The organism is Geodermatophilus saharensis (assembly GCF_900188205.1).
GTDB lineage: Bacteria > Actinomycetota > Actinomycetes > Mycobacteriales > Geodermatophilaceae > Geodermatophilus > Geodermatophilus saharensis.
The window spans coordinates 477,058-533,642 of sequence record NZ_FZOH01000003.1 but is presented as its reverse complement, the minus strand read 5'-3'; the positions used below and the strand labels follow the sequence as shown (position 1 = coordinate 533,642).

General features: G+C 76.0%; 54 protein-coding genes (2 of these 54 only partly in view). 20 read left to right on the top strand and 34 right to left on the bottom strand.

Features of this window, described 5'->3' with window-relative positions:
* From CHC04_RS10455 to CHC04_RS10440, 4 genes are all read left to right on the top strand, one after another.
* Positions 1-873 carry the 3' portion of a lysophospholipid acyltransferase family protein gene (locus tag CHC04_RS10455; protein WP_089404045.1) on the top strand. The gene continues 15 nt to the left of window position 1, outside the view, so the window shows 873 of its 888 coding nt (coding positions 16-888); its start codon lies off the left edge, out of view; it ends in the stop codon at positions 871-873.
* Positions 874-949: 76 nt separating this feature from the next.
* Entirely contained in the window at positions 950-2,290 is a 1,341-nt protein-coding gene (locus CHC04_RS10450; RefSeq protein WP_089403822.1) for an MFS transporter, read from the top strand.
* Positions 2,287-3,006, top strand: a complete 720-nt coding sequence (locus CHC04_RS10445) for a thymidine kinase (protein WP_089403821.1) — start codon at positions 2,287-2,289, stop codon at positions 3,004-3,006. Before CHC04_RS10450 ends, CHC04_RS10445 begins: the two co-directional genes overlap by 4 nt.
* Before the next feature lie 200 nt (positions 3,007-3,206).
* Positions 3,207-3,551, top strand: coding sequence for an RNA polymerase-binding protein RbpA (locus CHC04_RS10440; protein WP_073419820.1), 345 nt, complete (start codon positions 3,207-3,209; stop codon positions 3,549-3,551).
* A 105-nt stretch (positions 3,552-3,656) separates the two neighbouring features.
* Here the strand turns inward: CHC04_RS10440 and CHC04_RS10435 are convergent, their stop codons facing one another.
* From CHC04_RS10435 to CHC04_RS10420, 4 genes are all read right to left on the bottom strand, one after another.
* Positions 3,657-4,169 (bottom strand): FxsA family protein, encoded by a 513-nt coding sequence (locus tag CHC04_RS10435; RefSeq protein ID WP_089403820.1) that lies wholly within the window; start codon positions 4,167-4,169, stop codon positions 3,657-3,659.
* Positions 4,170-4,213: 44 nt separating this feature from the next.
* Positions 4,214-5,008 (bottom strand): polyprenol monophosphomannose synthase, encoded by a 795-nt coding sequence (locus tag CHC04_RS10430; RefSeq protein ID WP_089403819.1) that lies wholly within the window; start codon positions 5,006-5,008, stop codon positions 4,214-4,216.
* On the bottom strand, positions 5,005-6,654 hold the full coding sequence (gene lnt / locus CHC04_RS10425) for an apolipoprotein N-acyltransferase (RefSeq protein WP_217897288.1): 1,650 nt from the start codon (positions 6,652-6,654) through the stop codon (positions 5,005-5,007). The genes CHC04_RS10430 and lnt overlap by 4 nt, the downstream gene beginning before the upstream one ends.
* Positions 6,655-6,835: 181 nt before the next feature.
* Positions 6,836-8,356 carry an amidohydrolase gene (locus tag CHC04_RS10420; protein ID WP_245817102.1) on the bottom strand — a complete coding sequence of 507 codons (1,521 nt, stop codon included), beginning with the start codon at positions 8,354-8,356 and terminating at the stop codon, positions 6,836-6,838.
* Positions 8,357-8,450: 94 nt separating this feature from the next.
* On the opposite strand from CHC04_RS10420, the gene CHC04_RS10415 reads away from it, so the two are divergent.
* Positions 8,451-8,978, top strand: coding sequence for a GNAT family N-acetyltransferase (locus CHC04_RS10415; RefSeq protein ID WP_089403817.1), 528 nt, complete (start codon positions 8,451-8,453; stop codon positions 8,976-8,978).
* A 24-nt stretch (positions 8,979-9,002) separates the two neighbouring features.
* Here CHC04_RS10415 and CHC04_RS10410 read toward each other — a convergent pair whose 3' ends face one another.
* Positions 9,003-9,875 carry a lysophospholipid acyltransferase family protein gene (locus tag CHC04_RS10410; RefSeq protein WP_089403816.1) on the bottom strand — a complete coding sequence of 291 codons (873 nt, stop codon included), beginning with the start codon at positions 9,873-9,875 and terminating at the stop codon, positions 9,003-9,005.
* A gap of 44 nt (positions 9,876-9,919) precedes the next feature.
* A complete protein-coding gene (locus tag CHC04_RS10405; protein WP_089403815.1) occupies positions 9,920-11,050 on the bottom strand; it encodes a carboxylate-amine ligase in 1,131 nt (376 codons plus the stop codon).
* Positions 11,051-11,263: 213 nt separating this feature from the next.
* Between CHC04_RS10405 and CHC04_RS10400 the strand changes: the two genes are divergently transcribed.
* Positions 11,264-12,127, top strand: a complete 864-nt coding sequence (locus CHC04_RS10400; protein ID WP_089403814.1) for a hypothetical protein — start codon at positions 11,264-11,266, stop codon at positions 12,125-12,127.
* Between the two features lie 22 nt (positions 12,128-12,149).
* On the opposite strand, the gene CHC04_RS10395 is transcribed toward CHC04_RS10400, so the two are convergent.
* The 4 genes from CHC04_RS10395 to CHC04_RS10380 all read right to left on the bottom strand — a co-directional run bounded on the left by CHC04_RS10395 (position 12,150) and on the right by CHC04_RS10380 (position 15,918).
* Positions 12,150-13,274 (bottom strand): Rv2578c family radical SAM protein, encoded by a 1,125-nt coding sequence (locus CHC04_RS10395; protein WP_089403813.1) that lies wholly within the window; start codon positions 13,272-13,274, stop codon positions 12,150-12,152.
* Positions 13,275-13,414: 140 nt separating this feature from the next.
* Positions 13,415-14,305, bottom strand: a complete 891-nt coding sequence (locus CHC04_RS10390; RefSeq protein ID WP_141233755.1) for a DMT family transporter — start codon at positions 14,303-14,305, stop codon at positions 13,415-13,417.
* A 13-nt stretch (positions 14,306-14,318) separates the two neighbouring features.
* Positions 14,319-14,804 (bottom strand): Lrp/AsnC family transcriptional regulator, encoded by a 486-nt coding sequence (locus CHC04_RS10385; protein WP_089403811.1) that lies wholly within the window; start codon positions 14,802-14,804, stop codon positions 14,319-14,321.
* Positions 14,779-15,918 carry a M24 family metallopeptidase gene (locus CHC04_RS10380; RefSeq protein WP_089403810.1) on the bottom strand — a complete coding sequence of 380 codons (1,140 nt, stop codon included), beginning with the start codon at positions 15,916-15,918 and terminating at the stop codon, positions 14,779-14,781. The genes CHC04_RS10385 and CHC04_RS10380 overlap by 26 nt, the downstream gene beginning before the upstream one ends.
* Positions 15,919-16,021: 103 nt before the next feature.
* Here CHC04_RS10380 and CHC04_RS10375 point away from each other — a divergent pair, with 103 nt between their 5' ends.
* Positions 16,022-16,939 (top strand): 5'-3' exonuclease, encoded by a 918-nt coding sequence (locus CHC04_RS10375; protein ID WP_089404043.1) that lies wholly within the window; start codon positions 16,022-16,024, stop codon positions 16,937-16,939.
* A 26-nt stretch (positions 16,940-16,965) separates the two neighbouring features.
* Here the strand turns inward: CHC04_RS10375 and CHC04_RS10370 are convergent, their stop codons facing one another.
* The 3 genes from CHC04_RS10370 to CHC04_RS10360 form a co-directional block, all read right to left on the bottom strand.
* Positions 16,966-17,595: a DUF4333 domain-containing protein gene (locus CHC04_RS10370; protein WP_089403809.1), complete on the bottom strand. Its 630-nt coding sequence runs from the start codon at positions 17,593-17,595 to the stop codon at positions 16,966-16,968.
* Positions 17,596-17,722: 127 nt separating this feature from the next.
* The gene (locus CHC04_RS10365; protein WP_089404042.1) at positions 17,723-20,575 is read right to left on the bottom strand and encodes a DEAD/DEAH box helicase; all 2,853 of its coding nucleotides are present in this window, start codon (positions 20,573-20,575) and stop codon (positions 17,723-17,725) included.
* A 100-nt stretch (positions 20,576-20,675) separates the two neighbouring features.
* Positions 20,676-21,644 carry a diacylglycerol kinase family protein gene (locus CHC04_RS10360; RefSeq protein WP_089403808.1) on the bottom strand — a complete coding sequence of 323 codons (969 nt, stop codon included), beginning with the start codon at positions 21,642-21,644 and terminating at the stop codon, positions 20,676-20,678.
* Positions 21,645-21,847: 203 nt separating this feature from the next.
* On the opposite strand from CHC04_RS10360, the gene CHC04_RS25265 reads away from it, so the two are divergent.
* Entirely contained in the window at positions 21,848-23,347 is a 1,500-nt protein-coding gene (locus tag CHC04_RS25265; RefSeq protein WP_089403807.1) for an FAD-dependent oxidoreductase, read from the top strand.
* Between the two features lie 85 nt (positions 23,348-23,432).
* On the opposite strand, the gene tatC is transcribed toward CHC04_RS25265, so the two are convergent.
* The 5 genes from tatC to CHC04_RS10330 form a co-directional block, all read right to left on the bottom strand.
* Positions 23,433-24,377, bottom strand: coding sequence for a twin-arginine translocase subunit TatC (tatC, locus tag CHC04_RS10350; protein WP_245817101.1), 945 nt, complete (start codon positions 24,375-24,377; stop codon positions 23,433-23,435).
* Between the two features lie 19 nt (positions 24,378-24,396).
* Entirely contained in the window at positions 24,397-24,774 is a 378-nt protein-coding gene (gene tatA, locus CHC04_RS10345) for a Sec-independent protein translocase subunit TatA (RefSeq protein WP_089403805.1), read from the bottom strand.
* A gap of 84 nt (positions 24,775-24,858) precedes the next feature.
* Positions 24,859-25,065, bottom strand: a complete 207-nt coding sequence (locus CHC04_RS10340) for a hypothetical protein (protein ID WP_245817124.1) — start codon at positions 25,063-25,065, stop codon at positions 24,859-24,861.
* Between the two features lie 16 nt (positions 25,066-25,081).
* Positions 25,082-26,062, bottom strand: coding sequence for a helix-turn-helix transcriptional regulator (locus CHC04_RS10335; RefSeq protein WP_176449932.1), 981 nt, complete (start codon positions 26,060-26,062; stop codon positions 25,082-25,084).
* Positions 26,059-27,048, bottom strand: coding sequence for a helix-turn-helix transcriptional regulator (locus CHC04_RS10330; protein WP_089403803.1), 990 nt, complete (start codon positions 27,046-27,048; stop codon positions 26,059-26,061). Before CHC04_RS10330 ends, CHC04_RS10335 begins: the two co-directional genes overlap by 4 nt.
* Before the next feature lie 115 nt (positions 27,049-27,163).
* Here CHC04_RS10330 and CHC04_RS10325 point away from each other — a divergent pair, with 115 nt between their 5' ends.
* On the top strand, positions 27,164-28,279 hold the full coding sequence (locus tag CHC04_RS10325; RefSeq protein ID WP_245817100.1) for a DUF3866 family protein: 1,116 nt from the start codon (positions 27,164-27,166) through the stop codon (positions 28,277-28,279).
* A 38-nt stretch (positions 28,280-28,317) separates the two neighbouring features.
* On the opposite strand, the gene pafA is transcribed toward CHC04_RS10325, so the two are convergent.
* The 9 genes from pafA to CHC04_RS10280 all read right to left on the bottom strand — a co-directional run bounded on the left by pafA (position 28,318) and on the right by CHC04_RS10280 (position 38,117).
* Entirely contained in the window at positions 28,318-29,676 is a 1,359-nt protein-coding gene (pafA, locus tag CHC04_RS10320; RefSeq protein ID WP_089403802.1) for a Pup--protein ligase, read from the bottom strand.
* 47 nt (positions 29,677-29,723) lie between these two features.
* Complete coding sequence (prcA, locus tag CHC04_RS10315) at positions 29,724-30,623, bottom strand: proteasome subunit alpha (RefSeq protein ID WP_089403801.1); 900 nt, start codon at positions 30,621-30,623, stop codon at positions 29,724-29,726.
* A gap of 5 nt (positions 30,624-30,628) precedes the next feature.
* Positions 30,629-31,486, bottom strand: coding sequence for a proteasome subunit beta (gene prcB / locus CHC04_RS10310; protein WP_089404039.1), 858 nt, complete (start codon positions 31,484-31,486; stop codon positions 30,629-30,631).
* A gap of 145 nt (positions 31,487-31,631) precedes the next feature.
* Complete coding sequence (locus CHC04_RS10305; protein WP_089403800.1) at positions 31,632-32,348, bottom strand: endonuclease domain-containing protein; 717 nt, start codon at positions 32,346-32,348, stop codon at positions 31,632-31,634.
* A gap of 32 nt (positions 32,349-32,380) precedes the next feature.
* Positions 32,381-32,590, bottom strand: coding sequence for a ubiquitin-like protein Pup (locus CHC04_RS10300; protein WP_089403799.1), 210 nt, complete (start codon positions 32,588-32,590; stop codon positions 32,381-32,383).
* Positions 32,591-32,662: 72 nt separating this feature from the next.
* Complete coding sequence (locus CHC04_RS10295) at positions 32,663-33,646, bottom strand: acyl-CoA dehydrogenase family protein (protein WP_089403798.1); 984 nt, start codon at positions 33,644-33,646, stop codon at positions 32,663-32,665.
* Positions 33,646-35,151 (bottom strand): depupylase/deamidase Dop, encoded by a 1,506-nt coding sequence (dop, locus tag CHC04_RS10290; protein ID WP_089403797.1) that lies wholly within the window; start codon positions 35,149-35,151, stop codon positions 33,646-33,648. Before dop ends, CHC04_RS10295 begins: the two co-directional genes overlap by 1 nt.
* 143 nt (positions 35,152-35,294) lie before the next feature.
* Positions 35,295-37,076, bottom strand: coding sequence for a proteasome ATPase (arc, locus tag CHC04_RS10285; RefSeq protein WP_089403796.1), 1,782 nt, complete (start codon positions 37,074-37,076; stop codon positions 35,295-35,297).
* Positions 37,077-37,184: 108 nt separating this feature from the next.
* A complete protein-coding gene (locus tag CHC04_RS10280; protein ID WP_281252219.1) occupies positions 37,185-38,117 on the bottom strand; it encodes a tRNA (adenine-N1)-methyltransferase in 933 nt (310 codons plus the stop codon).
* An 87-nt stretch (positions 38,118-38,204) separates the two neighbouring features.
* Here CHC04_RS10280 and CHC04_RS10275 point away from each other — a divergent pair, with 87 nt between their 5' ends.
* Positions 38,205-39,128: a RecB family exonuclease gene (locus tag CHC04_RS10275; RefSeq protein ID WP_089403795.1), complete on the top strand. Its 924-nt coding sequence runs from the start codon at positions 38,205-38,207 to the stop codon at positions 39,126-39,128.
* Positions 39,129-39,271: 143 nt separating this feature from the next.
* Positions 39,272-40,450: an amidohydrolase family protein gene (locus CHC04_RS10270; protein ID WP_089403794.1), complete on the top strand. Its 1,179-nt coding sequence runs from the start codon at positions 39,272-39,274 to the stop codon at positions 40,448-40,450.
* Between the two features lie 7 nt (positions 40,451-40,457).
* Here the strand turns inward: CHC04_RS10270 and CHC04_RS10265 are convergent, their stop codons facing one another.
* The 3 genes from CHC04_RS10265 to CHC04_RS10255 all read right to left on the bottom strand — a co-directional run bounded on the left by CHC04_RS10265 (position 40,458) and on the right by CHC04_RS10255 (position 44,627).
* Positions 40,458-41,156: an HAD family hydrolase gene (locus CHC04_RS10265; protein WP_089403793.1), complete on the bottom strand. Its 699-nt coding sequence runs from the start codon at positions 41,154-41,156 to the stop codon at positions 40,458-40,460.
* A 172-nt stretch (positions 41,157-41,328) separates the two neighbouring features.
* Entirely contained in the window at positions 41,329-43,749 is a 2,421-nt protein-coding gene (gene ppsA / locus CHC04_RS10260; RefSeq protein WP_089403792.1) for a phosphoenolpyruvate synthase, read from the bottom strand.
* A complete protein-coding gene (locus CHC04_RS10255; protein ID WP_089403791.1) occupies positions 43,746-44,627 on the bottom strand; it encodes a pyruvate, water dikinase regulatory protein in 882 nt (293 codons plus the stop codon). The genes ppsA and CHC04_RS10255 overlap by 4 nt, the downstream gene beginning before the upstream one ends.
* A gap of 188 nt (positions 44,628-44,815) precedes the next feature.
* Between CHC04_RS10255 and CHC04_RS10250 the strand changes: the two genes are divergently transcribed.
* Genes CHC04_RS10250 through CHC04_RS10240 form a run of 3 tightly spaced genes read left to right on the top strand, consistent with a single transcriptional unit; the run spans position 44,816 to position 47,251 of the window.
* The gene (locus tag CHC04_RS10250; RefSeq protein ID WP_176449931.1) at positions 44,816-45,793 is read left to right on the top strand and encodes an ABC transporter ATP-binding protein; all 978 of its coding nucleotides are present in this window, start codon (positions 44,816-44,818) and stop codon (positions 45,791-45,793) included.
* A complete protein-coding gene (locus CHC04_RS10245) occupies positions 45,790-46,587 on the top strand; it encodes a hypothetical protein (protein ID WP_089403789.1) in 798 nt (265 codons plus the stop codon). Before CHC04_RS10250 ends, CHC04_RS10245 begins: the two co-directional genes overlap by 4 nt.
* Positions 46,499-47,251 (top strand): TetR/AcrR family transcriptional regulator, encoded by a 753-nt coding sequence (locus CHC04_RS10240; RefSeq protein WP_089403788.1) that lies wholly within the window; start codon positions 46,499-46,501, stop codon positions 47,249-47,251. Before CHC04_RS10245 ends, CHC04_RS10240 begins: the two co-directional genes overlap by 89 nt.
* A 12-nt stretch (positions 47,252-47,263) precedes the next feature.
* On the opposite strand, the gene CHC04_RS10235 is transcribed toward CHC04_RS10240, so the two are convergent.
* A complete protein-coding gene (locus CHC04_RS10235; protein WP_217897287.1) occupies positions 47,264-47,926 on the bottom strand; it encodes an MBL fold metallo-hydrolase in 663 nt (220 codons plus the stop codon).
* An 86-nt stretch (positions 47,927-48,012) separates the two neighbouring features.
* Between CHC04_RS10235 and CHC04_RS10230 the strand changes: the two genes are divergently transcribed.
* Positions 48,013-48,444: a hypothetical protein gene (locus CHC04_RS10230; RefSeq protein ID WP_089403787.1), complete on the top strand. Its 432-nt coding sequence runs from the start codon at positions 48,013-48,015 to the stop codon at positions 48,442-48,444.
* An 81-nt stretch (positions 48,445-48,525) separates the two neighbouring features.
* Here CHC04_RS10230 and CHC04_RS10225 read toward each other — a convergent pair whose 3' ends face one another.
* Entirely contained in the window at positions 48,526-49,980 is a 1,455-nt protein-coding gene (locus CHC04_RS10225) for a sugar porter family MFS transporter (RefSeq protein WP_089403786.1), read from the bottom strand.
* A 298-nt stretch (positions 49,981-50,278) separates the two neighbouring features.
* Between CHC04_RS10225 and CHC04_RS10220 the strand changes: the two genes are divergently transcribed.
* Entirely contained in the window at positions 50,279-51,502 is a 1,224-nt protein-coding gene (locus tag CHC04_RS10220; protein ID WP_176449929.1) for an FUSC family protein, read from the top strand.
* 181 nt (positions 51,503-51,683) lie between these two features.
* Here CHC04_RS10220 and CHC04_RS10215 read toward each other — a convergent pair whose 3' ends face one another.
* Both CHC04_RS10215 and CHC04_RS10210 read right to left on the bottom strand, forming a co-directional pair.
* Entirely contained in the window at positions 51,684-52,076 is a 393-nt protein-coding gene (locus tag CHC04_RS10215; RefSeq protein WP_089403784.1) for a tautomerase family protein, read from the bottom strand.
* A 198-nt stretch (positions 52,077-52,274) separates the two neighbouring features.
* Positions 52,275-53,012 carry a GntR family transcriptional regulator gene (locus CHC04_RS10210; protein ID WP_089403783.1) on the bottom strand — a complete coding sequence of 246 codons (738 nt, stop codon included), beginning with the start codon at positions 53,010-53,012 and terminating at the stop codon, positions 52,275-52,277.
* 199 nt (positions 53,013-53,211) lie between these two features.
* On the opposite strand from CHC04_RS10210, the gene iolC reads away from it, so the two are divergent.
* The 4 genes in view from iolC to iolD are tightly spaced (at most 3 nt apart) and all read left to right on the top strand, a layout consistent with a single transcriptional unit that may run on beyond the window.
* The gene (gene iolC / locus CHC04_RS10205; protein ID WP_217897285.1) at positions 53,212-54,195 is read left to right on the top strand and encodes a 5-dehydro-2-deoxygluconokinase; all 984 of its coding nucleotides are present in this window, start codon (positions 53,212-53,214) and stop codon (positions 54,193-54,195) included.
* Positions 54,188-55,132: a class I fructose-bisphosphate aldolase gene (locus tag CHC04_RS10200; protein WP_217897284.1), complete on the top strand. Its 945-nt coding sequence runs from the start codon at positions 54,188-54,190 to the stop codon at positions 55,130-55,132. The genes iolC and CHC04_RS10200 overlap by 8 nt, the downstream gene beginning before the upstream one ends.
* A 3-nt stretch (positions 55,133-55,135) precedes the next feature.
* A complete protein-coding gene (iolB, locus tag CHC04_RS10195) occupies positions 55,136-56,056 on the top strand; it encodes a 5-deoxy-glucuronate isomerase (protein ID WP_089403782.1) in 921 nt (306 codons plus the stop codon).
* Positions 56,053-56,585 carry the start of a 3D-(3,5/4)-trihydroxycyclohexane-1,2-dione acylhydrolase (decyclizing) gene (gene iolD, locus CHC04_RS10190; RefSeq protein WP_089403781.1) on the top strand. It continues 1,405 nt past the right edge of the window, so only the first 533 of its 1,938 coding nucleotides appear in the window; it begins with the start codon at positions 56,053-56,055; the stop codon falls past the right edge of the window. The genes iolB and iolD overlap by 4 nt, the downstream gene beginning before the upstream one ends.

Here is a 56,585-nt window from a genome sequence, read left to right as displayed (position 1 = left end):
CACCGGCTGCGCACCTGGCGGCCGCCGGCGCCCCCGCTGCCGGACCACCTCGAGCCGGTGCTGCGCCGCGACGACCCCGAGTGGTTCGCCCGGGAGCTGGCGATCGCCGCCGCGCCGCCGTGGCCGGTCTGGCTGTTCCTGCTGCGCCGCTGCTCCTGGCTGGTCGAGCTGTTCGGCCGGGTCGAGGTCACCGGCGCCGTCCCCGAGGAGCTGCGCCGCGGGCCGCTGCTGCTGGCCGCCAACCACGTCGGCGACTTCGACCCCTTCGTGATCGCGGTGGCGCTGCACCGGCTCGGCGTGGTGCCGCGGATCATGGCCACCGGCGGGATCATGAGCGCCCCGGTCGCCGGGCCGCTGCTGGAGCGGGCCGGCGGCATCCGGGTCGACCGCGGCACCTCGCTGGCCCGGCACGCGGTGCGGGTGACCGAGGTCGCGCTGGTGCACGGCGGACACGTGGTGGCCTATCCCGAGGGCCGGGTCGGGCTGGCCCCCGACGGGTGGCCCGAGCGCGGCCGCACCGGCATGGCGCGGCTGGCCCTGGGCGTGCGGGTGCCGGTGCTCCCGGTCAGCCAGTGGGGCGCGCAGGAGGTGCTCGCCTACGCCAACGACGTGACCAAGCTGCGCACCCTGGGGCGCTCGCTGCGGCGGCGCCCGGTGCTGCGGGTGCACGTCGGGCCGCCGGTGTTCCTCGAGGACCTGGAGGTGGGCCGGGTCGGGGACGCCCACCGGGCCCGGATGCGCATCGCCGCGGCGATCACCCGGGGGCTGGTGCCGCTGCGCGCCGCGGGCCGGCCACTGCTGCCCGACCCCACCCGGCCGACGACGGGGGTCGCGGCCTTCCCCGGCGGGATCGTGCCCGACGACGTCCCGTGACCCGACACCGCGGAGCCGGACATTCCGTGACCGGCCGGTGCTGGAGTTGCCCGGCCCCGTTTGGCACCCTGCGCCGGTGACTCCCGACGTCGAGGCAGCGCCCGCCGATCCCGCGCTGCGCCGCGAGCGCTTCGGCTGGTACTCCTACGACTGGGCGATGTCGGTGTTCAACACCAGCGTCACCACCGTCTTCCTGGGCCCGTACCTGACCGGCGTCGCCGAGGACGCCGCCGGCGCCGACGGGCGGCTGCCCTTCCTCGGGCTGTCGATCCCGCCGGGCAGCTGGTTCTCCTACGTGCTGTCGTTCTCGGTGGTGCTGCAGGTCGTCGTGCTGCCGCTGACCGGCGCCGTGGCCGACCGCACCGGGCGCAAGCGGCAGCTGCTCGGCGCGCTGGCCGGCCTGGGTGCGCTGGCGGCGACGTGCCTGTTCTTCGTCGCCGACGGGCGCTACCTGCTGGGGGCGGCGCTGTTCGTCGTGGCCAACGTCGCCTTCGGCGCGGCCACCGTCGTCTACTACTCCTGGCTGCCCGACCTGGCCTCCCCGGACGAGCGCGACGCCGTCTCCAGCCGCGGCTGGGCGTTCGGCTACGTCGGCGGGGCGCTGCTGCTCGCCGTCCACCTGGGGCTGTTCCTGGGCGCGGGGTCGCTGGGGCTGACCGAGGGCGAGGCGGTGCGCATCTGCCTGGCCACCGCCGGCCTGTGGTGGGGGCTGTTCACGCTGGTGACGGTCTCCCTGCTGCGCGACCGGCCCCCGGTGTCCGGGCACGGCGCGGCCACCAGCGGGTTCCGTCAGCTGTGGGCGACGCTGCGGGGGATGCGGGCGTTCCCGCTGACGCTGTGGTTCCTGGGCGCCTACCTGCTGTTCAACGACGGCGTGCAGACGGTGATCTCGCTGAGCGCCACCTACGCCAGCGAGGAGCTGGGCCTGTCGCAGTCGGTGCTCACCGGCGCGATCCTGATGGTGCAGGTGGTCGCCGTCTTCGGGGCGCTGGGGTTGGGCCGGGTGGCGGCCCGCTACGGCGCCAAGCGCACCGTGCTGGGCTGCCTGGTGGCCTGGACGGCGGTGCTGGTGGCGGCGTACTGGCTGCAGGAGGGCGCGGTCGCGCAGTTCTACGCGCTGGCCGCCGTCATCGGGCTGGTGCAGGGCGGCACCCAGGCGCTGTCGCGGTCGCTGTTCAGCCACCTCATCCCGGCCGGCCGGGAGGCGGAGTACTACAGCTTCTACGAGATCAGCGACCGCGGGACCAGCTGGCTGGGGCCGCTGGCGTTCGGCCTGACCTACCAGCTCACCGGCTCCTACCGGTACGCGATCATCAGCCTGGTGGTGTTCTTCGTGGCCGGGTTCGCGCTGCTGGCCCGGCTGCCGATGCGGCGGGCGGTCGTGGCCGCCGGCAACACCCCGCCCGAGCGGCTGTGAGCGGTCCGGCACCGGCGTCGGTGCCGGCGTCGGGGGACCGCCGCCGCTCCCCCGCCCCGGCGCACCTGCGCTTCTTCCACGGCCCCATGGACTGCGGCAAGTCCACGCTGGCGCTGCAGGTCGACCACAACCAGAGCCGGCAGGGCCGCTCGGGGCTGCTGCTGACCCAGGGCGACCGGTCGGCCCGGCCGCAGATCAGCTCCCGGGTGGGCCTGGCGCACGACGCGGTGGAGGTCGACGCCGCCACCGACCTGGTGCTGCTGGTGCGCGGCCGCTGGGCCGAGGGCACCCGGGTGGACTACCTCATCGTCGACGAGGCGCAGTTCCTCACCCCCGGGCAGGTCGACCAGCTCGCCGAGCTCGTCGACGCCTCGCACGTCGACGTCTACGCCTTCGGCCTGACCACCGACTTCCGCACCCGGCTGTTCCCGGGCACCCAGCGGCTGCTGGAGGTCGCCGACGACGTGCAGCGCATCCAGGTGGAGGTGCTGTGCTGGTGCGGCGCGCCCGGGCTGCTCAACGCCCGCGTCGTCGACGGGCAGATGGTGCGCGAGGGCGCCACGGTCGTCGTCGCCGACACCGCCCCCACCCCGGTGCCGGAGGCCGACCCCACCCCCGGGCCCGAGGTGCACTACCAGGTGCTGTGCCGGCGGCACCACGTGCTCGGCCAGCTGGGACCCACCGCGGCCGGCCCGGGGCAGCTCGAGCTGCCCTGAGCCTCGGCGTGGTGCCGTCCCTCCCCAGTCCGGGGGTCGCTGCACGCCCCGATACCACTCCATGCGATGATGGGGAACCGACTCAGCGGAATCTCTCCGCGAAATCCGTCGTTGGTCTCCTTGACTCCCCGCGCGGTGGGTACTGCCTGCTGCGACGAGGACACCTGACCGACACCACCAGCACGAGAGGACGGTGTGCCATGGGCGAGCGTTCCCTGCGGGGCAGCCGACTGGGCAGCGTCAGCTACGAGACCGAGCGGAACACCGCTCCGATCGAGCGTCAGTACGTCGAGTACAAGTGCCCCTCGGGCCACCAGTTCACCGTTCCCTTCGCCGACGACGCCGAGGTGCCCGACACCTGGGAGTGCAAGTTCGACGGGGCGGCGGCCAAGCTGGTCGGCGGCGCCGAGCCGGCTCCCAAGAAGGTCAAGCCGCCGCGGACCCACTGGGACATGCTGCTGGAGCGCCGCTCGGTGGAGGACCTCGAGGAGGTCCTGGCCGAGCGCCTCGAGGTGCTGCGCGGCCGGCGGACCCGCGCCAGCTGACCACGGATCCCCTGCACGACCTTCGTACGACGCGGAACGGCCCCGGTGGGACACCCCACCGGGGCCGTTCCGCGTCCGGGGACCGGTGGGTTCCCGGGCGACCCGTCAGGTGCTGCGGGGGCCGGTGTCGACGACGTCGCCGGCGACCTCGCCCTCGATCACCCGGGTGGCGCCCGACGGGCGCGGGATGGTGGCGCCGGGTACACGGGCGCTGCGCACCCGCACCGGCCCGGCGGGGACCAGCCCCAGCCGCGCGGCGATCCCGCGGCCGACGGCGGCGCGCACCAGCGGGCGGGTGACCGGCAGCAGGCACAGCAGCCCGACCAGGTCACCGAGGAAGCCCGGCAGCACCATCAGCACTCCGCCGACGGCCACCAGCCCGGCGTCGGAGGCCGCCCGTCCCGGCGGCCGGTGCTCCCGGGCGCGCTGCGCCAGCTCGCCCAGCGCCCGGCCACCTTGGCGGGCGAGCAGCGCCCAGCCCAGCACGGTGGTGGCCAGCGCGGCCAGCACCGTCGCGCCCACCCCGATCCAGCCCGCGACCAGTACGAAGACGGCGATCTCGGCGAGGGCCCACAACCCCGCCAGCAGCCGGACCCGGCGTCCTGCGGCTCGTCCCACGGTGTGTCTCTCCCCGGCCCGCTGCGCGGGCGGCCCGGGCCCGCCTACCGGGCCTCGCTGGACCGCCCGCCGTCGCGGACCCGTCCCGGCACGGCGCGGCGGACCCGTCCCGGCAGCCGGTCGGCCAGCCGGTCCTGCAGGCCCCACCACGTGACCCGTACCAACGCCTCTTCAACGATCGAGGCGGTCATCTTGCTCCGCCCGAACTCGCGTTCGCTGAAGGTGATCGGCACCTCGGTCACCCGCGCCCCGGCCCGCACCGCCCGCCAGGCCCAGTCGACCTGGAAGCAGTAGCCCTGGCTGGCCACCTCCTCGAAGGGCAGCCGGTCGACCAGCTCCCCCCGCACCGCGCGGAACCCGCCGGTGGCGTCGGCCAGCGGCAGCCGCAGCGCCCAGCGGGTGTAGAGGTTGCCCACCCGCGACAGCAGCAGCCGCCGGCGCGGCCAGTCCTCGACCCGCCCGCCGGGCACCCAGCGCGAGCCCAGCACCAGGTCGGCGTCCTCCAGTGCGGCCAGCAGCTGCGGCAGCTGCTCGGGGCGGTGGGAGCCGTCGGCGTCCATCTCGACCAGCACGTCGTAGCCGTGCGCGCGGCCCCAGCGGAACCCGGCGACGTAGGCCGGGCCCAGCCCGGACTTCTCCGTGCGCCGCAGCACGTGCACCCGGGCGTCCTCGGCCGCCAGCTTCTCGGCGAGCTCGCCGGTGCCGTCGGGTGAGCCGTCGTCGACGACCAGGGCGTGGGCGGTGGGGACGGCGTCGTGCAGCCGGTCCACGACGGCCTCGAGGTTCTCCACCTCGTCGTAGGTGGGGATGACGACGAGGACCCGCGGCGCGGCGCTCACCGGCCGCTCCGGCGGGTGCGCAGCGCGGGGACGGCGACGGCGAGCACCGCGGCGGCGCCGAGCGCGCTCAGCGCCCACTCCGGAGCGGCGCCGAGGCGCGCGGCGACGGTGGTGGAGTCGCGCTGGGCGACCTCCTCGACGAACACCGCCGGGGTGAACAGCTCCGAGCGGCGGACCAGGGAGCCGTCGGGGGCCACGACCGCGGAGATGCCGCTGGTGGCGGCCACGACGACGGTGCGGCCGAACTCCACGGCCCGCAGCCGGCTGGCGGCCAGTTGCTGCTCGCTCTCGTCGGTGTAGCCGAAGGTGGCGTTGTTGGTCTGGACCACGAGCATGCCGGCGCCGGCCTCCACGGTGTCGGCGACGAGGGAGTCGTAGACCACCTCGAAACAGATGACGTCACCGACCCGCGCGCCGCCCATCTCCAGCACCCCGACCTCGGTGCCGGAGGTGAAGTCGCGGCGGACGAGGTCGACCTTGTCGCTGAAGAAGCGGAAGAAGGCGCGGGCGGGCACGTACTCGGCCAGCGGCACCGGGTGGCGCTTGACGTAGGTCGCACCCGGCCCGGTCCGCGGGTCCCACACGATCCCGGTGTTGGACAGGTACTCCCCCGGCCCCTCCACCACCGCACCGACCAGCAGCGGCGCGCCGATCGCCGCGGCGGCGCGGCTGATCTGCGCCGCGGCGTCGGCGTTGGTGTAGGGATCGATGTCGGAGCTGTTCTCCGGCCAGACGACCAGGTCCGGCTGCGCCCGCTCACCGGCGGCGACCGCCTCGGCCAGCTCCAGGGTGCGCTGCACGTGGTTGTCCAGCACCGCCCGGCGGCGGGCGTTGAACTCCAGCCCGGCCTCGGGCACGTCGCCCTGGATCACCGCCACGGTGCGGGTCGGGCCGCCGTCGGTGAGCGAGGGGCCGGGCAGCGGCAGCCACGCGGCCGCCCCCAGCAGGGGGACCGCCGCCGCGCCCGCCAGCGCCGCGGCCGCCGCCCGCCGGGCGGGCCGGCGGCCCCCGGCGGCGGTGGCGGTGGTGGTGCGGGACCGGGCCAGGGCCAGCACCGCGGCGGCCAGCAGCGTGCCGGTCAGCGCCACCGCGAAGGAGACCAGCGGCACCCCGCCGTAGGCGGCCAGGGCGAGCAGCGGCCCGTCGGTCTGGCTGGTGCCCAGCCGGCCCCAGGGGAACCCGCCCAGCGGCACGCGGCCGCGCAGCGCCTCGTCGGCCACCCACAGCGCCGCGGTCCACAGCGGCCACCAGCGCAGCCGGGACACCGCCGCCGTCGCCGCGCCCAGGACGGCGACGAACAGCGCCTGGGAGACGGCCAGCGCCAGCCAGGGGAAGGCGCCGACGTAGACGCCCGTCCAGGACAGCAGGGGGACGAAGAACGCCAGCCCGCACACCAGGCCCAGCCAGGCGCCGACCCGGGCGCGCTGCCCGTGCACGGCCAGCGCGAGCGCCGCGGGGGCGAGCACCGCCAGCGGCAGCAGCGCGTACCCGGGGAAGGCCAGCAGCGCCGCGACCCCGCCGGCGGCGGCCAGCAGCGTGCGCCCGGCCAGCTCCCGCCACGCCGGCCACCCCCGCTTGGCCCGACCGGAGCGCTCGGGTGCGCCGGAGGCGGCGTCGAGCGTGCCCGCCGCGGCTGCTGGTGGCACCGCTGCCCTCCCGGCGACGTCGTGCCGCGGACCCGCGGCTGCCCTCGCGCCCGGGCGCGGCCGCGGGCACGGACCACGGCGTGGTCCACCGACCAGCATCCCATCCCGCGGTGCCCGACCGGGCGCACGACCGGCGGCGGTCCCCCGTGCGTGCGGTGACCGCACCTGAGGTGTCCACCCGCTACAGCGACAGGACCTCCCCGGCCACGACCAGCTGCGCGCACGCCGGCCGGGCCCGCGAGCCCAGCACCGACGCCAGCGCGGCGTCGGTGGCCCACAGGGCCAGGTCCGCCGGCGCGCCGACGGCCAGCGGCCCGGCCGGGGTCTCGGCGCGGACGGCGTGCCAGCCGCCGTGGGTGGCCGCGTCGAAGGCGTCGAAGGGGCGCAGGCCCGCGCCGGGGGTGCGGTGGTCGACCGCGGCGTGCACCCCGCCCCACGGGTCCAGCGGTGTCACCGGGGCGTCGCTGCCCAGCGCCAGCGCGACGCCGGCGTCGGCCAGGTCGGCGAACGGGTTGGTCGCCAGCGCCCGGGCCACCCCCAGCCGCTCGGCGTACATGCCCGCGTCCCCGCCCCAGGCGGCGTCGAAGGCCGGCTGCACGCTGGCCACCATCCCCCAGGCCCGCATCCGCTCCACCGCCTCCGGGCCGGCCATCTCCACGTGCTCCAGCCGGTGCCGGCAGCCGCGCACCGCGGCCGCGCCGAGCTCGGCCACCACCGCGCCGACGGCGTCGAGGACCTGGTCGACGGCGGCGTCGCCGATGCAGTGGAAGCCCGCCTGCACGCCGGCCACCGTGCAGGCCCGGACGTGGCCGACCAGCGAGGCGGTGTCGAAGCGCAGCGCCCCGGCGGTGTCGGGGCGGTCGCGGTAGGGGCTGCCCAGCGCCGCGGTGTGCGAGCCCAGGGCGCCGTCGCAGAACAGGTCGCCGCCGGCGCCGGCCAGGCCGAGGTCGGCGACCAGGTCCAGCCCGCCGCGCTCGGCGAGCTCCCCCCAGTAGCCGACCACCCGCGGTCCGGGGCGCTCGGCGGCCAGGGCCAGCAGCGCGCGCAGGTCCGCGGCGCTGGACACCTCCGGCCCGGCCATCTCGTGCAGGCTGCCGATGCCCAGCCGGGCGGCCTCGGCCAGCGTGGCGGCCTGCGCGGCGGCACGCTGCGGTGCGCTCACCGCGCCGTAGGCGGCCTGCCGGGCGGCGTGGTGGGCGTCCAGGCGCAGCTGCCCGTCGGCGGAGAAGCCCGGCAGGCCGGCGATCCCGGGCACCCGGTCCAGCAGCGCGGTGGACACCGTGGCCGAGTGCACGTCGACCCGCGCCAGGTACGCCGGCCGGTCGCCGACGACGGCGTCGAGGTCGGCGCGGGTGAGGCCCCGGCCCTCCGGCCAGCCGGTCTCGTCCCAGCCCGTGCCCAGCAGCACCCCGGCCGGAGCGCTCGCCGCGGCCGCCGCGACGGCGGCCAACGCGTCGGCGAGGCTCGACCTCGAGTGGAGGTCGAGGCCGGTCAGCGCCAGCCCGGTGGCGGTGGCGTGCACGTGGGCGTCGACGAACGCCGGGGTCAGCAGCGCGCCGTCCCCGGGCAGCACCCGCCCGGCGGCCGGGGCGTCGCCGGCCGCGCCGAGCCAGGCGATCCGCCCCCCGACGACGTGCACCGCCCGGCCGGGACGGTCGCCGACGGTGACGTCGCGGATCAGCAGGTCGGGCGGGGCGTTCATGGCGCTGAGCATGCCGCCGCCCCGGGAGCGGCCCCGCTCCGGGTGGCTCCTGCTCCGGGTGGCCGGGGCCCGGTGCCGGCGGTAGGCAGGACCGGTGCCCGACGGGGAGCTGCTGACCACCCGGTTGCGGCTGCGCGCGTGGACCACCTGCCGCGACGACCTCGCCCGGCTCACCGACATCTACGCCCGCCCCGAGGTCACCCGCTGGCTCGGCGGCACCCCCTCGGTCGGGCCGGTGGAGCTCGTCGGCCGGTGGGCCGAGGTGACCCGCGCCGACCCGCGCTTCGGGTGCTGGGCGATCGAGGTCCGCGGTGAGCCGCCCGTCGTCGCCGGCACCCTGCTGCTCAAGCCGTTGCCCCACGGGGTCGGGGAGGTGGAGGTGGGCTGGCACCTGCACCCGGACTGCTGGGGGCGCGGCTACGCCACCGAGGCCGCACGCGCGGTGGTGGAACGGGCCTTCGGCGCCGGGCTGCCCGAGGTCTACGCCGTCGTCCGGCCCGGCAACACCGCCTCGGTCGCCGTCTGCCGGCGGCTGGGCATGCAGCCGCTGGGCCGCATGCGCCGCTGGTACGACGTCGAGCTGGAGGCGTTCCGGCTGATGGCCCCGCCGGTGGTCGACTGACCCGCCCGGGCACCCGCCCTCGGCTCAGGCGGCCGCCGGTGGCCGGCGCCGGCCGGTCAGCCGGGCCCGCAGCCGCGCCCGGCGCCGGGAGCGCACCCGCCGGCCGGCGGCGTCCTCGACGTCGCGCGCCGCGGCCTCCGCCAGGGTGGGCGCCGTGCCGCCCAGGTGCGCCGGCACCCACCACCGGTCCTCCGGGCCGGCCGGCTGCTGCGGATAGGTCCGCTGCGCCTCGTCCAGCAGTGCCTCCATGGCCACCCGGGTGCGGGCCAGCAGCGCCGCCGGGGTCTCGCCCGGCTGGGGCACGATCGGCTCGCCGACCAGCACCGTGACCGCGCGGCCGCGGGTCAGGTCGACCGGGCGCTTCTTGGTGGCCACCCGGTGCCCGCCCCACACGGCGGCCGGCAGGATCGGCACCCCGGCCTGGACGGCCATCCGCGCCGCCCCGGCCTTGAGGTCCTTGACGGTGAAGCTCTGGCTGATCGTCGCCTCGGGGAAGACGCCGACGACCTGGCCGTCCTTCAGCGCCCGCACCGCGGCGTCGAAGGCGGCCGCGCCGGCCGTGCGGTCGACCGGGATGTGCTGCATGGCCCGCATGAACGGCCCGGTGAACCAGTGCCCGAACACCGAGGCCTTGGCCATGAACCGCACCAGCCGGTGCTGCGGCAGCGCGGCGAGGCCGAGGAAGGTGAAGTCCAGGTAGCTGACGTGGTTGCTGGCGAGCACCGCCCCACCCGACGGCGGCACGTGCTCGCAGCCGCGGACGTCGAAGCGCAGCCGCAGCAGCCGGAAGACCACCAGCGCCAGCCGGATCACCAGCCGGTAGGGACGGTCGCGCGGGTCCGGCCGCGGCCCCAGCAGCCCCCGCCGGACCACGTCCCGCCAGCTCACCGTGTCCATGGCCGGACCCTAACCGCACCGCCTGGGGACTTCCTGACGGCCGCTCAGGCCAGCGTCAGGTCCGCGGCCGCCCGCACCACGGCCGCCAGGTCCCCGGTCCGGCGGTGCACCCGCCGCTGCAGCTCCGCCCCGGTACCCCGGTCCAGCACCGCCGCGACGCCGTCGGCGACCCGCTGCCGGTCCCCGGTCGCCTCCAGGGCGGGCCCGAGGTGCGCCAGCAGCGCCCCGACCACGTCGGCGGCCGGCGCCGGCCGCCCGGTGCGCGGGTGCACCAGGTCCCCGCTCGTCCCCGACCGGCCCGCCCGCCACGCGGCCACCCGCAGCACCTCCGCGCGCACCGCCGGCACCGCCGTCCCGGCCCGCCACTCCTCCGCCGCGGTGTCGACCAGCGCACGCACCAGCCCGGCCAGGGTGACCGCGTCGGCGACCCGCAGCGCGACGTCGGCCACCCGCACCTCCACCGTGGGCCAGCTGCGCGACAGCCGGGCGTCGAAGTACACCTGGCCGGCGTCGACGATCGTCCCGGTCGCCACCAGGTCCTCGACCAGCCGGTGGTAGCCGGCGGCGTCCCCGAAGGGTTCGGCGGCTCCCGCCGAGGGCCAGCGGCTCCACTCCTGCGACCGGTAGCTGGCATAGCCGCTGTCCGCGCCGAGCCAGAACGGGGAGTTGGCGCTCAGCGCGGTGAGCACCGGCAGCCACACCCGGATCCGGTCGAGCACGGCCACGCCCTCCTCGTCGTCGGCGACCGACACGTGCACGTGGCAGCCGCAGGTCAGCTGGTCGCGCGCGAGCAGGCCGAAGGTCTCCTCCATCCGGCCGTAGCGTCGCCCCGGCGTCGGCTCCGGGGCGACGGCGACCGGCGAGCTCGCCAGCGCGGCCACCCGCGCCCCGACCGCGCGGGCGGCCGCGTCGGCCCGGCCCCGCCAGGAGCGCAGCTGCCGGTCGACCTGCCCCAGCTCGCTGCACACGGCGGTGCCCAGCTCCAGCTGCTGCCGCTTGAGCTCGGGCACCAGGTGCCCCGTCGAGCCCTCCGCGTCGCCGCCGAGCTCGTGCTCCTCCGGGGTCTCCCCCTCCCCGCGGCGGGAGGCCACCTCGAGCGCCTCGGGCCCCAGCGGCACCGGCGTCCCGGCCGGGTCGACGACGAGCAGCTCCTCCTCGACCCCCACCGTGCGCACGCGGACATCGTTCCGGCGCGACGGCGGCACCGCACCGGGGCGCCTCCCGGACCGGGATCGGGTCGACCGTGGCGGCGCTGCCGGAGTCCCGAGGGTCCCCCGGGGGCCGGTCGGGCCTGCTCGGTCGAGTGCTGGCTGTGTCGTTGCTCGCGGTCCTGGTTCTTGCGTCTGTTATTGATTCGTATACTTAGGGATAACGGTTATGATGAGAGGGTGAGCCGGACGTGGCAGGGCCCCCTCCCGGAGATGCCGTCGGTGCCCGCGGCGCGCGAGTGGGCCCGCCTGGAACCCCCCGAGGGCTACGCCGTGCAGTGGCGGCGGCTCGTCGACGCCGCGCTGGAGCTGGGGCTGGGCCCCGAGGAGCTGGCGAGCGGCGGGATGGACGACGTCGCCACGGCCCGCGGCTGGAAGCCGGCCACCGTCACCCTCTACAGCAAGGTCGCCCGCTACGGCGGTGTCCCGCTGCCGACGCCACCGACCCCCGAGCCCGACCCCCGCAGCCTGGACCTGCGGCCGTTGACCGAGGTCCGCAGCGAGCAGCCCGAGCACCTGCGCACCGTCGTCTGGTGCGCGATCGCGCTGCACTGGCCGGCACCGGTGGGCACCTTCCGCGACCTGCGCCGCGACCAGGTGCACCCGACCGGTCGGCGGCTGGTGGTGCGCACCGACGACGGCGAGTGGGCGGTGCCCGGCGCGCTGACGGCCTGGCACGCCTGGGAGACGGTCCGCAACCGGTTCCCCGCGCTGGCGGCGAGCGTGTGGGTGCTGCCGGCGCTGCGCCGCGGCCCGGGCTTCGCCTCCGAGGTGGGCGGCCGGCTGTCCAGCCAGGCGCTGCAGGTCACCTTCGCCAAGCACGCCGTGCGCACCGCGCTGTACCTGCGCGGGTCGACCACCGGCCGGCGCCGGCAGCAGGCCGAGGCGCTGGCCGCGGTCTACGAGACGCTGTCCTACGACTCCTACCGCCGGCTGGCCCTGGCCGCCGGCACCGAGCCGGTGGCCCCCCGCGGGGCCGTCCGGGCCGAGCGGGCCGCGCGCGCCAACCGGGCGTCCGCGGCCCCGGCGACGCCCGCGGACTGACCCCTCCCCTCCCCCGCGCGGCTCAGAGCAGCGACAGCTGCCCGGGGACGCCCTCCGGCGGCGGCGCCGCGCGCCTCCTGCCGCGCTGCACCGGCCGGACCTCCCCGGCCGGTGCCAGGCTGCCGGCCGGGAACGCGGCCTCGCCGTCACCGGGCACCCCCAACGGCGGCTGCCCGGCCCGCGCCTGCGCACTCGCGTGCCGGTCCAGGCCGTGCCGGCGCAGCAGCGGCCCCACCCGCTCGGTCAGCCACGAGCGATAGTCCGCCGGCACGTAGGCGCCGCCCCGGTAGAGCTGCCGGTAGCGCGGCACCAGGGCAGGGTGCTCGCGCGCCAGCCAGGCGGAGAACCACTCGCGGGCACCCGGACGCAGGTGCAGCGGGACGACGGTGACACCGGTGGCGCCCGCCGCGGCGACGGCCGCCAGGGCGGCGTCGAGGTCGGCGAGCCGGTCGGTCAGGCCGGGCAGCACCGGCGCCAGGAACACCCCGCACGGCAGGCCGGCGTCGGTGACCGCGCGGACCAGGTCCAGCCGGGCCCGCGGGGAGGGCACCCCGGGCTCGAGGGAGGCGTGCAGGTCGTCGTCCCAGATGGCCAGCGAGACGCCGAAGCCCACCGGGACGTCGCGGGCGACCTCGGCCAGCAGCGGGACGTCCCGGCGCGCCAGCGTGCCCTTGGTGAGGACGGACAACGGCGTTCCGGAGTCGGCCAGCGCGCGGATCACGCCCGGCATCAGCCGGTAGCGCCCCTCGGCGCGCTGGTAGGGGTCGGTGTTGGTGCCCAGCGCCACGTGCTCGCGGCGCCACGACGGCCGGGCCAGCTCCCGCCGCAGCACCTGCACGAGGTTGGTCTTGACGACGATCTGCGTGTCGAAGTCGCGGCCGCTGTCGAGGTCCAGCCACTCGTGCGTCGACCGCGAGAAGCAGTACACACACTGGTGGAGGCAGCCCCGGTACGGGTTGATCGTGTAGCGGAACGGCATCCGCGAGTCGGCGGGCACCTCGTTGAGCGCCGACCGGGCCAGCACCTCGTGCAGCGTCACCCCCGGGAACTCCGGTACCTGCACGCTGCGGAGCAGACCGCGCGCGCTCGGCATGCCCGGCAGCAGCGTCCCGTCCTCGGCGTCCAGCCGCTGCCCCTCCCACCGCACGCACCGATGCGAACACACGTTCGACGGGATGTCCAGTCGCCTCCCCGGGTCCCCGTTGCGGTCCGGCTTGGCGGCGGTGTTGGTCGCAAGTTGGGGATAACGGTCAGGAGGGGTCCGGGGTGCTCCGGCGGCGGTTGGCCTCAGCTCCCGCCCGTCGGTGCCGGGACCGGCGGCGGCCGCCGCTCGGTGCGGGTGAGCAGCACGACGCCGACCACGGCGACCAGCCCGGCCGGCCCCCACACCAGCGCGTGCCCGGGCTCGAGGTGCTCCCCCAGCAGCAGCCGGGCCGCCGGCACCGCGGCCAGCGGGTCGACCACCACCAGGGCCGGCAGGGACCAGCTGAGCGAGCCGCGGCCGTAGGCCTGCTGCGCGCCGACCTGGGCGACGATCGACGCCACGACGGCGCCGTAGGGCTCCGGCCGCAGCAGCGCGGCGGCCGGCCCGTCGGCGGTGAGCACGCCGAGCGCCGCCGAGACCAGCACCGCCGCCACCCCGGCGGCCAGGCCACCGGTGACGCCGCAGGCCAGCGCGGCGGCGCTGCCGGAGCCGAGCCGGGCGGTGAGCGCGACGGCGAGCAGCACCACCGCGACCGCGGCCACCGACGCCCACGCCGGCGGCGGCCCGCCCGTCGCCCGGCCCGGGCGGGCCGCCACGACGAAGACCACCAGCCCGCCCACGGTGAGCAGCGCACCGGTCCACTCCCGGCGGCTCGGGGACCGCCGCGTGCGCACCGCCCGCACCCCGAGGGCGGCGACCAGCTCCCCGGCGAGCAGCGGCTGCACCAGCGACACCGGGGCGAGGGCGAGCGCGGCGACCTGGGCGCCGGTCCCGCTCGTGGTGGTCGCCTGGCCCAGCAGCCAGGTGCGCTGGCGCACCATCGCCCGCATCCGCAGCCGCCCGCCGGTCGCGGCCCGGGCCGCCGCCTGGTGCTGCAGCACCGACCCCACCCCGAACAGCACCGCGGCGAGCAGGGCCAGCAGCGTGCCGGGCAGGTGCTCGCCGACCCCGCGGCCCACGTCGGCTTCCGACACCGGTCCTCCGGGTTCAGACGGGAGGACGGTCCTCGTAGGAGGTGGACAGCACGACGGTGGTGCGGGTGCTGACGTTCGCCGTCGTGCGGATCTCCCGCAGCAGCGCCTCCAGTGCCTCCGGGGAGGCCACCCGGACCTTGAGCAGGTAGCTCTCCACGCCGGCCACCGCGTAGCAGGCCTCGATGGCGTCCAGGTGCACCAGCTTGGCCGGGGCGTCGTCGGCGTGGGCCTGGTCCAGCGGGGTGATGGCGACGAACGCGGTCAGGCCCAGGCCCACCAGCCGGGCGTCGACCGTGGCGCGGTAGCCGGTGATCAGCCCCCGCTGCTCGAGGCGGCGCACCCGCTGGTGCACCGCCGACACCGACAGCCCCACCCGCTGGGCCAGCTCGGTGTAGCTGGCCCGCCCGTCGCGGGCCAGCATCGCCAGCAGCGCGCGGTCGACGTCGGGCGTGGCGGGGTGGTCCCCGCCCGGGTCAGCCGGGGAGGACGACGAGCGCACGGGGACCCTGGTTGAGGGCGCGCACGCCCTCGTCGGTGCAGACGACGATGTCCTCGATGCGCGCGCCGGCCCGGCCGGCGAGGTAGATGCCCGGCTCGACGGAGAACGCCATGCCCGCCTCCAGCGGCAGGTCGTTGCCGGCGACGATGTAGGGCGCCTCGTGGGTGTCCAGGCCGATGCCGTGCCCCGTGCGGTGGATGAAGTGCTCTCCCCAGCCGGCCGCGGCGATGCGGTCGCGGGCAGCGGCGTCGACCTGCTCGGCGGTGACGCCGGGCCGGACAGCGGCCACCGCGGCCTGCTGGGCGTCCTGCAGCACCGCGTACCACTCGGCGACCTCGGCGCCGGGCTCCTCGCCGACGGCGTAGGTGCGGGTGCAGTCCGAGCGGTAGCCGGTGGCGGTCTCCCCGCCGATGTCGACGACGACGACGTCGCCGGCGCCCACCACCCGGTCGGAGAGCTCGTGGTGCGGGCTGGCGCCGTTGGGCCCGGAGCCGACGATGGTGAAGTCCACGGCGACGTGCCCCTCGGCGAGGATCGCCGCGGCGATGTCGGCGCCCACCTCGGCCTCGGTGCGGCCCACCCGCAGCCACTCCCCCATCCGGGCGTGCACCCGGTCGATGGCCGCGCCGGCCGCGGCGAGCTCCTCGACCTCGGCGGGGGTCTTGACCATCCGCAGCCGGTCGAGCACCGGCGTCGCGAGCTCCAGGGCCGAGCCCGGCAGCGCCCGGTGCACGCCGAGAGCGTGCTCGGCCCAGGTGCGGGCGCCCACGGCGACCCGGGCGGGTGCGGCGCCCAGCCGGGCGGTGGTCTCGCGGGCGACGACGGCGAAGGGGTCGTCGGTCTCGTCCCAGGCGACCAGGTCCAGCCCGAGGGTGCCGGCCGGGCTCGCGTCGACCATCGGCGCCTCCAGCCGCGGCACCACCAGCAGCGGCTCGCCGCTGCGGGGCACCACCAGCGCCGTCAGCCGCTCCATGGCGTGGGCGTGGTAGCCGCACAGGTAGCGCAGGTCCGAGCCCGGGGTGAGGACGACGACGTCGACGCCGACGTCGGCGGCGACGGCGCGCGCGGCGTGCACCCGGTCGATGCTGACGAGGGCCCCCGTGCTGTCTGCCACGCCCGGACACTAACCCCGGACACCGACGCAGGACACCGACGCAGGACACCGGCCGCTCCCGCCGGGGATCCCCCGACCGTTACCGTCCCCGCCCGTGACGACCATGCTGCTCGACGCCGCGAGCCTCTACTTCCGGGCCTTCTACGGCGTGCCGACCAGCGTGACCTCTCCCGACGGGCGGCCGGTCAACGCCGTCCGCGGGTTCCTGGACATGACCGCCCGGCTGCTCACCGCGCACGGCCCCGACCGGCTGGTGGCCTGCTGGGACGACGACTGGCGCCCGGCGTTCCGGGTGGCGGCGCTGCCGTCGTACAAGGCGCACCGGCTCTCCCCCGACGGCGGGGAGGAGACCCCCGACGAGCTCGGCCCCCAGGTGCCGGTGCTGGTCGAGGTCCTGGCCGCCGCCGGCATCGCCCGGGTCGGGGCGCCCGGCTACGAGGCCGACGACGTCATCGGCACGCTGGCCACCCGCGCCCGCGGGCCGGTCGACGTGGTCACCGGCGACCGCGACCTCTTCCAGCTCGTCGACGACGCCCGCGGGGTCCGGGTGCTCTACACCGCCCGCGGCATCACCGACATCGAGGTGGTCGACGAGGCCGCGGTCACCGCGAGGTACGGCATCCCGGGGCGGGCCTACGCCGACTTCGCGGTGCTGCGGGGCGACCCCAGCGACGGGCTGCCCGGGGTGGCCGGGATCGGCGCGAAGACGGCGGCGGCGCTGGTCAGCGAGTTCGGCGACCTGGCCGGGATCCGGGCGGCGGCCGCGCGCACCGCCGTCCCCCGCCCCCCGCTGACCGCCGCCGTCCTCAAGCGGCTGCACGCCGGGGCGGAGTACCTCGACGCCGCGCCGGTGGTGGTCGCCGTCGCCCGCGGGATCGACCTGCCGGCGGTGGAGGGCACGCTGCCGCGCCGGCCGGCCGACGCCGCGGCGCTGGCCGCCCTGGCCGAGCGGCACGGCATCGGGTCCTCACTGGGCCGGCTGGGCGCCGCCCTGGGCTGGCCGGCCGACGTCCTGGACTGAGCCGGCGCCGGCCCGAGCGGCTCCCCTCAGGCGACGTCCCAGGTGTAGGCGGCGGAGTCCGCGTCGGTGATCGCGACCCGGATGGTGACGTCCTCGCCGTCCTCGGTGGTGCCCGAGCACTCGTAGGTGGCGCCGGTCTCCACCACCATCTCCTGGTCGCAGGAGACCTCGATGCCGACGCCGAAGGTCTCGCTGAACTGCTCGGCGATGTCGCGCTCGGCGCGGCCGCTGTCGAGCACGTCACGGCCGAGCAGCAGCGGCAGCAGGATCGCCGCGGCGATGGCGACGACGGCGAGGGCGACCAGGCCGACGATCAACCCGGTCCGCGACTTCTTCGGCTGCTGGCCGGGCTGCCCGTAGCCGCCCGGCTGGCCGTACTGCCCCGGCTGGCCGTACTGCCCCGGCTGCTGCCCGTACTGGCCCGGCTGCGCGTACTGGCCGGGCTGCTGCCCGTACTGGCCGGGCGGCGCGTACTGCCCCGGCGGCGCGTACTGGCCCGGCTGCTCGCCGTACTGGCCGGGCCGGCCGTACTGCCCACCCGGCTGGCCGTACTGCCCGGGCTGCGGGTAGCCGCCCGGCTGGCCGGGCTGCTGCCCGCCGTACTGCCCCGGCTGCCCGTACTGCCCCGGCTGGCCACCCTGCGGGGGGTTGGTCATCGTCGCTCCTGCTCGTTCCGTCGACCCGGACGGGCCCTCCGATGACACTGCGTCACCGGAGCGGGGGGATTGTGCACCACCCGGCGGCGCGTCCGGCCGCTCCGCGCCGCGGCGGTCCGCGGTGGGGTCAGCCGCTGACGGCGACCGCGACCACGCCGCGGCGGATGCGGCCCACCGCCGCCCGCGCCACCCCGGCCACCGACTCGTCGGCCACCTTGGCCAGCTGGTCGAGGACGTCGACGAGCTGGCGCGCCCACCGCACGAAGTCGCCGCCGGAGAGCTCGGTGCCGGCCTGCTCGGCGCCGGCGAGCACCCGGTCGAGGGTCTGCCCGTCGGTCCAGCGGTAGGCGGCCCAGGCGAAGCCGAGGTCGAGGTCGCGGGTGGCCGGCAGGCCCCGGTCGAGCTCGACGTCCTGCAGCCGGGAGCGGATCCGGCGCATCTCACCGATCGCGCCGGCGACCCGCCCGGCCGGCACGGCCGGCTGCCCGGGGGTCTCCCGCCGCGCCTCGAACACCAGCGTGGAGACGGCGGCGGCGAGCTCGGCCGGGCCCAGCCCGCGCCACGCCCCGGCGCGCAGGCACTCGGCGACGAGCAGGTCGCCCTCCGACCAGATCCGGGCCAGCCGGCGGCCCTCCTCGGTGACCCGGGGGACGTCGTCGACGGGTGTGGGCTCCTCGGTGTCGGCCGGCACCAGCGGCGCGGCCTCGGGCACCAGGTAGCCCAGCTCCTCGAGGACGTCGCAGGTGCGGTCGAACTGCCGGGTCAGCGACCCGGTGCGCTCGGCCATCTTGCGGTGGGTGGCCTCGGCGTCGGCGACCGCGCGCAGGTACCGCTCGGCGAAGCGGACCCGCTCCTCCCGGTCGGGCAGCGCGTGCACCGGGTGGCTGCGCACCGCGCGGCGCAGGTCGTGCAGCACCGGGTCGTCGGCGGCGGCCGAGCGGTGCTTGACCCGCCGGGCGCCGAGGTCGTTCTCCACGCGCGCGGTGCGCAGCGTGGCGGCCAGGTCGCGGCGGGCGTGCGGGCTGCGGTGGTTGAAGTTCTTCGGCACCCGCACCCGGGCCAGCGCGCTCACCGGCGTCGGGAAGTCCACGCTGCCCAGCCGGCCGGCCCACTTGTCCTCGGTGAGCACCAGCGGCCGGGGGTCGGCCAGGTCGGTGATGCCCGGGTCGAGCACGACGGCCAGGCCCTGCCGGCGCCCGGAGGGCACCCGGATGACGTCGCCGGGACGCAGCGCGGCCAGTGCGTCGGCTGCCTCCATGCGCCGCTTGGCCGCCGAGTCCCGGGACAGCTCCCTCTCCCGGTCGGCGATCTCGCGGCGCAGCCGGGCGTAGGCGAGCACGTCACCGCCCTCGGTGGCCATCTCCGCGGCGAACCGCTCGGCGTCGCGCTCAGAGCGGGCGGCTTGCCGGGCCAGCCCCACCACCGACCGGTCGGCCTGGAACTGGGCGAAGGAGGAGGCCAGCAGCTCCCGCGCCCGGGCCCGGCCGAAGGAGCCGACCAGGTTGACCGCCATGTTGTAGCTGGGCCGGAAGCTCGAGCGCAGCGGATAGGTGCGGGTGCTGGCCAGCCCGGCGACGACCGAGGGGTCCATGCCCGGCGCCCACACCACGACGGCGTGCCCCTCGACGTCGATGCCGCGCCGCCCGGCCCGCCCGGTGAGCTGGGTGTACTCCCCCGGGGTGACGTCGACGTGCGCCTCGCCGTTCCACTTCACCAGCCGCTCGAGCACCACCGTGCGGGCGGGCATGTTGATGCCGAGGGCGAGGGTCTCGGTGGCGAACACGGCCTTGACCAGGCCGCGGACGAAGCACTCCTCGACCGTCTCCTTGAACGCCGGCACCAGCCCGGCGTGGTGGGCGGCGATCCCGGCCAGCAGCCCCTCGCGCCACTCCCAGAAGCCGAGCACGTGCAGGTCCTCGTCGGGCAGGCCGTCGGTGCGCTCGTCGACGATGCGGGCGATCTCGGCCCGCTCGGCCTCGTCGGTGAGCCGCAGCCCGGACTGCAGGCACTGGGCGACGGCGGCGTCGCAGCCGTTGCGGCTGAAGATGAAGGTGATCGCCGGCAGCAGCCCGGCGCGGTCGAGCCGCTCGACGACCTCCGGGCGGGCCGGCGGGCGGTGGCGCGGCCGGTGCCAGTCGCGGTCGCGGTCACGGCGGGAGCCCCCGTTGCCGCCGCCCCAGGTGTCCAGCCGGCGCTCGTGCTCGCGGACGTAGCGCACCAGCTCGGGGTCGACGACGCTGGCGCCGCGGTCGCGGGTGGACTGCTGCCGCGGGTCCTGGCCCTGCTCGGCGGCGTGCGCGGCCGGGCGCAGGCTGAACAGGTCGAACACCCGGGTGCCGACGAGCATGTGCTGCCACAGCGGGATGGGCCGCACCTCGCTGACGACCACCCTCGTGTGGCCGCGCACGGTGACCAGCCAGTCGGCGAACTCCTCGGCGTTGCTCACCGTGGCCGACAGCGACACCAGGGTCACCGACTGCGGGAGGTGGATGATCACCTCCTCCCACACCGCGCCGCGGAAGCGGTCGGCGAGGTAGTGCACCTCGTCCATGACCACGTAGCCGAGGCCGTCGATGGCCGGGGACTCCGCGTAGAGCATGTTGCGCAGCACCTCGGTGGTCATCACGACCACCGGCGCGTTGCCGTTGATCGCGTTGTCCCCGGTGAGCAGCCCGACCCGTTCCTCGCCGTAGCGGTCGACGAGGTCGTTGTACTTCTGGTTGGACAGCGCCTTGATCGGCGTCGTGTAGAACGCCTTGCGCCCCTCGGCCAGCGCCTTGTGCACCGCGAACTCGCCGACGACGGTCTTGCCCGCCCCGGTCGGCGCGCAGACCAGCACGCCGGCGCCCTGGTCGAGCGCCTCGCAGGCCTCCACCTGGAACGGGTCGAGGGAGAACCCGAGCTCGGCGGTGAAGTCGGCGAGGGTCGGGTGCGCGCTGCGCCGCCGGGCAGCCGCGTACCGCTCGGCGGGGCTGGACATGCTCTCCACGTTAGGCGCTCCCCCGTACAGGCGCCGGACCGGTCGATCGTGCGCTCGAGTTGGGGATAACGGTCGGACGGCGTCCGGGCGCGCCGGCGGCCTACCTCACCGCAGCGCGTCCTCCCGCAGCGCCCACCGTGCCGGGGGGACTCGCCACGATCAGGTCACCTGTCGTGGCGTCGCCCCCCCGGCCGCTGCCGGCCACCGTCAGCGCGCCGGGCACCACCTCGGCCGCCAGCGGCAGCGCGGCCACCGGCTCCCCGTCGGCGTAGCCGGTCAGCCCGGTCCCGGCCAGCTCCACCCGGGCGGCGCGGTGCACGCTGACCGCCGGGTGCTCGACGTGGGTGCCCGCGGTCAGCCGCGGGCGGGTGCGCACCAGCTCCCGGCGCGACACCGGGCCGACCACGGTGACGTCGAGCAGCCCGTCGGCGGGGTCGGCGGCCGGGCAGACCCGCATCCCCCCGCCGTACCAGGCGGTGTTGCCGACGGCGACCAGCGTCACCGGCACCGTCCGCGCCCGCCCGTCGAGGGTCAGGGTGACCTCCCGCGGCCGCAGCCGGGCCAGCTCGGCGAGGATCGCGACGTCGTAGCGGCGCGGGCCCCGCGGCCAGCGCAGCCTGTTCGCCCGGTCGGTGACCGCGGAGTCGAACCCGCAGCACAGCACCGTGGCCCACCAGCGCCCGCCGGCCCGCCCGGCGTCCACCGTGCGCAGCGCCCCGGCGCGCAGGTCGGCGGCGGCCGCGGTCGCGGCGGCCACCGGCCCGGGCGGGACGCCCAGGGCGAGGGCGAGGTCGTTGCCCGTGCCGGCCGGGACGACCGCCAGGGGCGTGCCCGTCCCGGCCACCGCCTGCAGCGCGGCGTGCACGGCGCCGTCCCCGCCCACGGCCACCACCGCGCCGGCGCCCGCGGCGACGGCGTCGGCCGCCGCCCGCTCCGCCCCCTCCCGGCCAGCGGCGGGGAGCACCCGCGGCACCAGACCGCCGCGGCGCAGGGCGTCCAGGACGGCGGCCGAGACCACCCGCGCCCGGCCCCGCCCGGCGGCCGGGCTGACGAGGACCGCGACCTCCATACCGCTCCCCACTCCCTCTCCGACCTGCCGTCGGGCGCCGTGTGACACGTTCGTGCGTCAATGCAACCGACCGGGCCGGAGCGGCTGTGACACCGGCCGGTGCCGGTGCATGATGACGCCGCGTTCGTCCCAGCCCGCAACCGATCCCGACCTCACCGACCGACCTCCCCGCCGGATCCGGGTGAGCCCATCCAGGAGGAGTCATGCAGGTCGTCATCGCCGGTGCCGGCGTCTCCGGACTCACCACCGCCCTCGCCCTCGCCCGGCAGGGGCACCGGGTCCAGCTCGTCGACCGCGACCCCGCGCCGCGCCCGGGGGACGTCGCCGGCGTGGAGGACTGGCAGCGCCGTGGCGTCGCCCAGTTCCACCAGCCGCACGCGCTGCTGGCCCGGCTGTACTCGGAGCTGGCCGCGGCGCTGCCCGACGTCCTCGAGGCGCTGCTGGCCCGCGGCGCCCGCCCGGTGGCCCTCCCCGACGACCTCACCGCCCTGTGGTGCCGCCGCAGCACGCTGGAGTGGGTGCTGCGCGCGGCGGTGGAGACCGAGCCGGGGGTGGCGCGGGTCGAGGCCGCCGTCAGCGAGGTCGCCGTCGACGGGGACCGGGTGTCCGGCGTGCGGCTCGCCGACGGCACGCTGCTGCGCGCCGACCTCGTCGTCGACGCCACCGGCCGACGCGGGCGGCTCTCCCGCCCGTGGCTGCGCGAGGAGGTCGACGTCCCCGCCGACGAGGTGTACGTCTCCCGCCGCTACCGGCTGCGGCCCGGCGCCGCGTTCGGCACCGTCAACCGCAACGTGATCTCGGTGGCCGAGGGCGACGGCTACACGCTGCTGGTCTTCCCCCACGACGCCGGCACCTTCACCGTCTGCTTCACCCGCCTGCCCGACGACCCCGAGCTGGACCCGCTGCGCGAGCAGGCCGCCTTCAAGGCGGCCACGCAGGTGGTGCCCCTGGCCGCCGAGTGGACCGACCCCGAGCGGGCCGAGCCCGTCTCCCCGGTCATGGTCATGAGCGGCCTGCGCAGCACCTTCCGCACCCTCGACGACGCCGCGCCGCTGGGGCTGCACCCCCTCGCCGACGCCGTCTGCACCACCAACCCCCACTTCGGCCGCGGCTCGGCGCTGGCCATCACGCACGCGCTGCGGCTGGCCGCCGCGGTGGCCGCCGCCCCCGACGACGCCCGCGCGTGGCGGGCGCAGGTCGACGCCTGGGTCGACGGCGAGCTGCGCGCGTGGTTCGACGACGCCCGCATGACCGACGTCGCCCGCGCCCAGGCCTGGCGCAACGTGCGCGACGGCCGCCCGCCGATGACGGGGCCGCCGGCCGGCGCCGGGCCGGACCGCGCCGCGCCCGTTCCCCACTTCCTCGTCCTCGCCGCCGCCGGCGCCGACCCGGTGGTCGCCCGCGCGGTCCTGCGGCACTTCCACCTGGTCGACCCGCCGGCGGCGCTGGACGCGGTGCGCCCCCGGGTCGCGGAGATGCTCGCCCAGGGTTGGCTGCCCGGGCGCCCACCGCCGCAGGCCGGGCGCCCCCGCGACAGCGCGGTCACCGCCGGCGACGCCGGGCCGCTCCGCCCGGGTCCGCCCCGGCAGGCGCCCGACGAGCGCCCTGCCGGGCCGCCGCCGGGAGCGCCGGTCGGCCCGCCGCGGCGGCGGCTGGTGGAGGCGCTGGCGGCCTGGTCGCCGGACGCCGCCCTCCCCCGCTGACCCAGGACGTCCGAGGGCCCGCCGCGGCAGCGGCGGGCCCTCGGACGTCTGCGGCGGGTGCCGGGTGCCCGTGCGTGCGGGGTGCTCAGCGGGAGCGGGCACCCGGGCCGTCGGCCGGCGCGGCGTCGCCGGCCAGCAGCCGGTCCGGCGGGGTGGGCGCCGCGTCCAGCGGGGTGGGTGTCGCGTCCAGCGGGGAGGCCTCGTCGTCGGACAGGCCGTGGAAGTGCTCGATCGCGTCGCGCCGGGCCCGCCGCTTGTCCACGACGCGGGCGATCTGGATGGCCAGCTCGAACAGCAGCACCATCGGCAGCGCCATGGCCAGCATGGTGAACGGGTCCTGGGTGGGCGTGACGAACGCGGCGAAGACGATGGTCAGGAAGAAGATCCACCGCCGGCTGCGCGCCAGCGCCGCGTGCGACAGCACCCCGACCAGGTTGAGCGCGACGGCGATCAGCGGCAGCTCGAAGCTCAGCCCGAAGGCGACCAGCAGGCTGATGACGAAGCCCAGGTAGTCCGGGGCGGTCAGCTGGAAGGCGACCTCGTCACCGGCGAGCTGCAGCAGCAGCTCCAGCCCCTTGTAGAGGGTGACGTAGGCCAGCACCGCCCCCAGGCTGAACAGCAGCGTGGAGACGGCGACGAACGTGACCGCGTAGCGCTTCTCGTTGCGCTTGAGGCCCGGGGTGATGAACGCCCACAGCTGCCACAGCCAGAACGGGCTCGACAGCACCGCCCCGGCGATCAGGCCGATCTTCAGCCGCAGCAGCACGCCGCCGAAGACGTCGAGGACCACCAGCCGGCAGTTCTCGTCGCCCTGGAAGCGCAGGTCGGCCGGCAGCGAGCAGTAGGGCTCGCTGAGGAAGGTCAGCAGCCCGTGGTCGTACCAGAGGAACCCGGCGACGGTGCCCAGCGCCAGCGCCAGCAGCGCCTTGGCGACGCGGTTGCGCAGCTCGGTGAGGTGGGCGACGAGCGTCATCGTCGCCTCGGGGTCCCGCGGCCGCCGCCGGCGACGCCGCAGGGAGGGACCGCTCACGCCGCTGCCCCGGGGGCGGTCAGCGGGCGTCGGCGGCGCCGGGCTGGGCGGCGCGCGCCCGCAGCTCGGCCGCGCGTGCCTCCGCGGCGGCCGCCTCGGCCTCCAGCTGCGCCCGCCGGTCGCGGTCGGCGGCGTCGAGCGGGACCGGCGACGACACGGCCGGCGACGACACGGCCGGCGACGACACGGCCGGCGACGACACGGCCGGCGACGACGGGAACGACGACAGGGGCGCCGCGGCGGGGCGGGCGTCGTCGTCCTTCATGCCCTTCATCTCGCCCTTGAAGATGCGCAGCGAGCGGCCCAGCGAGCGGGAGGCGTCGGGCAGCTTCTTGTAGCCGAACAGCAGCAGGACGGCCAGGATGATCAGGCCGATCTCCAGCGGGCCGAGGTTCATGCGTCCTCCAGGTCGAGTGGACGAGGGCGATGCTACGCCCGGCGGTCTCCCTTCCCGGGGCGTGCGGCGGTCGTCGCCGCCGGGTCAGCGCGTGTCGGCGCCCCGGTCACCGGCCTGCAGCTGCGCCGCCCGCGCGGCGGTGGCCTGCGCCTGCTCCAGCACGGGCCGCACGTCCTGCTCGGCGGCCGCCAGCTCGCGGGCCAGCCGGCGGCCGGCCCCGAGCACGCCGAAGGCGATCGCGCCCAGCACGACCAGCGACAGCACGACGACGGCGATCCAGACGACCCACATCAGCACGGCGCCGACCCTAGGCCCCGGCGTCGCCCGGCCCGTAGCGGGCCAGCGCGGCGCGGGCGTCGGCGGCCACGGCCGCGGCCAGCTCGGCCGGCTCGTCGACGGCGGCGGCCCCGCCGAGGGAGGACACCAGCCGCCGCGCCCAGGCGAGGTCGGCGGTGCGCAGCGCCACGGCCAGGCCGCCGGGCGGGTCGTCGACCTCGCGGACGTCCTCGACCGGGTAGTACTCGGCGACCCACCGGGCGGTGCGGGCCAGCCGCAGCCGCACCACCGGGGCGTCCGGCGGCGGCTGGTAGACCCCGGAGGCGATGTCGCGTGGAGCGGCCTGCGGCGGCGGGGCGGCCGGCTCGTCGAGCACCTCGACGTCGTCGATGCGGTCGAGGCGGAACAGCCGCACCCCGGCCACCTCCCGCGACCACGCCTCCAGGTACCAGCGCCCGTCGACCAGGTGCAGCCGCATCGGGTCGACGGTGCGCTCGGTGCGCTCGTCGCGGGTGGGCACGTAGTAGTGCAGGTGCAGCGCCCGGCCGCGCTCGAGGCCCTCCCGCACCACCGCCAGGGCCTGCTCGCGCGCGTCGACGCTCAGCGCCACCGGGGTCACCCGCTCGGCGGCGTGCCCGGCGGCGGCCGACACCTTGGCCAGCGCCCGGCTGACCGCGTCCTGCTCGGCCAGGCCCGGCAGGTCCAGCAGCGTGCGCAGCGCGACCAGCAGGGCGACGGCCTCGTCGGTGGTCAGCCGCAGCGGGCGGACCATGCCGGCGGTGAAGGTGACCCGCACCCGGTCGCCCTCGAAGGACAGGTCGATGAGGTCACCGGGCCCGTAGCCGGGCAGGCCGCACATCCACAGCAGCTCCAGGTCGCGCCGCAGCTGCCGCTCGGGGACGCCGAAGTCACGGGCCACCTCCGCCAGCGGCACGCCCTCCGGCCGCGCGGTCAGGTAGGGCACCAGCGACAGCAGCCGGGTCATCCGCTCGGTGGTCGCCGGGGTGCTCACGCGCGCTCCCCCATCGCCGCCAGCCGGGTGAGCCGCTCGACCACCGCCGCGCGCACCTCCGCCGGCGCCTCGACGACGACGTCGGGGCCGTAGGCGGCCAGCTGGTCGGCCAGCCGCCACGGCTCGGTGGTGCGCAGCTGCAGCCGGTCCTCGCCGTCCTCCCCGGCGCCCAGCGGCTGTGCCCCGCGGCGCAGCCCGACCGCGGTGCCCGGGCGGGCGCGCACCACCACCACGTGCTCCTCTCCCCCGCCGGAGCGGCCGGCCTGCCCGGCGACCACCGCGGCGAGGTCGAGGTCGGCCGGCGGCTCGAACGCGTTCTCCGGGCCGACCGCCCTCGGCGTGCCGACCACCCGGGACAGCCGGAACACCCGCGGCGCCTGCCGGTCGAGGTCGCGGCCCACCAGGTACCAGCGGCCGTGCCAGGCGACCACGCCCCACGGCTGCACCCGGCGCCGGGCGGGGGTGTCCTCGTCGGGACGGCGGTAGTCGAACTGCAGCACCCGGCGGTCGCGGGCGGCGGCGTAGGCGGGCTCGAACGCCGGCTCGTCGGAGTCCAGCCGCGGCTGGATGGGCAGCGCCCGGCCGGGGTCGACGTCGAGACCGGCGGCCCGCAGCTTCAGCAGCGCGCTGTGCGCCGCGCCGGCCAGCTGCGCGGACTCCCACAGCCGCAGCGCCAGCCCGACGGCGGCGGCCTCCTCGCCGGTGAGGGTGATCTCGGGCAGCTCGTAGTCGGCGCGCGCGATGCGGTAGCCGTCCTCGGTGTCGAAGACGCTGGTGCGGCCGGTCTCCAGCGGCACGCCCATCTCGCGCAGCTCGGCCTTGTCCCGCTCGAACATGCGCTTGAACGCCTCGTCGGCGCGCGCGGTGCCGTCGTCGGGCTCGTAGCCGGGGACGGTGGCGCGGATGCGGGCCGCGGTCACGTACTGGCGGGTGCCGAGCAGGGCGATGACCAGGTTGACCAGCCGCTCCGCCCGCTTCGCCGACACGGGCCCCAGCCTAGACAGAGGACCCCCTGCCCCCGCCTGCTCGGGCGCTCGCAGCGGGCCCCTGCAGGGGGGCACGGGGGGCGGGGACGGGAGCGAGGTCCCTACTCTCGGCCCCGTGGGGGACGACGGGACGAGCGTGCAGGGCAACGGGCAGCGCATCCGCTGGCGGCGCGGGCGGGTGACGGCGACCGGGCGCAGCTGGCGCGACGCGGTGGAACTCACCGTCGAGGTGCCGGGGGACGGCGCGGTGCGGTCGCTGGCGCACCCGTCGCTGGTCGGCGTCCCCGAGGTCGGCGACGAGGTGCTGCTCAACACCACCGCCTGGGCGCAGCGCCTGGGCACCGGCGGGTACGCGCTCGTCGTCGCCGTCCCCGACCGGCTGCCGCCGGACCCCTCCGGCCCCGGGCACCTGGTCAAGGCGCGGTACACGCCGATGCAGGTCAGCGTGCAGGGCGTCGACGAGCAGGACACCGAGCACCACGCCGCGATCGCCGAGGCCGAGGACCTCGGCGGCATGCCGGTCGTCGTCGCCGACCTGCACTCGGCGCTGCCGGCCGCGCTGATCGGGGTGTTCGCCACCGACCCCGACCTCAAGGTCGCCTACGTCATGACCGACGGCGGGGCGCTGGTCGCCGGGTTCTCCCGCACGCTGCACACCCTCGCGCCGTCGCTGACCGGGGTGGTCACCGTCGGGCAGGCCTTCGGCGGGGACCTCGAGGCGGTCACCCTGCACACCGGCCTGCTCGCCGCCCGGCACGTGCTCGGCGCCGACGTCGCCGTCGTCACCCAGGGGCCGGGCAACCTGGGCACCGGCACCCCGTGGGGCTTCTCCGGGGTGGCCGCGGGCGAGGCGTGCAACGCCGTCAGCGTGCTCGGCGGGGAGCCGATCGGGGCGCTGCGGATCTCCGACGCCGACCCGCGCCCGCGCCACCGCGGGGTGTCGCACCACTCGCTGACCGCCTTCGGCCGGGTGGCGCTGGCCGGGGTGACGCTGGTGGCCCCGCGCGGGCTGGGCTCGGAGCTCGGGCAGCAGGTCGAGGAGGACCTGGCCGGGCAGCCCGAGCGCAACCGGGTGGTGTGGGTCGACGTCGACGGGCTCGACGAGGCGCTGCAGCTGTCGCCGGTGACGCTGTCGACCATGGGCCGCGGCTGGCCGGAGGAGCGCGCCTACTTCCTCGCCGCCGCCGCGGCCGGCCGCTACGCCGCCCTGCGGGTGCCGCTGCCCGACTGACCCGTGCACTTCCGCGGAAGTGCGCGGGTCCGCAGGGCTCACATGGAGGCGATGAGCTTCTCCACCCGCTCGTCGACGCTCTTGAACGGGTCCTTGCACAGCACCGTGCGCTGGGCCTGGTCGTTGAGCTTGAGGTGCACCCAGTCGACGGTGAAGTCCCGCCGCTTCTCCTGCGCCCGGCGGATGAACTCCCCGCGCAGCTTGGCGCGGGTGGTCTGCGGCGGCACGTTCTTGGCCTCGAACACCCGCGGCTCGTGCGCCACCCGCTCGACCTGCCCGGCGCGTTCGAGCAGGTAGTACAGCCCCCGGGTGCGGGAGATGTCGTGGTAGGCGAGGTCCATCTGCGCCACCCGCGGGGAGGACAGCGACAGGTCGCGCTTGGCGCGGTACCGCTCGATGAGCGAGAGCTTGATCGCCCAGTCGATCTCCCGGTCGATGAGCGAGAGGTCGCCGGTGTCGACGGCCTTGAGCACCCGGCCCCACAGCTCGAGCATCTGCCGGTGCACCGGGCCGAAACCCTCCCGGTCGACGAACTCCGCCGCCCGCGAGTGGTACTCGGCCTGGATCTCCAGCGCCGACATCTCCCGGCCGTTGGCCAGCCGCACCTTGCGGCGTCCGGTGGTGTCGTGACTGATCTCGCGGATGGCGCGGATCGGGTTCTCCAGCGCCATGTCCCTGATCGGCACCCCGGCCTCGATCATCCGCAGCACCAGGTCGGTGATGGTGACCTTGAGCAGCGTCGTCGTCTCGCTCATGTTGGAGTCGCCGACGATGACGTGCAGCCGCCGGTAGCGCTCGGCGTCGGCGTGCGGCTCGTCGCGGGTGTTGATGATCGGCCGCGAGCGGGTGGTCGCCGAGGACACGCCCTCCCAGATGTGCTCGGCGCGCTGGCTGACGCAGTAGATCGCCCCGCGCGGGGTCTGCAGCACCTTGCCCGCGCCGACGATCAGCTGCCGGCTGACCAGGAACGGGATGAGCACGTCGGCCAGCCGGGAGAACTCCCCGTGCCGGCCGACGCAGTAGTTCTCGTGGCAGCCGTAGCTGTTGCCCGCCGAGTCGGTGTTGTTCTTGAACAGGTAGATGTCGCCGGTGACGCCCTCCTCGGCCAGCCGCTGCTCGGCGTCGACCAGCAGGCCCTCGAGGATCCGCTCCCCGGCCTTGTCGTGGACGACGAGCTCGGTCAGGTCGTCGCACTCGGCGGTGGCGTACTCGGGGTGGCTGCCGACGTCGAGGTAGAGCCGCGAGCCGTTGCGGAGGAACACGTTGGAGCTGCGCCCCCACGACACGACGCGGCGGAACAGGTAGCGGGCGACCTCGTCCGGGGACAGCCGCCGCTGCCCCCGGAAGGTGCACGTGACGCCGTACTCGGTCTCGATGCCGAAGATCCGTCGGTCCACGGACCGAGCCTAGGCGCCGGATGCGACTCCGGCCGGTTCCCGCGGCCTCAGGAGGACGTGCCGCTGCCGGCGCCGTCGGCCGTCCCGGTCTGCGGGCCGCTGCCCTCTCCCGAGCCGCCGGTGCCGCCCGCGGTGTCCGGCGCCGCGGGGTCACCCAGACCGGCCGGGGTGCCCGGCTGCGGCGCGCTCGGGGTGTGCGCGTGGGTGGCGCCCTCGACCGCGTCGTCACCGGCGGCCCGCTCGCCCAGCAGCGACCGCAGGGCGGCGCCCACCACCCGGCGGAACGCCCGCTTGGGGCGTCGCCGGTCCAGGACGGCGACCTCCAGCTGGGTGGCCGCCAGCAGCTCCCTCGACCCGTTGCCGCCCGACATCGCCGGGCTGACCGCCGACAGTGCCCGGACGCCGACCATGAGCGCCTCGCCCAGCGGCAGGCCCTGCCGGAAGTTCTCCCGCAGGTGGCCGGTGACCGCCTCGGCCTGCCCGCCCATGACGACGAAGTCGGGCTCGTCGACGACCGAGCCGTCGAAGGTGAGGCGGTAGAGCTGGTCGGCCTCGGGGTCGGTGCCGACCTCGGCGACGCACAGCTCGACCTCGTAGGGCTTCATCTGCTCGGTGAAGATCGCACCGAGGGTCTGGGCGTAGGCGTTGGCGATCACCCGGCCGGTGACGTCGCGGCGGTTGTACGAGTAGCCGCGGACGTCGGCCAGCCGCACGCCGGCCACGCGCAGGCTCTCGAACTCGCTGTAGCGGCCGACGGCGGCGAAGCCGATCCGGTCGTAGATCTCCCCGACCTTGTGCAGCGTGGAGCTGGGGTTCTCGGCGATGAACAGGACGCCGTCGGCGTAGGTGAGGACGGCGACGCTGCGACCGCGGGAGATGCCCTTGCGGGCGTACTCCGAGCGGTCGCGCATCAGCTGCTCGGGCGAGGCGTAGTACGGCATGGTCATGGCGTTCAGGCCCCCCGGTCGACGTTCTCGCGGTCGGCGGCGGCACGCTCGGTGATGATGGTGTCGGCGACCTCGGCCACCTCGGCGTCGGTCAGCCGCACCGCACCCTCGGCGTCGACGCGGTAGACGATCGGGTACAGCCGCCGCACCGGGTCGGGTCCGCCGGTGGCGGAGTCGTCGTCGGCGGCGTCGTAGAGCGCCTCGACCACGGTGCGGGTGGCGGCGCCGCCGTCGAGGCCGGACCGCCACGTCTTCTTCAGCGAGTTCTTGGCGAACAGCGACCCCGAGCCGACGGCGGCGTAGCCGCGCTCCTCGTAGTTCCCGCCGGTGACGTCGTAGCTGAAGATCCGGCCCGGGCTGGCGCCCTCCGCGGCGTCGAGGTCGTAGCCGGCGAACAGCGGGACGACGGCGAGGCCCTGCAGCGCGGCGCCGAGGTTGCCGCGGATCATCTGCGCCAGCCGGTTGGCCTTGCCGTCGAGGCTGAGCGTCAGGCCCTCGATCTTCTCGTAGTGCTCGAGCTCGACCTGGTAGAGCTTCACCATCTCGATGGCGATGCCCGCCGCACCGGCGATGCCGATGACCGACCAGGTGTCGGCCGGGTACACCTTCTCGATGTCGCGGCTGGAGATCAGGTTGCCCATCGTGGCGCGCCGGTCGCCGCCCATGAGGACGCCGTCGGCGTAGGTGACCGCCACGATCGTGGTGCCGTGCGGGGTCAGGTCGCCGGCGTTGACGGTGGGCAGGGGCCGCTTGCCGGGCAGCAGGTCGGGGGCGGCCTGGGCGAGGAAGTCGGTGAACGAGGAACCCACCCGGTCCAGGTAGGCGGGCGGGAAGCCGCTCCGGCCGGTGTGCGACTGGGTCAACCCGTCCACCTCTCCGCCCGCTCGCGGGGCGTTCCTCGACGTGCCGCGGGCACCCCGCGGCGGCTGTCGCCGACCCTACCGGCGCGGCCGATCCCGCACCGGGGACGAGGAGGACCCGTGGTAGCTGCGCGCGCCGGGGTCGGGGTCAACCGGCGGTCGGCCGCTCCAGGGAGGCGATCAGCGCCGCGACCCGGGCGCGGACGACGTCGTGCGTGGTGCACCCTGCCCCGCGGTGGCGCAGGGCGGACGCGCCGGGGGCAGGTGACCGTCGCCCTTCTCGTGGCCGGCGCTGCGGATCTCCCGATGCGCGCTGCGCGTCGCGGTGGCGCTCGACGTACCCCGCGGCGGCGTGCAACACGGCCGGATCGTCCCGGAGTAGTCCCAGGCCGTGGTTGCACCGCTGACACAACCACTGCCGGACCCGTCCGGTCCGATGGTCGTGGTCGAGGTGCTGGGGATCAGGCTCCCCACAGATGGCGCAACGGTCGCCCTGCTCGACCCTCAGCTCACCGAGTTCAGCGTCCGACATGCCGTACTGACGCTGCCGGTAGGCGGCCTTGTTCGTGGCGTTGTGGCAGGACTTGCAGCGGCTACCGAACCCCGATGCCGTCCTGCTGCTGCGCACGTACTGCGGATGGGGTACAGCCTGACGACAGACCGGGCACCAGCGGTGACCGTCGGGTACCCACGACAGGTCGCGGACCTCCTTGCCCTGCCGACGCCGACTGTCGCGGTACCAGCGGTGGTTCCGCGCGCGGTTGCAGGCCAGACAGTAGAAGGAGAGCCCGTCGGACAACGAGCGGTTCCGTCCGAACTGCGACGGTGACTTGTGCTCGCCGCACGATGGGCACTGCTTCTCCATCTTGAGCCCCGTGACGATACGTAGTCAGAGGACTACTGACCGCCCTTCTGCACGTAGGACCGAACGAACTCCTCGGCGTTCTCCTCGAGGACGTCGTCGATCTCATCCAGAATGGCGTCGACGTCCTCCGACATCTCCTTGTGCCGCTCGGCGACCTCGGCGTCGACCGACGCCTCGACCTCCTCGGTCTCCTCCCGGGTGCGGGTGGTCCGCGCCTGCCCGCCGGTGTCCCTGGTGGCCATGTGCCCTCCCCTGGTGCGCGCCGAGTGCGTGCTGGTGCCGAAACTACTCGCAGGTACCGACATCCGGCGGTCTCAGCCGGCCGCGCCGAACCGCTCCAGCAGCGCCTGCCGGATCGCCGGTCGGGAGCCGAACACCAGCAGGAACACCGCCTCCCGCGCCGTCCGCTCGGCGACGCTGCCCGCCCGTGCCGCCCCGCTGCCGGAGGCCACCACCAGCGCCGCGGCGGCGCGGTGCGCCAGGGCCGCGGCCTCGGCGCGGGCGGCGGGCAGCTCGGCCGGGCCCGCGGCGTCCAGCCGCGCCCGGACGGCGTCGAGCGCGGCGTCCAGCGGGGAGGGTGCGACCAGCCGCGCGCAGCGGCGGACCAGCCCGAGCGCCAGCGACCCGTTGAGCCGCAGCCCGCCGGCGTCGGCGGCGCGCACCTGCGCCAGCGGCGTGGTGCCCAGCAGCCGGTCGGCCGGCACCCGGTGCCCGGTGAGCCGCAGCTCCACCGTGGCGCTGGCCTGCACCGCCACCAGCGGCTGCGGCACCGCCTCCACGGTCGGCCCGCCGACGGCGTCGGTGAGCACGTACGCCACGTCCTCGCCGTCGCGGGCGGCCACCAGGACGACGTCGACGAGGCCCCACCCGGTCACCCACGGCACGGCGCCGTCGAGGACCAGGTCGCCGCCGTCCCGGCGCACGGTCACCGGGGCGGCGTCGGGGCGGGTGGCGGCCTGCAGCGCGATGCCGGCGCGGCGGCGGCCGCGGCACAGGTCGGCGAGCAGGTCCGGGTGCGTGCCGGCGGCGGCCAGCCGGCCGACGACGCCGTGGTGCTGCAGCCAGACGAACGCCGTCGCCAGGTCACCGGCGGCGAGCTCCTCGGCGACGGCGGCCAGCGTCGCGCCGTCGGCGCCGAGCCCGCCGGCGCCGGCCGGGCCCACCAGCCCGAACAGGCCGGCGTCGGCCAGCGCGTCGAGGTGCCCGCGCGGCAGCACGCCGGTGGCGTCGACCCCGGCGGCGGCCGGGGCGAGCAGCTCCTCGGCCAGCCGCCGGGCGACCTGCGCCGGGGCGGCCATCAGCCGCCGGTGATGGTGTCGACCAGCTCCTGCGCGCTCGACGTCGACTCGAACAGCACGCCGACGTGGTCGCGGGTGCCCTTGAGCGGCTCCATCGTGGGGATGCGCACCAGGTTCTCCCGGCCGAGGTCGAACACCACCGAGTCCCAGGACGCCGCCGCGACCTGGGCGGGGAAGCGGCGCAGGCACTCGCCGCGGAAGAAGGCGCGGGTGTCCCCGGGCGGCGTGACCATCGCGCGGGTCACCTCCTCGTCGGTGAGCAGCCGCTGCATCGAGCCGCGGGCGACCAGGCGGTGGTAGAGCCCCTTGTCGGGACGCACGTCGGAGTACTGCAGGTCGACCAGCTGCAGCCGGGAGTCACCCCAGCCCAGCCCGTCGCGGGCGCGGTAGCCCTCCAGCAGCCGCAGCTTGGCCGGCCAGTCGAGCCGGTCGGCCAGCCGCAGCGGGTCGTCGGCGAGGACGTCGAGCACCTCGGCCCAGCGGCGCAGCACGTCGGCGGTCTGCTCGTCGTCGCCGCCGCCGCGCTCGACGAAGCGGACGGCCTGGTCGAGGTAGGCGCGCTGCACGTCGACGGCGGTCATCCGGCGGCCGTCGCGCAGCCGCACCAGGGCGGTGAGCGAGGGGTCGTGGCTGACCGCCTGCAGCGTGGCCACCGGCTCCTCGAGGGAGAGGTCCTCGGTCAGCGCCCGCGCCTCGATCATGGCCAGCACCAGCGCCGTCGTCCCGACCTTGAGGTAGGTCGACAGCTCGGCGAGGTTGGCGTCGCCGATGATCACGTGCAGCCGGCGGTACTCGTCGGGGTTGGCGTGCGGCTCGTCGCGGGTGTTGATGATCGGCCGCTTGAGCGTGGTCTCCAGGCCCACCTCGACCTCGAAGAAGTCCGCGCGGGAGGAGATCTGGAAGCCCTGGGTGCGGCCCTCGGTGCCGATGCCCACCCGCCCGGCGCCGGCGAACACCTGCCGGGTGACGAAGAACGGGATCAGCCCGCGGATGATGTCGATGAACGGGGTCCGCCGGTCCATCAGGTAGTTCTCGTGCGCGCCGTAGCTGGCGCCCTTGCCGTCGGTGTTGTTCTTGTACAGCTGGATGGGCTGGGTGCCGGGGATGCGCGCGGCCCGGCGGGCGGCCTCGGCCATCACCCGCTCCCCCGCCTTGTCCCACAGGACGACGTCGCGCGGGTTGGTGACCTCGGGCGTGGAGTACTCGGGGTGGGCGTGGTCGACGTAGAGCCGAGCCCCGTTGGTGAGGATGACGTTGGCCATCCCCGAGTCCTCCTCGAGGTCGTTGTGGTCGAGCGCCTGCGCCGGGGAGAGGTCGAACCCGCGCGCGTCGCGCAGCGGCGACTCCTCCTCGAAGTCCCACCGCGGCCGGCGGCGGGTCGGCGCGTCGGCCACCGCCCAGGCGTTGACCACCTGGCTGGAGAGGGTCGTCGGGTTGGCCGTGGGCTGCCCGGGGACCGAGATGCCGTACTCGACCTCGGTGCCCATCACCCGCCGAACGCTCATGCGACCGAGACTAGGCCCCGCCCGCTCCCCGCCCGGGGCGCCGGTCCGGTGACCGGCGCCCCTCCTGGTGACGTGCCGGAGCGGCCCTGCTGCAGGGCCCCTGCGCCTACGCGGGCGAGGCGTGGGGGCAGCAGGGCCCTCCCTCAGAGGTACTGGCCGGTGTTGGTCGCGGTGTCGATGGCGCGGCCGGAGTCGTTGCCCTTGCCGCTGATGAGGGTGCGGATGTAGACGATCCGCTCGCCCTTCTTGCCCGAGATCCGCGCCCAGTCGTCGGGGTTGGTGGTGTTGGGCAGGTCCTCGTTCTCCTTGAACTCGTCGACGCAGGCCTGCATGAGGTGGCCGACCCGCAGGCCGCGGGAGCCGACCTCCAGGCTCTCCTTGATGGCCATCTTCTTGGCGCGGTCGACGATGTTCTGCAGCATCGCCCCGGAGTTGAAGTCCTTGAAGTACAGGACCTCCTTGTCGCCGTTGGCGTAGGTCACCTCGAGGAAGCGGTTCTCCTCGCTCTCGGTGTACATCCGCTCGACGGTGCGCTGGATCATCGCCTGCACCGTGGCCTGGGCGCTGCCGCCGTTCTCGGCGAGGTCGTCGGGGTGGATCGGCAGCGACGGCGTCAGGTACTTGCTGAAGATGTCGCGGGCGGCCTCGGCGTCGGGCCGCTCGATCTTGATCTTCACGTCGAGCCGGCCGGGCCGCAGGATCGCCGGGTCGATCATGTCCTCGCGGTTGGAGGCGCCGATGACGATGACGTTCTCCAGGCCCTCCACGCCGTCGATCTCACTGAGCAGCTGCGGGACGATCGTCGACTCGACGTCGGAGGACACCCCCGACCCGCGGGTGCGGAAGATCGAGTCCATCTCGTCGAAGAACACGATGACCGGGGTGCCCTCGCTGGCCTTCTCCCGCGCCCGCTGGAACACCAGCCGGATGTGCCGCTCGGTCTCCCCGACGTACTTGTTGAGCAGCTCGGGGCCCTTGATGTTGAGGAAGTAGCTCTTGGCCTGCCCCTCGCCCTTGACCGCGGCGACCTTCTTGGCCAGCGAGTTGGCCACCGCCTTGGCGATGAGCGTCTTGCCGCAGCCGGGCGGGCCGTAGAGCAGGATCCCCTTGGGCGGGCGCAGCTCGTACTCGCGGAACAGGTCGGCGTGCAGGAACGGCAGCTCGACGGCGTCGCGGATCTGCTCGATCTGCCGGGCCAGGCCCCCGATGTCGGAGTAGTCGATGTCGGGGACCTCCTCGAGGACGAGCTCCTCGACCTCGCTCTTGGGGATCCGCTCGTAGACGTAGCCCGACCGGGACTCCAGCAGCAGCGAGTCGCCGACCCGCAGCGGCTGGTCGGTGAGGGAGTCGGCGAGGTAGACCACGCGCTCCTCGTCGGTGTGGCCGATGACCAGCGCGCGCTGGGTGACGCCGTCGACCGGCTCGAGCAGCTCCTTGAGCATGACGACGTCGCCCTGCTTCTCGAAGCCGAGCGCCTCGACGACGTTCATCGCCTCGTTGAGCATGACCTCCTGGCCGGGGCGCAGCGTGTCGCCCTCGACCGCCGGGGAGACCGACACCCGCAGCTTGCGGCCGCCGGTGAAGACGTCGACGCTGCCGTCGTCGTGCCGGCCGAGGAAGACGCCGTAGCCCGACGGCGGCTGGCCGAGCCGGTCGACCTCCTCCTTGAGCGTGATCAGCTGCTCGCGCGCGTCGCGCAGCGTGCCGGCGAGCTTGTCGTTGCGCTCGGAGAGGAAGGCCGCGCGGCCCTCCGCCTCGGCGATCCGCTCCTCCAGCGCCCGCACCTGGCGCGGGCTCTCGGACACCTTGCGGCGCAGCAGGCCGATCTCCTCCTCGAGGTAGGAGATCTGGGAGAGCAGGGCGGAGACGTCACGCTCGCGCCGCGCTCGGAACTCGTCGGGACCATCACCATGGCCGGGGCCCATCGCGCACCTCCGCACACATCGGGGGGAGCCAGGAGGCAAATCTATACACGCCGACCGACACCGTGCCCGTGGCTCGCGGTGGTCGGTCGAGAGCGGAACGGCGCCGGTTCAGTGCTTGGCGGCGCGGCGCTGGCGCACCGGGGCGACGACGCCCTCGGCCAGCCGGCGGGCGGTCACCAGGAACGCGGTGTGGGCCACCATCCGGTGCTCGGGGCGCACGGCGAGGCCGACGGCGTGCCACGGCCGGACCAGCGACTCCCAGGCGTAGGGCTCGGTCCAGCAGCCCTGGGCGCGCAGCGCCTCGACGTAGGTCGACAGCTGGGTGACCGTGGCGACGTAGCCGACGAGCACGCCGCCGGGGCGCAGCGCCGCGGCCACGGTGGGCAGCACCGCCCAGGGCTCGAGCATGTCGAGCACCACCCGGTCGACGACCTCCTCGGCGGGGTGGTCGGCGAGGTCGCCCAGGCGCAGCTCCCAGGTGTCGGGCACGCCGCCGAAGAAGGCGCCGACGTTGCCGCGGGCGACGTCGGCGAAGTCCTCCCGCCGCTCGTAGCTGGTCACCCGGCCGTGCTCGCCGACGGCGCGCAGCAGCGAGCAGGTCAGCGCCCCGGACCCGGCGCCGGCCTCGAGCACCCGCATGCCGGGGCCGATGTCGCCGGAGCCGACGATCTGGGCGGCGTCCTTGGGGTAGATGACCTGCGCGCCGCGCGGCATGGACAGCACGAAGTCGGCCAGCAGCGGACGCAGCGCCAGGTAGCCGGTGTTGGCGGTGGAGTGCACGACCGAGCCCTCGGGGGCGCCGATGAGGTCGTCGTGGGCGATGGCGCCGCGGTGGGTGTGGAACTGCTTGCCGGGCTCGAGGACGACGGTGTGCAGCCGGCCCTTGGGGTCGGTCAGCTGCACCCGGTCGCCGGCGGCGAAGGCGCCGGGCACGGCGGTCGGCTCGATCGGGCCCGGCTCCTCCTCCGCGGGCACCGGCTCGGCGGTCGGGGCCGGTGCGGCGCTCGTCGCGGTCTGGCTGGGCTCGGGCTGCTCGTCCACGGGCGGCCAGCCTAGGCGCCTCCCGAGGAGTGGCCGTCCGGCGCGGGGGACGCGGGACTGTCGGTGGCCCGGCCTAGCCTCGGGGACGTGACTGCAGTGTTCTCCTCCGACACCGCGGCCGACGGCGAGCAGGCGGCGCCACCGGCTCCCGAGCGGGCGCCGCGCCGGCCGTCGCTGTCCCCGAGCCGGGCGGCGGACTTCAAGACCTGCCCGCTGCTCTACCGGTTCCGCACCATCGACCGGCTGCCCGAGAAGCGCAGCCCCGCGGCGGTGCGCGGCACGCTGGTGCACGCGGTGCTCGAGCGGCTCTACGACCTGCCGCAGGCCCAGCGCACCGTCGAGGCGGCCCGCGAGCTCGTCGCGCCGGCGTGGGAGGAGCTGCAGGCCGACCCGGAGGTGGCCGCGCTGTTCTCCCCCGGTGAGGACGGCGCCGCTCCCCCGTCGCTGCAGTCGTGGCTGGAGTCGGCCGGGAAGCTGGTGGAGACCTACTTCCGGCTGGAGGACCCGACCCGCATCCAGCCGGAGGGCCGCGAGCAGCTGGTCGAGGTGACGCTGCCCGACGGGCTGCTGCTGCGCGGCTACGTCGACCGGCTCGACGTCGCCCGCAACGGCGCGCTGCGGGTGGTCGACTACAAGACCGGCTCGATGCCCCGGGAGGCCTTCGAGGCCAAGGCGCTGTTCCAGATGAAGTTCTACGCGCTGGTGCTGTGGCGCACCCGCGGCGTGGTGGCCAGCCAGCTCAAGCTCATCTACCTCGGCGACGGCGAGGCGCTCACCTACGCCCCGGACGAGGCCGAACTGGTCCGCTTCGAGCGGACGCTGCTGGCCATCTGGGCGGCGATCGAGCGGGCGGTGGCCACCGGCGACTTCCGCCCCAACCGCACGCGGATGTGCGACTGGTGCGACCACCAGGCGCTGTGCCCCTCCTTCGGCGGCACTCCCCCGCCGTTCCCCGCCGACGCCGCCGCGGCGGCCGGGTGGGCCACCCTCCCGCTCGTCGAGCGCGCCTGACCGTTCCGCCCCCGCAGGCCCGTTCCGACGCTGGCGGCGCGTGTGGTGGGGGTAACGGTAGTGGGACGCGCCGGGTCCGGTTGACCGGCGCGGCGCCGCGGACGAGCGTCGGGCGCCCATCCCGCGACCCCCGGGGAGCCGGCATGCGCGGATACCGGGCCGGACGGGCCTTCGACGGCGAGCGGGTGCTGCCCGGCGGCGCGCTGGTGCTCGTCCAGGACGGCCGCATCGTCGCGGTGCAGCCGGCCGGCACCGCCCCGCCCGACGGCGTGGCGGTGGTCGAGCGGCCCGGCGCGACGCTGCTGCCCGGGCTGGTCGACACCCACGTGCACCTGTGCGGCGACGGCGGCCCGCGCGCGCTCGACCAGCTGCCCGAGCTCGCCGTCGGGGAGGTCGACCGCCTCGTCGCGGCCGCCCTCGACCGGCAGCTGGCCGCCGGGGTCACCGCCGTCCGCGACCTCGGTGACCTCGGCTACGCCGTCGTCGACCGGGCGCCGCGCACCGGACCGACCGTGGTCGCCGCCGGCCCGCCGATCACCACGCCCGGCGGGCACTGCGCGTCCCTGGGGGGTCCGGCCGGCGGGATCGCGGCGCTGCGGGCCGCGGTACGGGAGCGGGCCGAGCGCGGCGCGGACGTGGTGAAGCTGATGGCCAGCGGCGGGTTCCTGACCCCCGGCACCGACACCACGGCCGGGCAGTACACCGACGCGGAGGTGCAGGCGGTGGTCGACGAGGCGCACCGGCTCGGCCTGCCGGTGACCGCGCACGCCTACCCGCTGAGCGTGATCGAGCAGGTGCTGGCCGCCGGCGTCGACGGCATCGAGCACGGCCTCGGCCTCACCGCCACCGGTTGGGGCGTCCCGCCGGGAACGGCCGAGCGGCTCGCGCGGGCGGGCACCGTCGTCTGCCCCACCCTGGGCGTCGCCGCGGGCGCCACCCCACCCCCGCCGATCCAGCAGCTCATCGCCCGCATCGGCACGACCGAGGAGGCCCGCGCCGCGGCGGCCGCCGGGCTGCACCGGGCCGGCGTGCGGGTCGTCAGCGGGGTCGACTCCGGCGTCAGCCCGGCCAAGCCCCACGGGGTCCTCGCCCGGGCCGTGGCCTCGCTGGCCGGCGGCGGGGTGCCGGCGGCCGAGGCGCTGGCCACCGCGACGTCGGCGGCGGCGCGGGCCTGCGGCCTCGGCGGCCGCACCGGACGGCTGGCGCCGGGCCTGGACGCCGACCTGCTGCTGGTCCACGGCGACCCCACCACCGACCCGCTCGCGCTCGAGCGGGTGGCGCTGGTCGTCTCCCGCGGCCGGGAGGTGCTCCCCGCGGGCTGAGCGGGCCTCAGGTCCCGCTGGCGACCGGCTCCCGCGCGGCGAGGACGTCGCCGAGGTCGGCCAGGCCGACGCCGGCCAGCGTGTCGCGCAGCACCAGGCCCGGCGCGGGGGCCAGCGGCTGCAGTGACGGCACGCCCAGCACCGCGCAGCCCGCCGCCAGGCCGGCGGCCACCCCGGACGCGGAGTCCTCCACGACCACGCACCCGGCCGGGTCGACGCCCAGCCCCGCGGCGGCCTGCAGGTAGGGCGCCGGGTCGGGCTTGCGGGCCGGCACCTCGTCGCCGCAGACGGTGAGGTCGAAGGGCGGCACGTCGAGGTCGCGGGCGAGCCGGGTGAGGACGAGGTCGGCGAGCCGGCGCGGGGTCGTCGTCACCAGGGCGGCGGGCAGGGCGGCCGCGCGCACCTCGGTGAGCAGCTCGCGCGCGCCCGGGCGCCAGCGGACGTCCCGGGCGAGCAGGTCGGCGACGACGTCCTCGACCCAGGCGGCGTCGGCCTCCCACCGCGCGGCGCGGTCGAGGCCGAGGTCGGCGTAGAGGATGCCCAGCGCGGTGCGCATGCTGGTGCCGACGGTGGCCTCGCGGGCCGCGCCGCTGAGCTTCCCGCCCAGGCGCCGGGCCAGGGCGAACAGCGCGCTCCCCCAGTGCTGCTCGGTCTCCACGAGGGTGCCGTCCATGTCCAGCAGGACGGCGAGGGGCCGGTTCGGCATGGGGTGGTCGTTCCTCCGGCTCGTCGTCCCGGGCGCCGGGCGGGGCGCAGCGCGGGACGGGGGGGTGCCTGCCGCGTGCGCCCCGGGCTCGTCGTCGAGCGCCGGGCGGCGTCGCCGCGGCAGGTGGTCTCCCTCCAGTGTCCCAGGCGTGCGGCGTCGGCGCCGGGCTCCCTCAGCCGGCGGTGCGGGCGCTGCGGGCCAGGTGCAGCCAGGTGTCGACGACGGTGTCGGGGTTGAGCGACATCGTCTCGATGCCCTTCTCGAGCAGCCACTGGGCGAGGTCGGGGTGGTCGCTGGGGCCCTGGCCGCAGATGCCGACGTACTTGCCGCGCTCGAGGCAGGCGGTGATCGCCATCTCCAGCATGGCCAGCACCGCGGGGTCGCGCTCGTCGAAGCCGGCGGCGACCAGGGCGGAGTCGCGGTCGAGCCCCAGGGTCAGCTGGGTCATGTCGTTGGAGCCGATGGAGAACCCGTCGACGTGCTGGAGGAAGGCGTGCGCCAGCACGGCGTTCGACGGCAGCTCGCACATCATCACCACCGACAGGCCGTTGTCCCCGCGGCGCAGGCCGTGGGAGGCCAGCAGCTCCACCACGCCCTCGATCTCCGCCACCGTCCGCACGAACGGGATCATGATCTTGACGTTGGTCAGGCCCATCTCGTCGCGCACGTACCGCAGCGCCTCGCACTCCATCGCGAAGCAGTCGGCGAAGTCGGCCGACAGGTACCGGGAGGCGCCCCGGTAGCCGATCATCGGGTTCTCCTCGTGCGGCTCGTAGCGCTCGCCGCCGAGCAGGTTGGCGTACTCGTTGGACTTGAAGTCGCTCATCCGCACGATCACCGGCTCCGGCGCGAACGCCGCCGCGATCGTCGACACCCCCTCGGCGACCCGCTGCACGAAGAAGTCCCGCGCCGAGGGGTAGGCCGCGATCCGCTCCTGCACCTGGGCCCGCAGCGGCGGGTCGAGCTGCTCGAGCTCCAGCAGCGCCTTGGGGTGGATGCCGATCTGCCGGTTGATGACGAACTCCAGCCGCGCCAGGCCGACCCCGGCGTTGGGCAGCCGGGAGAAGGCGAAGGCCTGCTCGGGCGTGCCCACGTTCATCATGATCTTGACGGGGATCTCCGGCATGGCGTCCAGGCGGGTCTCCTCCACCTCGAAGCCGACCTCCCCGGCGTAGACGACGCCGGTGTCGCCCTCGGCGCAGGACACGGTGACGGGGTCGCCGTCGGTGAGCGTGCGGGTGGCGGTGCCGGTGCCGACGACGGCGGGGATGCCGAGCTCGCGGGCGATGATCGCCGCGTGGCAGGTGCGCCCGCCGCGGTTGGTGACGATCGCCGAGGCGCGCTTCATGATCGGCTCCCAGTCGGGGTCGGTCATGTCCGCCACCAGCACGTCGCCGGGGGTGAAGGCGTCCATCTGGTCGATGTCGGAGAGCACCCGGACCGGGCCGGCGCCGATCTTCTGCCCGATCGCCCGCCCCTCGACCAGCGCGGTGCCGGTGCCGGTGAGCCGGTAGCGCTCGGTGGTGTTGCCGGCGCGGGACTGCACCGTCTCCGGGCGGGCCTGCAGCACGAACAGCTGCCCGGTCAGCCCGTCCTTGCCCCACTCGATGTCCATGGGGCGGCCGTAGTGCTCCTCGATCCGCAGCGCCTGGCGGGCGAGCTCGGTGACCTCGGCGTCGGTGAGCGACAGCCGCCGGCGCTCGGCGGGGTCGACGTCGACGAACGCGGTGGTGCGGCCCACCTCGGTGGCGTCGGTGTAGACCATCTTGGTGGCCTTCTCCCCCACGCCCCGCTTGAGGATCGCCGGGCGCCCGGCGCGCAGCGCGGGCTTGTAGACGTAGAACTCGTCGGGGTTGACCGCGCCCTGCACCACGCCCTCGCCCAGGCCGTAGGCGGAGGTGACGAAGACGGCGTCGCGGAAGCCGGACTCGGTGTCCATGGTGAACAGCACCCCCGACGCGCCGACGTCGGAGCGGACCATCCGCTGCACCCCGGCCGACAGCGACACCGCCTCGTGGTCGAAGCCGTGGTGCACCCGGTAGGCGATCGCCCGGTCGTTGTAGAGCGAGGCGTAGACCTCCCGGACGGCCTGCAGCACCGCGTCGATGCCGCGGACGTTGAGGAAGGTCTCCTGCTGCCCGGCGAAGGAGGCGTCGGGCAGGTCCTCGGCGGTGGCCGACGAGCGCACCGCGAAGGACGCCTCGGCGTCGTCGCCGGCCAGCCGCTGGTAGGCGCGGCGGATGTCGGCCTCCAGGTCCGGCGGGAAGGGCTGCTCCACGACCTCGCGGCGGATCTCCTCACCGGCCCGTGCCAGCGCGCGGACGTCGTCGGTGTCCAGCGTGCGCAGCCGCTCGGCGATCCGCTGCGCCAGCCCGGTCTCGCCGAGGAAGCGCTGGTAGGCCGCCGCGGTGGTGGCGAAGCCGTCGGGGACGCTGACCCCGGCGTCGGCCAGGTGGGAGATCATCTCGCCCAGCGAGGCGTTCTTGCCGCCCACCACCTCCAGGTCCCCCAGGCCCAGCTCGGCGAACCAGCGGACGTTGTCGGCACCCCCGGAGGTGTCGGCGGGGACCTCGGGGGCGGTGTCGGTGCTCATGAGCGGGTGGTCCTTCCTCGCCGGGGGTCGCGGCCGGACGGCGCGCGCCCGGAGGCGCGCCGTCGCCGGGCCAGGGTCTGGATCACCACGGTGGCGATCTCCTCGACGGAGGCCGCCGAGGTGTCCACCGTGGGCAGGTCGTGAGCCTGGTACATCGCACCGGCCCGCCGCAGTTCGAAGCGGCACTGCTCCTCCGAGGCGTACCGGGAGTCCGGCCGGCGCTCGGAGCGGACCCGGCTGAGCCGGGCGACGGTGGTGGTCAGCCCGAAGCAGCGGTCGGCCAGCTCCCGCACCGGGCGGGGCAGGTCGGTGGTCTCCAGGTCCTCGTCGACCAGCGGGTAGTTGGCGACGAACAGGCCGTGCTGCAGCGCCAGGTACATCGCCGTCGGGGTCTTGCCGCAGCGGGAGGGGGCCAGCAGGACGACGTCGGCGCGCTCCAGCGCCCGGGAGCTCTGCCCGTCGTCGTGCTCGATGGCGAACTCCACGGCCGCCATCCGGTCGTTGTAGCGGCGCACGTCGCCGACCCCGTGCAGCCGCCGCGCCTCGTGCAGCCCGCGGGCGCCGAGCTGCTCCTCCACCCGGCTCATGTGCAGGCCGAAGAAGTCGATGATCGGCGCCTTGGAGCGCAGCAGCTCCTCGCGGACCTCGTCGACGGCGGCGGTGGTGAACACCAGCGGGGGCACCGGGCCCTCCATCGCCGCGTCCAGCTCGGCGACCACCTCGCGGGCGTGCTCGACGGTGGAGATGAAGGGGATCGTCGTGCGCTCGAAGGGCACGTCGGGGAACTGGATGAGCAGCGCGTTGCCCATCGTCTCGGCGCTGATCCCGGTGCTGTCGGACAGGAAGAAGACCGGCACGGCCACCTCGTCCGGGTCCACGGACCGCCTCCTCGCCTCGCGTCGCGGGTCGCACCGGTGATGTAACCCGACTCCTCGCGGCAGGGACAGGTCGTGCGGGGTCGTGACACCGGTCGGGCGACCGGCTACCGTTGTGAGTGGGCGCTCACTCACACAGGCGCCCGCCGGCTCGCCCCAGGGCCGGCCCTCCACGACCCAGGAGGTTCCCCGTGACCGCGGCTGTCGCGACGGCGTCCCTGCGCCGGACCTTCGGCTCCGTCGTCGCGGTCGACGACCTGACCACGTCGCTGCCCCGCGGTGGCGTGATCGGCCTCGTCGGCCCCAACGGCTCGGGCAAGTCCACCCTCATCCGCATGCTGCTCGGGCTCGTGCGGCCCAGCGCCGGCACCGCCGAGGTCCTCGGCGAGCCGATCACCGACCCGCGGGCCTACGCCGGGCAGGTCGGGGCGCTCGTCGAGGGCCCGGCCTTCGTGCCGGGCCTGTCCGCGCGGGCCAACCTCGTCTCCCTCGCCCGGCTGCGGCGGCTGCCGGTGAGCCGGGTCGACGAGGTCCTCGGCGCCGTCGGCCTCACCGGCCGCGACCGCGAGCCGGTGCGGCGCTTCTCCCTCGGGATGAAGCAGCGCCTGGGCATCGCCGCCGCGCTGCTGCCCGACCCCGCGCTGCTCGTCCTCGACGAGCCCACCAACGGCCTCGACCCCGCCGGCATCGTCGAGATCCGCGCCCTGCTGCAGGACCTGGGGCGGTCCGGCCGCACCGTGGTCGTGTCCTCGCACCTGCTGTCGGAGATCGAGAGCATCTGCACCCACCTGGTCGTCGTCCGCTTCGGGGTGCTGCTCTACAACGGCACCGTCGCCGACCTGCTGGCCCGGGCCGGGACCCACGTCGACGTCGCCCCCGAGCACGCGGCCGACACCGAGCGGCTCGGCCGCGTCCTCGCCGACGCCGGGTGGCACGTGACCACCCCGGCGCCGGGCCGCCTGCGGGTGGCCGCCGACGGCGACGCCGCGGCGGCGGTCAACCGCGCCGCCGCGGGCGCGGGCATCACGCTGCGCGCCCTGACCGCCACCCGGGACACCCTGGAGTCGGTCTTCCTGCAGATGACCGGCGGCGACGGCGGCGAGCCGGCGGCCGGCCGCGCGGCCGCGGCGCGCCCCGTCCCCGCGGCCGCCGAGGGGGGAGCCCGGTGACCGCCGTGGTGCGCAGCGAGCTCGTCCGGCTCCGCCGCCGCGGCGTCGTGCTCGGCTGGTCGGGCCTCACGGTGCTCTTCGCCGTGCTCGTCAACGTCGTGGTGTTCCAGGTCGTCGAGCCGGGCGGCGCACCGGCGGAGAACGGGCCCGGGGTCTCCTTCCCCTCGGCGGCCGAGCTGCTGGGCCGCGAGGGCATCGTGTCCGGGCTCGGGGCGGCGGCGTCGTTCTTCGGCGTGACCGCGCTGGCCTTCTGGGCGCTGGCCGCGGCCTCCGACCACTCCAGCGGCCTGGTGCGGGTGCTGGTGGCCGCCGAACCCCGCCGGTGGCGGCTGCTGCTCGGCAAGTGGACGGCGCTGGCGCTCGCGACCGCCGGCGCCACGCTGCTCGCCGTCGTGGTCAACGTCCTGGTGGCCCCGGGGGCCGCCGCCGCGGGCGGCTGGGAGCCCACCGCCTGGGGCCAGGACGTCGTCCCCGTCGTCCTGGGCGCCGCGGTGGACCTGTACCTGTCGCTGCTGGTGTGGGGCACCCTCGGCCTGGCCCTGGCCACGCTGACCCGCTCGGCCGGCATCGCGATCGGCATCGGGGTGGGCTGGGTGCTGCTGCTCGAGGCGGTCCTCGGCGCCGCCGTCTCCGCCCTCCGCGACTGGCTGCCGGGCACCACGATCAGCACGCTCGCCGCCGGCGGCACCGCCGACCTCTCCTACAGTGGCGCCCTGGTGCTGGGGCTGGCCTACGTCGCGGTCGCGGCCCTGGTCTCGGGGGTCGTGTTCTCCCGCCGGGACATCACCGACTAGGCACACCACCGACCACCGACCACCGACCGGGGAGGGCCGACCACTGCCGCGCGGCACCGACACCCGCGCAGCCCTCATCCGGGCGGCGACCGAGCTCGTGGCCGAGGTGGGCTACCACGACGCCACGACCCGGGTCATCGCCGAGCGCGCCGGCGTGGCCGAGGGCTCCATCTACCGCCACTTCCCGGACAAGCGGGCGCTGTTCGTCGCCGCCGCCGTCGAGGGGCAGCGCGGGCTGACCGAGTGGATGGCCGACCTGCCCGCCCGCGCCGGCGGCCGGCCGGTGGCCGACGTCCTCACCGAGGTGTTCGTCGAGCTGTCCCGGCTGCGGGAGACCGTCGTCCCGCTCGAGCTGGCGATGGCGGCCACGCCGGAGCTGCAGCGCCACCTCGAGGGCGCCGCGCTCGACGAGACCGTGCGGGGCCTGGGCGGGCCTCCCCAGCTGCTCGCCGACTACCTGCGCGCCGAGCGCGAGCGGGGCCGGGTGCGCGCCGACCTGGACCCGACGCGGACGGCGGTGGTGCTGCTGGCCACCCTCTTCGGCGTGCAGACCAGCCCCCTGGCCGGTCCCGGCGGGCTGGACGAGGCGGGCATCCGCGAGCTGGTGTCGGTCTTCGTGGACGGCATCGCGCCGCGGCCGGCTCCCCCCGCGCCCGCCGGGTAGCCGGCGGGCGGGTCAGGCCGTCAGCGCCCGCCGCCAGGCCCCCGCGTCCCGGACCGGGTGGCCGTGCACCGGCACGACCAGCGCCGGCTCCAGCTCCGCCAGGCGGCGCCGGGAGCGCCGGACCTCCCCGGCGTCGTGGTGCAGCGACGCGGGCAGGTGCAGCCACCGCGGGCGGGCGGGGTCCCGGGACAGGTTGACCGGGGCGTCACCCACCACGAGGGTGCGGTCGGCCTCCCGCCACAGCGCGATGTTGCCGGGGCTGTGGCCGGGCACCTCCAGCACGCGGAAGGAGCCGACGGCGTCGCCCTCGCGCAGCCGCCGGTCCACCGGGGTCCGCGGGGGCTCGGCGAGCCGGGCCACGACCCGCCCGACCCGGCTGGTCACCGTGTCGATGCGCCCGGACTCGAACCGGTCGGCGTCCCGGGAGCCCATCTCCAGCCGGGCGCCGAGCGTGGCGCACAGCCAGGCCGTCGACCCGAGGTGGTCGGCGTGGGCGTGGGTGACCACGTGCGCGGCGACGTCGCGGCCGCGCAGCAGGCCGGCCAGCCGGCGCCGGGACCAGCGCAGCCCCGAGTCGACGACGACGTCGTCGACGACCACCAGGTTGATCCACGGCCCGGGCACCGTGGGGCCGCTCCAGACGCCGTCGGCGAGTTCCCGCAGCCCGTCGCGCACGCCGGCGAGTCTGTCGCATCCCCGGGCCGGACGGGGCCGGCTGCGGCGCACGGCCGGCAGCGGCCGCGGGCCCTAGCATCGGCGCGGTGCCCGACCGCTCCCACGCCCAGGTCGTCCTGGGTCAGCAGGTGTACCCGGTGCTCGAGCAGTGCCGCAGGCCCGAGGTGCTGTGGGCGAAGCTCGCCACCGGCCACTACGACTGGCTCGGGGTCCGGCGGAACGGGAAGTACGTGCTGGGCCGCCCGCGGCTGTCCGCCGTCGTCCCGGAGGAGCCCGGTCCCCCGCCCGACGACGCCCGGGAGCCGTACCGCATCGAGTCCCTGGCGCCGCTGCAGCGGGTGCCGCGGTGGGAGGCGTACGCCACGCCCGAGGAGGCCGTCGACACCTTCGCCCGGCTGGTGCGGGGCGACCCGATCACCCCGCTGCGCACCTCCGGCGTCTGGCGGGCCCGGCTGGTCCTCGACGGCCGGCCGGTCGAGGAGCGCCTCGTCGTCCGCCCGCTCCCCCGGCTGCTCTGAGCCGCCGGCGACCGGGTACCGGGACGCGGCGGTGCCCGCCACCCCGGCGAGCGGGGTGGCGGGCACCGTGGGAGCCGGCGGTCAGCCGCCGTGCACGCCGACCGGGGCCTCGCGCACCTCGGCCGGGGAGTGCGCCCGGAAGTCGTCCTCGAGCTCCTCGAGCGTCCGCCCGCGCGTCTCCGGCGCGAACTTCGTCACGAAGAGCAGCGAGCCGACGTTGACCAGCGCGAAGAGCCCGAAGGTGGCGGTGGCGCCGAGCGCCTCGACCAGGGGCGGGAACGCGAAGGAGATGGCCGCGTTGACCGTCCACAGCACGAAGACGGCGATGCCCATGGCGAACCCGCGGATCGTCATCGGGAAGATCTCCGACAGCAGCAGCCACACCAGCGTGCCGATGAACGTCTGCACGAAGAAGACGACGAAGAGCATCGCAGCGAGGATCAGGTAGCTGCGGAAGCCCGTCTCCGGCAGCAGGAACGACAGGGACAGCACCGCGTGCCCGGCCGCGACCCCGGTGAACCCGGTGAGCAGCAGCGGCCGGCGGTTGACCCGCCCGATCAGCCAGATCCCGAAGACGGTGCCGATGATCGCCACCACGCCGACCGTGATGGTCAGGATGAGCGAGGCGCTGTTCCCCAGCCCGGTCGAGCGCAGGATGGTCGGGGCGTAGTAGTTCACCGTGTTGATGCCGGTGGCCTGCTGCACCGTGGCCAGCCCGCAGCCGATCCACAGGATCCGGCGCATCCACGGGAAGGCGCGCAGGTCGCGCAGGGCGGCACCCTTGTCCTCGCCGACGTCACGCCGGGCGTGCTCGGCGATGACGTTGTACTCCTCCGCCGCCTCGGCGGGGTCCCGGCTCAGGTCCAGGACGCGCCGGGTGTCCTGCAGCCGCCCGCGCACGGCGTACCAGCGCGGCGAGTCCGGCAGCACGAGCATGCCGGCGAGCAGCGCGATCGCGGGCACCGTGGCGACCCCGAGCATCCACCGCCACACGTGCGGGTCCTTGATGATCGCGTCGAGCAGGGCGTTCATCGCGAAGGCGAGGAACTGGCCGGTGACGATCATCAGCTCGTTGATGGTGACCATCCGGCCGCGCCGGTCGGCCGGTGCCATCTCGGCGAGGTACAGCGGGCAGGTCACCGCGGCCGCACCGACGCCGAAGCCGAGCAGGATGCGCCCGGCGGTCATGACCGGCACGTTGGGCGCGACGGCGCAGATGAGCGCACCGAGGAGGAACAGCCCGGCGCAGACGAGCAGGCTCCCCCTGCGGCCGAGCCTGTCGGCGAGCTTGCCGCCGAGCAGGGCACCGAACGCCGCGCCGGGGAAGAGCAGCGAGCTGACGACGAGGGCCTCGGTGAAGGAGGTGAGGGCGAGGTCCTCCTTCATGTAGAGGAGCGCACCGGAGATGACGCCGGTGTCGTAGCCGAACAGCAGGCCGCCGAGGGTGGAGATCACCGTCAGCTTGACGAGGAACCGGTTGTGCGCCGGCGAGCGCTCGGCGCCGCTGGACGTCCGGGTGGACGAGTGGATCGACATGGGCCGCTCTTTCGGGGAGGAGGGCGTCATGGCCCCGGGGGCAGGGATGGCGGGGAGGTGGATCTCTGGCGGGTGCAGGAGGCGGCGGTCACGGCGCCGGCCGGGTGGCCGGGACGGGGTCGGGGTCCCGGCCGCGGGGCCGGCCGCAGGGTGCGCGTGGGCGGGAGGCCCGCCGCGCCGGGAGGGACCGGTGGGCGCCCGGTGCGGAACAGGGCCGCGGTGTGCACGGGGCGCACGGGGTCCGGGCCGGTCGGCGAGCCGGGCGCGGGCGCCCGGTGGCGTCGCGGAGGATGACCGCGTGGCCTTCTGGCGCCGGAGCCGGCGTGCGCCCGTGCGCGAGTGGGTGGGCGACGCCGCTCTGCTGGTGCGCCGGCGCGGCCGGTCGGCGGTCCTGCGCGCGCTGCGGATGACCGGCGCGACGGTGGCGGCGTTCCTCGTGGCGCAGGCCGCCGGGCTGCAGGACCCGCCGCCGCTGATCGCCGCGCTCACCGCGCTGCTGGTCGTGCAGGCCACCTTGAGCAGCACCCTGGTCAACGGCGTGCAGCGGGTGCTGAGCGTGGTCTCCGGGGTCGCGCTGGCGGTGCTGTTCGTCGCGGTCGTGGGCCTGAGCTGGTGGAGCCTCGCCGCCCTGGTCGCCGCGGCCATCGTCGTCGGCCAGCTGCTGCGGCTGGGACCGCACCTGGTCGAGGTGCCGATCAGCGCCATGCTCGTGCTGGGCGTGGGCGCCTCGGGGGCGGAGGCCGTCGGTGGCGACCGCGTCCTGGAGACCCTGCTGGGCGCGGCGGTCGGCATGCTCGTCAACGTGGTGTTCCCTCCGGCGGTGCAGACCCGCTACGCGGTCCGCTCCGTCGAGCGCTTCGCCGGGGAGATCGGCGCGCTCCTCGACGGCGCCGCGGCCGTGCTCGCCGCCGGGCCGGTCACCGCCGAGCAGTCGACGCGCTGGCTGCAGGACGCGCGGCGGCTCAACCGGCACGTCCCCCGGCTGGACCGGGCGCTCACCCACGCCGAGGAGAGCCGCCGGCTCAACGTGCGCGCGCTGCGCTCCCCGTGGGAGACCGCCGGGATGCGCGCCGGCCTCGACGCGCTGGAGTACACCTCGGTCTCGCTGCGCACGCTGTTCCGCGCGATCGACGACGCGACCCGGGAGCGCACCGGGGTGCAGGACGACGCCGAGTACGCCGACACCGTCCGCCGCACCACGGCGAGCCTGCTGGCCCGGATGAGCACGGTGGTCCGCGAGTTCGGCCGGGTCCTCACCGCCGCACCCGGCGACGGCCGGCTCCCCCGCGCGCTCGCGGCGCTGGCCAGCGGCCGGGAGGTGGTGGCCGACCTGCTCATCGGCGACCCGCGCAGCCGGTCGGGGCTGTGGGAGCTGAACTCCGCGCTGCTGACCACCGTCGACCGGATGCTCGACGAGCTCGGCCCCGGGCCGTCGGCGGAGACCGTCGCCGGCCGGCCGGCGGACGGCCGCGTCCTGCTGCGGGCCGGCCACCGGCTGCGGCGGGGCCGCCGGACGTCCTGAGGGCGGGAGCACAGCCGGTACGGGAGGCGGGGCGCCGTCGGCGCCGGCCGGGGAGTGTGCGGGCACGTCGTCCCTCCTTCCGGTGCGGACGCGGTGGGCGGGGAGCCCGGGAACCAGGGGCAGGGTTCAGGGGCAGGGGTTCAGAGGCAGGGTTCAGAGGCAGGGGGTCAGAGGCAGGGGGTCAGAGGTCGCCGTCGAGGAACTGGGCCCGGCCCAGCCCGAAGGACCAGTCGGCGCGGGTGTTGGCGGCCACGGAGACGACGAGGTCGCCGGGCGCCAGGCCGGTGACCTCGCCGAGGCGCCGGCACAGGCCCGCGTACAGGGCGCGCTTCTGCGCGTCGCTGCGGCCCTGCTGGAACACCTGCAGCACGACGAGGTCGTCGGTGCGCTCGATGCCCAGGCCGGTGTCCTCGCAGATGAGCTGGCCCGGGCGGTGCTCGGTGATCACCTGGTAGCGGTCGCCGGGCGGCGCGGCGAAGACGTCGAGCACCACCTCCTGGACCGTGTCGGCCAGCAGGCGGAGCTGCTCGGGGCTGCGCCGTCCCTCGACGACGTCGATGCGCACCAGTGGCACGGGGGCTCCCTCGACAGGCGGACCGCCGGCGTGACGCCGGCCACATGCCGAGAAACTATGTCAGGACATTAGGACTTTGTGAAGACCCCGATCCGAACCCGGACGCGGGCAGGGGGCAGCGCCGCCGCGGGACGGACGCGCCCGCGGCGGCGTCGGTGCAGGTGGGAGCGAGAGGAGGCGAGGGTGGCCGGCCGGCCCTCAGCGGCCGACGAGCGTCGTCTCGAAGTCGTAGCGCGAGGCGCGGTAGACGTGCCGGCCGTGCTCCACGGCGGCGCCCTTGTCGTCGAAGGCGGTGCGCTGCATGGTGAGCAGCGCCGAGCGCGGCGGTTCGCCGAGCAGCCGCGCCTCGTCGGTGCGCGCCAGCCGTGCCCCGATCCGCTGGTGGGCCACCCGCAGGTGGACGCCCTGGGAGCGCAGGTACTGGTAGAGCCCGCGCTCGGCGAGGTCGGTCATGGTGGGCTCGAAGCGCCCGGGCAGGTAGTTGGTCAGGATCGCCAGCGGCTCGCCCCGGGTGCGGCGCAGCCGGCGCAGCGCGACGACCTCCTCACCGGCGGCGAGGTCGAGCTCCGAGGCGACGTCGGCCGGCGCGGGCACGCGCTCCAGCGAGAGGACCTCCGTCGACGGCGCCTCGCCGCTGCGGGCCAGGTCGTCGTAGAGGCTGGTGAGCTCGACCGAGCGGCGCACGTGCGGCTGGATGACCTGGGTGCCGACGCCGCGCTTGCGCACCAGCAGGCCCTTGTCGACGAGCTCCTGCACGGCGCGGCGGACGGTGGGGCGGGACAGCCCGTAGGACTGGGCGAGCAGGATCTCGTTCTCCAGCTTCGACCCGGCCGGCAGGTCGCCCTCGGCGATGGCGCGCTCGATGGCCTGCGACAGCTGGAAGTACAGCGGGGTCGGGCTCGAGCGGTCGATGTCGAAGCTCGGCGTGACGGCCACCTGGTCCTCCTCGTGGGGGCGCCGGCGGGACGGCGCCCCCGCATCCTCCCATCGCCGCACCGGCCCCGGCGTCACCTCGGAGGGGCAGGTCGGTGATCACATCCTGCTGTCGTTATGTCCTGACAAAGTCTTGACGCGGTCGTGTGCGGTGGCGCACAGTCGCTACACCGCAGCCGACGCACAGGGACGGAGCAGCACCGTGCAGACAGCACCCGACGTGGTGGTGATGGGCCGCAGCGGCGTCGACGTCTACCCGCTGCAGACCGGGGTCGGCCTCGAGGACGTGGAGACCTTCGGCAAGTACCTGGGCGGCAGCGCCGCGAACGTCGCCGTCGCCGCCGCCCGCCTCGGTGCCGACGTCGCGCTGGTCACCGGTGTCGGCGACGACCCCTTCGGCCGCTTCGTCCGCCGGGCGCTGCGCGACCTGGGCGTCGACGACCGGTTCGTCGTCGTCGACGGCGAGCACCCGACGCCGGTCACCTTCTGCGAGCTCTTCCCGCCCGACGACTTCCCCCTCTACTTCTACCGCCGGCCCACCGCTCCGGACCTGCAGATCCGGCCCTCGGACGTCGACCCCGCCGCCGTCCGGGAGGCCCGGCTGCTGTGGACGACGGTCACCGGCCTGTCCGAGGAGCCCTCCCGCGCCGCCCACCACGCCGCGTGGGCCGCCCGCGGCCGGCGCCGGCACACCGTCCTCGACCTCGACTACCGGCCGGTGTTCTGGTCCTCCCGGGAGGAGGCCGCCGACCAGGTGCGCGCGGCGCTGCCGCACGTCACCGTGGCCGTCGGCAACCGCGAGGAGTGCGAGGTGGCCACCGGCGAGACCGACCCCGACCGCGCCGCCGACGCCCTGCTCGACGCCGGGCTGGAGCTCGCCGTCGTCAAGCAGGGACCGCGCGGGGTGCTCGGCAAGACGCGCACCGAGCGGGTCGTCGTCCCGCCCACGCCGGTGGAGGTCGTCAACGGGCTCGGTGCCGGCGACGCCTTCGGCGGCTCGCTCGTGCACGGCCTGCTCGCCGGCCTGCCGCTGGAGCAGGTGCTGGCCAACGCCAACGCCGCCGGGGCGATCGTCGCCTCGCGGCTGGAGTGCTCGACCGCGATGCCCACCGCCGGCGAGGTCGCCGCCCACCTCGCCGCCCACGCCGCCGCGCACGCCCCCCGACTGGAGGACACCCGTGTCTGACACCGCCCTCTCCGGCACCGGCCTCGACCTGCCCGACCTCGGGACCGGCACACCGCCGTGCCGGACCTACGCGGAGGTCACCGAGCTGCGCAGCCGGCGGCCCGAGGCGATCGGCGAGGCGCTGGCCGCCCGCCGCCGGCGCCCGGCGTTCCTCCCCGCCGACGGCCGGCTGATGCTCGTCGCCGCCGACCACCCCGCCCGCGGCGCGCTGGCCGCCCAGGGCCGCGCCACGGCGATGAACAGCCGCACCGAGATGCTGGACCGGCTGCGCACCGCGCTCGCCCGCCCCGGCGTCGACGGCCTGCTGGCCACCGCCGACGTCGCCGAGGACCTGCTGCTCCTCGGCGCCCTGGAGGACAAGGTCGTCGTCGCCTCGATGAACCGCGGTGGGCTGGCCGGCTCGGTCTTCGAGATGGACGACCGGATGACCGCCTACGACGTGCGCGGCGTGGTCGAGGCCCGCTTCGACGCGGCCAAGATGCTCAACCGCTTCGACCTCGACGACCCCGGCACCGTGGCCTCCCTGGAGGCCGCCGGCCGGGCGGTGACCGAGCTCGCCCGCGCCGGGGTGGTCGCCATGCTCGAGCCGTTCCTGTCCCGCCGGGTGGACGGCCGGGTGGTCAACGACCTCTCCCCCGACGCGGTCATCAGGAGCGTGCACATCGCCCAGGGCCTCGGCGCGACCTCGGCCTACACCTGGCTCAAGCTGCCGGTGGTCGAGGAGATGGCGCGGGTCATGGACGCCACCACGCTGCCCACCCTGCTGCTGGGCGGGGACCCCTCCCGCCGCCCGGAGGAGACCTACGCGCAGTGGCGCGACGCGCTCGCCCTGCCCTCGGTGCGCGGCCTGGTCGTGGGCCGGACGCTGCTCTACCCGCCCGGCGACGACGTCGAGGCCGCGGTGGACACCGCCGTCTCCCTCGTGCACCAGGGCTGACCCGTGACCGCCACCAGCCCGGACACCCGCTCGCTGCACCTGCCCGCCGGCAGCGCCGCCGCCGGTGACTACGCCGTCGAGGTCACGCCCGAGTCGGCCGGCTGGACCCGCTCCGGCCTGCGCGTGCTCGACCTGCCCGCCGGGGGCCGCCACGTGCTCGACACCGGACCCGACGAGGTCCTCGTCGTCCCCCTGCAGGGCGGGGCGACGGTGACCTGCGACGGGGAGGTGCTCCGCCTGGCCGGCCGCAGCGGCGTCTTCGCCGGGCCCACCGACTTCGCCTACCTGCCGCCGGGCAGCACCGCCGAGCTGAGCAGCGCGGACGGCGGCCGGTTCGCGCTGTGCAGCGCCCGCGCCCGCCGCCGGCTGCCCGTCCGGTACGGGCCGGCCGCCGGCGTGCCCGTGGAGCTGCGCGGCGCGGGCACCTGCAGCCGGCAGGTCAACAACTTCGCCACCGCCGGGGCGTTCGAGGCCGACGCGATCATCGCCTGCGAGGTCCTCACCCCGGGCGGCAACTGGTCGAGCTACCCGCCGCACAAGCACGACGAGACCTCCGAGGCGGAGACCGAGCTGGAGGAGATCTACTACTTCGAGGTCGCCCCCGGCCCGCAGGGCCAGGCCGGCCTGGCCTACCACCGGGTGTACGGCACCCCCGAGCGGCCGATCGACGTGCTCGCCGAGGTCCGCGACCGCGACGTCGTGCTGGTCCCCCACGGCTGGCACGGCCCATCGATCGCCGCCCCCGGCCACGACCTCTACTACCTCAACGTCATGGCCGGTCCCGGCCCCGAGCGCGCCTGGCGCATCGTCGACGACCCCGACCACGCCTGGGTCCGCGGCTCCTGGACCGGGCAGGACGTCGACCCCCGCCTGCCCCTGCACGCCCCCACCCGTCACCAGCAGAACGGAGCGACCCGCCCGTGAGCGCCCCGTCCCACCCCCCGGCCCGGACCGACACCGTCCGGCTGACCGTCTCGCAGGCGGTCGTGCGCTTCCTCGCCGCCCAGCACTCCGAGCGCGACGGGCAGCGGCAGCGGCTGTTCGCCGGCTGCCTGGGCATCTTCGGCCACGGCAACGTCGCCGGCCTCGGCCAGGCGCTGCTGCAGGCCGAGCTCGACGAGCCCGGCGCGCTGCCCTACGTCCTCGGCCGCAACGAGCAGGCCATGGTGCACACCGCCGTCGCCTACGCCCGCGCCAAGGACCGGCTGCAGACCTGGGCGGTCTCCACCAGCGTCGGGCCCGGCTCGACCAACATGCTCACCGGCGCGGCGCTGGCCACCATCAACCGGCTGCCGGTGCTGCTGCTGCCCGCCGACACCTTCGCCACCCGCTCGGCCGGGTCGCTGCTGCAGGAGCTGGAGCTGCCCGCCTCCGGCGACGTCACGGTCAACGACGCCTTCCGCCCGGTCTCGCGCTACTTCGACCGCATCTGGCGGCCCGAGCAGCTGCCCGG

Excerpts from the sequence above, each read along its gene's own strand:
- CHC04_RS10440 (WP_073419820.1), top strand. The coding sequence starts at position 3,207 with ATGGGCGAGCGTTCCCTGCGGGGCAGCCGACTGGGCAGCGTCAGCTAC.
- CHC04_RS10420 (WP_245817102.1), bottom strand. The coding sequence starts at position 8,356 with ATGAACGCCCCGCCCGACCTGCTGATCCGCGACGTCACCGTCGGCGAC.
- CHC04_RS10410 (WP_089403816.1), bottom strand. The coding sequence starts at position 9,875 with ATGGACACGGTGAGCTGGCGGGACGTGGTCCGGCGGGGGCTGCTGGGG.
- CHC04_RS10375 (WP_089404043.1), top strand. The coding sequence starts at position 16,022 with ATGCTGCTCGACGCCGCGAGCCTCTACTTCCGGGCCTTCTACGGCGTG.
- CHC04_RS10370 (WP_089403809.1), bottom strand. The coding sequence starts at position 17,595 with ATGACCAACCCCCCGCAGGGTGGCCAGCCGGGGCAGTACGGGCAGCCG.
- CHC04_RS10365 (WP_089404042.1), bottom strand. The coding sequence starts at position 20,575 with ATGTCCAGCCCCGCCGAGCGGTACGCGGCTGCCCGGCGGCGCAGCGCG.
- CHC04_RS10360 (WP_089403808.1), bottom strand. The coding sequence starts at position 21,644 with ATGGAGGTCGCGGTCCTCGTCAGCCCGGCCGCCGGGCGGGGCCGGGCG.
- CHC04_RS25265 (WP_089403807.1), top strand. The coding sequence starts at position 21,848 with ATGCAGGTCGTCATCGCCGGTGCCGGCGTCTCCGGACTCACCACCGCC.
- tatA (WP_089403805.1), bottom strand. The coding sequence starts at position 24,774 with ATGAACCTCGGCCCGCTGGAGATCGGCCTGATCATCCTGGCCGTCCTG.
- CHC04_RS10340 (WP_245817124.1), bottom strand. The coding sequence starts at position 25,065 with ATGTGGGTCGTCTGGATCGCCGTCGTCGTGCTGTCGCTGGTCGTGCTG.
- prcA (WP_089403801.1), bottom strand. The coding sequence starts at position 30,623 with ATGACCATGCCGTACTACGCCTCGCCCGAGCAGCTGATGCGCGACCGC.
- CHC04_RS10305 (WP_089403800.1), bottom strand. The coding sequence starts at position 32,348 with ATGGAGAAGCAGTGCCCATCGTGCGGCGAGCACAAGTCACCGTCGCAG.
- CHC04_RS10300 (WP_089403799.1), bottom strand. The coding sequence starts at position 32,590 with ATGGCCACCAGGGACACCGGCGGGCAGGCGCGGACCACCCGCACCCGG.
- CHC04_RS10295 (WP_089403798.1), bottom strand. The coding sequence starts at position 33,646 with ATGGCCGCCCCGGCGCAGGTCGCCCGGCGGCTGGCCGAGGAGCTGCTC.
- dop (WP_089403797.1), bottom strand. The coding sequence starts at position 35,151 with ATGAGCGTTCGGCGGGTGATGGGCACCGAGGTCGAGTACGGCATCTCG.
- arc (WP_089403796.1), bottom strand. The coding sequence starts at position 37,076 with ATGGGCCCCGGCCATGGTGATGGTCCCGACGAGTTCCGAGCGCGGCGC.
- CHC04_RS10270 (WP_089403794.1), top strand. The coding sequence starts at position 39,272 with ATGCGCGGATACCGGGCCGGACGGGCCTTCGACGGCGAGCGGGTGCTG.
- CHC04_RS10265 (WP_089403793.1), bottom strand. The coding sequence starts at position 41,156 with ATGCCGAACCGGCCCCTCGCCGTCCTGCTGGACATGGACGGCACCCTC.
- ppsA (WP_089403792.1), bottom strand. The coding sequence starts at position 43,749 with ATGAGCACCGACACCGCCCCCGAGGTCCCCGCCGACACCTCCGGGGGT.
- CHC04_RS10225 (WP_089403786.1), bottom strand. The coding sequence starts at position 49,980 with ATGTCGATCCACTCGTCCACCCGGACGTCCAGCGGCGCCGAGCGCTCG.